Annotated in this window: 35 protein-coding genes and 1 other RNA gene (1 of these 36 cut by a window edge); 25 read left to right on the top strand and 11 right to left on the bottom strand. The window is 43.6% G+C overall.

Features of this window, described 5'->3' with window-relative positions; all coding sequences use genetic code 11:
* From AC1RM2_RS30090 to AC1RM2_RS30075, 4 genes are all read left to right on the top strand, one after another.
* On the top strand, window positions 1-1,762 hold the 3' portion of the coding sequence (locus tag AC1RM2_RS30090; protein WP_492988842.1) for a sialate O-acetylesterase. It extends 212 nt beyond the left edge of the window; only the last 1,762 of its 1,974 coding nucleotides appear in the window; the start codon falls outside the window, past its left edge; the stop codon is at window positions 1,760-1,762.
* A gap of 732 nt (window positions 1,763-2,494) precedes the next feature.
* A complete protein-coding gene (locus tag AC1RM2_RS30085; RefSeq protein ID WP_147052007.1) occupies window positions 2,495-2,884 on the top strand; it encodes a BlaI/MecI/CopY family transcriptional regulator in 390 nt (129 codons plus the stop codon).
* Between the two features lie 3 nt (window positions 2,885-2,887).
* Entirely contained in the window at window positions 2,888-4,615 is a 1,728-nt protein-coding gene (locus tag AC1RM2_RS30080) for a M56 family metallopeptidase (protein WP_492988841.1), read from the top strand.
* Window positions 4,616-4,857: 242 nt separating this feature from the next.
* A complete protein-coding gene (locus tag AC1RM2_RS30075; RefSeq protein WP_492988840.1) occupies window positions 4,858-7,296 on the top strand; it encodes an outer membrane beta-barrel protein in 2,439 nt (812 codons plus the stop codon).
* 54 nt (window positions 7,297-7,350) lie between these two features.
* Here AC1RM2_RS30075 and AC1RM2_RS30070 read toward each other — a convergent pair whose 3' ends face one another.
* Together AC1RM2_RS30070 and AC1RM2_RS30065 are read right to left on the bottom strand one after the other, a co-directional pair.
* Window positions 7,351-7,812 carry a hypothetical protein gene (locus AC1RM2_RS30070; protein ID WP_492988839.1) on the bottom strand — a complete coding sequence of 154 codons (462 nt, stop codon included), beginning with the start codon at window positions 7,810-7,812 and terminating at the stop codon, window positions 7,351-7,353.
* Window positions 7,813-7,886: 74 nt separating this feature from the next.
* Window positions 7,887-8,285, bottom strand: coding sequence for a hypothetical protein (locus AC1RM2_RS30065; protein WP_492988838.1), 399 nt, complete (start codon window positions 8,283-8,285; stop codon window positions 7,887-7,889).
* 593 nt (window positions 8,286-8,878) lie between these two features.
* Between AC1RM2_RS30065 and AC1RM2_RS30060 the strand changes: the two genes are divergently transcribed.
* From AC1RM2_RS30060 to cls, 3 genes are all read left to right on the top strand, one after another.
* Window positions 8,879-9,940 carry an acyltransferase gene (locus tag AC1RM2_RS30060; protein WP_492988837.1) on the top strand — a complete coding sequence of 354 codons (1,062 nt, stop codon included), beginning with the start codon at window positions 8,879-8,881 and terminating at the stop codon, window positions 9,938-9,940.
* Window positions 9,941-10,016: 76 nt separating this feature from the next.
* Window positions 10,017-11,060: a metal-dependent hydrolase gene (locus tag AC1RM2_RS30055; protein WP_492988836.1), complete on the top strand. Its 1,044-nt coding sequence runs from the start codon at window positions 10,017-10,019 to the stop codon at window positions 11,058-11,060.
* Window positions 11,061-11,062: 2 nt separating this feature from the next.
* Window positions 11,063-12,508, top strand: coding sequence for a cardiolipin synthase (cls, locus tag AC1RM2_RS30050; RefSeq protein WP_492988835.1), 1,446 nt, complete (start codon window positions 11,063-11,065; stop codon window positions 12,506-12,508).
* Here cls and AC1RM2_RS30045 read toward each other — a convergent pair whose 3' ends face one another.
* The 4 genes from AC1RM2_RS30045 to AC1RM2_RS30030 all read right to left on the bottom strand — a co-directional run bounded on the left by AC1RM2_RS30045 (window position 12,509) and on the right by AC1RM2_RS30030 (window position 18,083).
* On the bottom strand, window positions 12,509-13,318 hold the full coding sequence (locus AC1RM2_RS30045) for a DUF4249 domain-containing protein (protein WP_492988834.1): 810 nt from the start codon (window positions 13,316-13,318) through the stop codon (window positions 12,509-12,511).
* Window positions 13,309-16,119, bottom strand: a complete 2,811-nt coding sequence (locus AC1RM2_RS30040) for a TonB-dependent receptor (protein ID WP_492988833.1) — start codon at window positions 16,117-16,119, stop codon at window positions 13,309-13,311. Before AC1RM2_RS30040 ends, AC1RM2_RS30045 begins: the two co-directional genes overlap by 10 nt.
* 231 nt (window positions 16,120-16,350) lie before the next feature.
* Window positions 16,351-17,055 (bottom strand): LytR/AlgR family response regulator transcription factor, encoded by a 705-nt coding sequence (locus tag AC1RM2_RS30035; protein ID WP_492988832.1) that lies wholly within the window; start codon window positions 17,053-17,055, stop codon window positions 16,351-16,353.
* Window positions 17,052-18,083, bottom strand: coding sequence for a sensor histidine kinase (locus AC1RM2_RS30030; protein ID WP_492988831.1), 1,032 nt, complete (start codon window positions 18,081-18,083; stop codon window positions 17,052-17,054). The genes AC1RM2_RS30035 and AC1RM2_RS30030 overlap by 4 nt, the downstream gene beginning before the upstream one ends.
* Window positions 18,084-19,136: 1,053 nt before the next feature.
* On the opposite strand from AC1RM2_RS30030, the gene AC1RM2_RS30025 reads away from it, so the two are divergent.
* Both AC1RM2_RS30025 and AC1RM2_RS30020 read left to right on the top strand, forming a co-directional pair.
* Window positions 19,137-19,817 (top strand): 3-keto-disaccharide hydrolase, encoded by a 681-nt coding sequence (locus AC1RM2_RS30025; RefSeq protein WP_492988830.1) that lies wholly within the window; start codon window positions 19,137-19,139, stop codon window positions 19,815-19,817.
* Window positions 19,818-19,822: 5 nt separating this feature from the next.
* Window positions 19,823-21,346: a Gfo/Idh/MocA family protein gene (locus AC1RM2_RS30020; RefSeq protein WP_492988829.1), complete on the top strand. Its 1,524-nt coding sequence runs from the start codon at window positions 19,823-19,825 to the stop codon at window positions 21,344-21,346.
* A gap of 70 nt (window positions 21,347-21,416) precedes the next feature.
* Here AC1RM2_RS30020 and AC1RM2_RS30015 read toward each other — a convergent pair whose 3' ends face one another.
* Window positions 21,417-22,271 carry a hypothetical protein gene (locus AC1RM2_RS30015; RefSeq protein ID WP_492988828.1) on the bottom strand — a complete coding sequence of 285 codons (855 nt, stop codon included), beginning with the start codon at window positions 22,269-22,271 and terminating at the stop codon, window positions 21,417-21,419.
* A gap of 544 nt (window positions 22,272-22,815) precedes the next feature.
* Here AC1RM2_RS30015 and proA point away from each other — a divergent pair.
* Together proA and ssrA are read left to right on the top strand one after the other, a co-directional pair.
* Window positions 22,816-28,692, top strand: coding sequence for an anti-phage protein ProA (gene proA, locus AC1RM2_RS30010; protein WP_492988827.1), 5,877 nt, complete (start codon window positions 22,816-22,818; stop codon window positions 28,690-28,692).
* Window positions 28,693-28,819: 127 nt separating this feature from the next.
* Window positions 28,820-29,188: a transfer-messenger RNA gene (ssrA, locus tag AC1RM2_RS30005) on the top strand.
* Between the two features lie 80 nt (window positions 29,189-29,268).
* Here ssrA and AC1RM2_RS30000 read toward each other — a convergent pair.
* Window positions 29,269-30,009 carry a hypothetical protein gene (locus tag AC1RM2_RS30000; RefSeq protein WP_492988826.1) on the bottom strand — a complete coding sequence of 247 codons (741 nt, stop codon included), beginning with the start codon at window positions 30,007-30,009 and terminating at the stop codon, window positions 29,269-29,271.
* A 431-nt stretch (window positions 30,010-30,440) separates the two neighbouring features.
* Here AC1RM2_RS30000 and AC1RM2_RS29995 point away from each other — a divergent pair, with 431 nt between their 5' ends.
* From AC1RM2_RS29995 to AC1RM2_RS29985, 3 genes are all read left to right on the top strand, one after another.
* Window positions 30,441-33,878: an ABC transporter permease gene (locus tag AC1RM2_RS29995; RefSeq protein ID WP_492988825.1), complete on the top strand. Its 3,438-nt coding sequence runs from the start codon at window positions 30,441-30,443 to the stop codon at window positions 33,876-33,878.
* Between the two features lie 511 nt (window positions 33,879-34,389).
* Window positions 34,390-37,809, top strand: coding sequence for an FtsX-like permease family protein (locus AC1RM2_RS29990; protein WP_492988824.1), 3,420 nt, complete (start codon window positions 34,390-34,392; stop codon window positions 37,807-37,809).
* A 68-nt stretch (window positions 37,810-37,877) separates the two neighbouring features.
* A complete protein-coding gene (locus AC1RM2_RS29985) occupies window positions 37,878-38,474 on the top strand; it encodes a hypothetical protein (RefSeq protein WP_492988823.1) in 597 nt (198 codons plus the stop codon).
* 60 nt (window positions 38,475-38,534) lie between these two features.
* Here AC1RM2_RS29985 and AC1RM2_RS29980 read toward each other — a convergent pair whose 3' ends face one another.
* Window positions 38,535-38,894 (bottom strand): diacylglycerol kinase, encoded by a 360-nt coding sequence (locus AC1RM2_RS29980; RefSeq protein ID WP_492988822.1) that lies wholly within the window; start codon window positions 38,892-38,894, stop codon window positions 38,535-38,537.
* Window positions 38,895-39,417: 523 nt separating this feature from the next.
* Complete coding sequence (locus AC1RM2_RS29975) at window positions 39,418-40,008, bottom strand: class I SAM-dependent methyltransferase (RefSeq protein WP_492988821.1); 591 nt, start codon at window positions 40,006-40,008, stop codon at window positions 39,418-39,420.
* Window positions 40,009-40,381: 373 nt separating this feature from the next.
* Here AC1RM2_RS29975 and AC1RM2_RS29970 point away from each other — a divergent pair, with 373 nt between their 5' ends.
* The 9 genes from AC1RM2_RS29970 (at window position 40,382) to AC1RM2_RS29930 (ending at window position 52,339) form a co-directional block, all read left to right on the top strand.
* A complete protein-coding gene (locus tag AC1RM2_RS29970) occupies window positions 40,382-41,806 on the top strand; it encodes an MATE family efflux transporter (RefSeq protein ID WP_492988820.1) in 1,425 nt (474 codons plus the stop codon).
* A gap of 159 nt (window positions 41,807-41,965) precedes the next feature.
* The gene (locus AC1RM2_RS29965) at window positions 41,966-43,069 is read left to right on the top strand and encodes a twin-arginine translocation signal domain-containing protein (RefSeq protein WP_492988819.1); all 1,104 of its coding nucleotides are present in this window, start codon (window positions 41,966-41,968) and stop codon (window positions 43,067-43,069) included.
* A gap of 118 nt (window positions 43,070-43,187) precedes the next feature.
* Window positions 43,188-44,609 carry an alpha-L-fucosidase gene (locus AC1RM2_RS29960; RefSeq protein WP_492988818.1) on the top strand — a complete coding sequence of 474 codons (1,422 nt, stop codon included), beginning with the start codon at window positions 43,188-43,190 and terminating at the stop codon, window positions 44,607-44,609.
* 321 nt (window positions 44,610-44,930) lie between these two features.
* Window positions 44,931-46,979: a BatA domain-containing protein gene (locus AC1RM2_RS29955; protein ID WP_492988817.1), complete on the top strand. Its 2,049-nt coding sequence runs from the start codon at window positions 44,931-44,933 to the stop codon at window positions 46,977-46,979.
* Between the two features lie 28 nt (window positions 46,980-47,007).
* A complete protein-coding gene (locus AC1RM2_RS29950) occupies window positions 47,008-48,258 on the top strand; it encodes a dihydroorotase (RefSeq protein WP_492988816.1) in 1,251 nt (416 codons plus the stop codon).
* A gap of 6 nt (window positions 48,259-48,264) precedes the next feature.
* On the top strand, window positions 48,265-48,933 hold the full coding sequence (locus AC1RM2_RS29945; RefSeq protein WP_147051962.1) for a hypothetical protein: 669 nt from the start codon (window positions 48,265-48,267) through the stop codon (window positions 48,931-48,933).
* A gap of 30 nt (window positions 48,934-48,963) precedes the next feature.
* Entirely contained in the window at window positions 48,964-49,560 is a 597-nt protein-coding gene (locus tag AC1RM2_RS29940; RefSeq protein ID WP_492988815.1) for a DUF4199 domain-containing protein, read from the top strand.
* Window positions 49,561-49,741: 181 nt separating this feature from the next.
* Complete coding sequence (locus tag AC1RM2_RS29935) at window positions 49,742-50,302, top strand: DUF4199 domain-containing protein (RefSeq protein WP_492988814.1); 561 nt, start codon at window positions 49,742-49,744, stop codon at window positions 50,300-50,302.
* Between the two features lie 696 nt (window positions 50,303-50,998).
* Complete coding sequence (locus tag AC1RM2_RS29930; RefSeq protein WP_492988813.1) at window positions 50,999-52,339, top strand: OmpA family protein; 1,341 nt, start codon at window positions 50,999-51,001, stop codon at window positions 52,337-52,339.
* A 132-nt stretch (window positions 52,340-52,471) separates the two neighbouring features.
* Here the strand turns inward: AC1RM2_RS29930 and AC1RM2_RS29925 are convergent, their stop codons facing one another.
* Window positions 52,472-53,503 (bottom strand): LacI family DNA-binding transcriptional regulator, encoded by a 1,032-nt coding sequence (locus AC1RM2_RS29925; RefSeq protein WP_492988812.1) that lies wholly within the window; start codon window positions 53,501-53,503, stop codon window positions 52,472-52,474.
* 472 nt (window positions 53,504-53,975) lie between these two features.
* Between AC1RM2_RS29925 and AC1RM2_RS29920 the strand changes: the two genes are divergently transcribed.
* Entirely contained in the window at window positions 53,976-55,445 is a 1,470-nt protein-coding gene (locus AC1RM2_RS29920; protein ID WP_492988811.1) for a tagaturonate reductase, read from the top strand.
* 30 nt (window positions 55,446-55,475) lie between these two features.
* Entirely contained in the window at window positions 55,476-57,128 is a 1,653-nt protein-coding gene (locus AC1RM2_RS29915; protein ID WP_492988810.1) for a UxaA family hydrolase, read from the top strand.
* Window positions 57,129-57,671 lie beyond the last annotated feature (543 nt).

Raw genomic sequence — 57,671 nt, 5'->3', positions numbered from 1 at the left:
CGGAAACTGGAAAATAAAAGTTGGAACGCCATCATATGGCGGGCCTTTTACCATCACCATTTCGGATGGAGAGGCGCTGGAATTAAAGAACGTGATGATAGGCGAAGTGTGGTTATGCTCTGGCCAGTCGAACATGGAAATGCCGGTGGCCGGCTGGGGAAAGATTAATAATTATGAAAAAGAAATGGCCGGGGCCAATTACCCCAATATCCGCCTGCTGCAGGTTGAGCATATAACCAGCAGTGTTCCCTTGGCCGATGCAAAAGTGACCAAAGGCGGATGGGTGCCCTGCACACCAGAAAATGTTGCCGAATTTTCGTCGGTAGCTTATTTTTTTGCAAGGGAAATTTATAGCAAAAAAAACATACCCATAGGCTTAATCCATACCTCATGGGGCGGAACTATTGCCGAGGCCTGGACAAGCGGCACTGCATTACGCACTATGCCCGAGTTTATTGATCCTGTAACCACTGTTGAAACAGAGAATAAGGAAGAAGCCCAAAAAGCTTACCTGCTGAAGTCGCAGCAATGGCAAAGCCTTATTGCCCAAAAGGATTCGGGATATAACCAGGGTAAGCCGGTTTGGCTGGCGGCAGATCTGGATGTTTCTAAATGGCACGATATGGTTTTGCCCTCTATTTTGGAAAAAACGTTGCCAAATTTTGATGGCGTTATCTGGTTACATAAAAAAATAGTTGTTCCGGATGATTGGGCGGGCAAGCCGCTTAAATTAAGCCTGGGCGCGATTGATGATGCCGATATTACCTGGTTCAACGGCGAAAAAGTTGGCGAAACCGCTGTTTATAATACGCCAAGGATGTATACCGTACCAGGTAACCTGGTCAAAGCCGGTGAAAATATAATAACCATCCGGGTGTTTGATGGCATGGGCAATGGAGGCCTTTATAGTGATGCCAAATTACTATACCTCGCTAACGATAATGGCCAGCAAATTCCGTTAAACAATGCCTGGCAGTATCGTATAGGTATGAACCTGAAAAACATGCCGCCTTTTCCAACAGATCCAAAGAGCCCAAACAGGCCTTCTGTTTTGTTCAACGCGATGATTAATCCGTTTATCCAATACGCTATTAAAGGTGCCATTTGGTACCAGGGTGAATCAAACTCGGGCAGGGCGTATCAATACCGTCAATTATTCCCCACCATGATCAACGATTGGCGTAGCAGGTGGGGCGAGGGTAACTTTCCTTTTTATTTTGTGCAACTGGCCAATTACTACATCACCGAACCGCAGCCCTCAGCTTCAGATTGGGCCGAATTGCGGGAAGCACAACTTAAAACACTTTCATTGCCCAATACAGGCATGGCCGTTGCTATTGATTTGGGCGGATACGATATCCACCCAAAAAACAAGCAGGAAGTAGGGCATAGGCTGGCATTGGCTGCCCTTGCTAAAACTTATGGTGAAAAAATTGATTATTCGGGGCCTATATTTCAAAAATATACTATCAGCGATGATAAAATAACGCTCTCTTTTAAATTTGGAGACGGCCTTAAAACCACCGACGGGCAGCCGCTAAAAGGGTTTGCCATTGCCGGTGCCGACCAAAAATTTTATTGGGCGGATGCAGTAATTGTTGGCGATAAAGTTATGGTGAGCAGTGCGCAGGTAAGCAACCCGGTAGCTGTTAGGTATGCCTGGGGAATTAACCCGGTATGTAATTTGTACAATGCCGCGGGCCTGCCTGCATCGCCGTTCCGCACAGACGAATGGCCGGGTGTTACTTTAAATAAGAAGTAGTTTAGGAGCAGGGCGATGGGTTAACATAACTTAACATATTTCGGATTTAAGTTTTATAATTATTTGATAATCAGTATTTTGTATTTTATCATGGTTAACACTAAATTGATGTTTTACACAACTTAAGTATACCCAAATGTTTGTCCTGTTGCCGGCCAAAAAAGGTGCCGGAACGAAACTCTGAAGGGAAAATGACATACTAAAGAGCGTTGTCATGCTGAGTGATAAAATTTCGCGAAATTCTGAAGGGGGAATGACATCGTAAAAAGGGCTGTCATGGTGAGTTGTAAAATTTCGCCGAATTCTGAAGTGGGGAAATAACATATATCGCATGGCGGTGACTCGACTCACCCCGAACATCGCTATGCTCGTTCTGCCCCTCTCTCCGCTTCGCGCATAGAGGGGCTAAAAAAAGAAAAATGTAAAAAGATAAAAATAGCTTTCACCCTCTTTGCGGCGCAGCCGGAGAGAGGGTCGGCCAGCGCAGCGTAGCCGGGGTGAGTCGTGACCAGTGTTCATGCGAATGTTTATGTAAATTCCAACATGTCATGGGTAGCTTGCCGAAGGATAGCGGGCAAATAAATATTTAGCTGATTTTGCTACGCCTTTACCCGGCCATGCCATTTATTTTTATAAGCTTCCTGGCATATTTATACATCTTTTTCAAAAGGTACGAAAAATTTATTACCTAAAATTTGTTTCGTACGAAAATATTCCTACCTTTGAATTGTTATGAGTGAAACACAACAAAACAAGCAACTGGAACCTACAAAATCTGAACTGGAAATATTACAGGTTTTATGGGAAAAAGGCCCATCGACAGTTCGTGCGGTTAATGATGAGTTGCTGAAGCAAAAAGAGGTAAATTATACAACCACGCTAAAGCTGATGCAGATTATGGCCGATAAAGGTATCCTTAACCGGGACGAAAGCCAGATGAAGCACATTTACAGCGTGGCCGAAGAGGAGCAAAAAACCAAGTCGCATTTGCTGGATAAGTTTGTTGATTCGATGTACAAAGGATCGGCAAGTAAACTGGTGATGCAGTTGCTGGGCAACAAAAAAACAAGCGACCAGGAATTACAGGAGATCAAAGAAATTTTAAGAAAACTGGAGGAATAAACCATGACTTACGTGAATGAATTACTGCCCCAGGGCTTCACCACAGCTTTAAGCTACACACTGCTGCACTCGTTGTGGCAGGGCGTTATACTTGCTGTAATCACAAGCCTTATATTGGTGTTTACCCGCAGGCAAACAGCGGCAAAACGCTACACGTTAATGGTAGGCGCGCTGGTGTTGTTTGCGTTAACGGCAATGGGTACATTCATTTGGGAAATCAACCAAACAACGGCAGGTACAATATCACCAGCCACCAACTACATCTCGCATAATCAAACGCCGCAGACGGCTGTTTTAGGTGTAGCCGGGTTTACGCCGGGTTCAGCAATTGATAAAGGGATAAACTATGTGAATACCCATGCCCAACTGATAGCATTAATATGGTTTTTGGTGGTTTTTGCGCGCGGTCTTCAGTTATTGGCAGGGCTACAGAGCCTGCATCACTTGCGGCGTAGGTCTGTTTTTACTGTTGATGAATATTGGCAGCAATGCGTTGCCTTGTTGTCGCAGAAACTGGGGATAAAGCAGATGATAGGTATTGCCGAATCTGGCATAGCTAAAGTGCCTATGGTGATAGGCCACTTGAAACCATTGATCCTCATTCCCGTTGGTTTGTTAACTGCCTTGCCGCCTGCCGAAGTAGAAGCTATCCTGGTACACGAGTTGGCCCATATCCGCCGGCGGGATTATTTGATAAACCTGTTACAAAGCTTCATCGAGATCATTTTCTTTTTTAACCCGGCCGTGCTATGGCTGTCGGCCCTGATCCGTACCGAGCGGGAAAACTGCTGCGATGACATAGCTGTACTGGAAACAAGCAGCAAGGTAAACTACATCAGGGCGCTGGTAAGCTGCCAGGAGTTCCAGCTATCGGCACCGGCCTACGCCATGGCTTTTCCCGGCAAGCGCAATCAGTTGATTAACCGGGTTAAACGTATGGCGTCGGGCAATAACCACAGCCTTAATATTCGCGAACGCTCTGTTTTGGCCGTGTTATTATTAAGCGCCGGTTTGCTCACTATGGCTTTTAGTAATGCCAAAAGGATTGATAAAATGTTGGTTACAACCGGCAAAACGGTATCACACGCGGTTGTTTCTGTAAAAAAAGAGCTGTTTCCTATAGATGCTACCTCATCGCATCATGCTGATTTAAAACCGGGTGACGCAAAAAAAGAAGCAAAAACAACACCTGCCGCATCGTTAAGGGCAATTACACCGGCTTCGGCAGATACACCGGCTAAAGCAAAACCATTGGATACCCTAAAAGGTAAATTAGGTAGATTGCATGTCGGTCTTGGAGCACTAAGTGAGAAGCTTGATGAGCAAATAAAATTGGCAAAAGCCGATTCTATTAATCAAAGCAGAACGCAAACTACAAAACCAATCGCGCCGGCAAATAACGCTTATGGTTATGGCAGCAAGCCCTATAATAAACAAGATTATAAGTCAGCTTACAAAGCCGACTATAAACCTTACCATGCACCAACCGAACCAAGCATAGGCGAGGTGGTTACTGCCGAATTGAAAAAGGACGGGCTGATTGATGCTGATGCCCCTAAGGTTTCCTTTAAACTTAGCCAAAGTGAAATGATCATCAACGGTGTGAAACAGCCGGATGATGTTTTTCAGAAATACAAGAAAAAGTATGTGCCCGTTACCGGCAAAAACCAATGGACCTTGTATAATAATTACGATACCGATGCCAAAGTAACTACCACTGACAAGCCATAGTGTCGTGTCATCGATAAATTGACGGATAGTCTTTAGCCAAAAGTCTTAAGTTCCAAGTCAAAGAAGAAAAAAAGCAACTTTAGACTTACGACTTAGTACTGTTGACTTAACACCAAGTTATACTGACTGCATGAATTAACTCGCCCTAAACAGGCGAAGGGGAATTGCCATGCCCAAATTTGAAAAATAGTTAAGATTAAATAACAGATCAACCTAAAAGAAACCTCCTAATACCCATCAATATGAAATTAAAAATTGCAGCTATTTTAGCCGCCTGGCTTTCTATTGCCTCTGCTTCGGTAAACGCCCAAAATTTGATAACGATAACAGGTAAAATAAAAAGCACCGATGCCAAACCGCTGGATGGTGCTACAGTTTACCTATATAAGTTTACGGATTCGGCACTGGTAAAAACCAGCGTAGCTGATGCTATTGGTGTTTATGTTTTTAAGAATGTAAAAGCTGGACAATACAAGATAACTGTTAGTATGATAGGCTATCAAAATTATAAAAGCGCGCTTTTAAGGGTTGAAAAGGACATGGCGCTGCCGGATATTATTTTGCAGCTTGCCGGTAAAGAGTTAAAAGAAGTAGCCGTTGTTGCGCAAAAGCAATTGGTTGAGCACAAGATTGACCGCACGGTTGTAAACGTAGATGCCATGATTGGTAATGGTGGCAATACGGCTATGGATGTGCTTGATAAATCGCCGGGCGTAATCGTCGACCAGAATGGCGGTATCAGCCTTAACGGCAGCGGCAGCGTTAAAATTTATATCGACGATAAGCCTACCTACTTATCGGGAACAGATCTGCAAAACTACCTGCGCTCATTACCTGCATCAACTATCGACCAGGTTGAACTAATGACCAACCCGCCGGCTAAATACGATGCCGCCGGGAATGGCGGAGTAATCAACATCCGCATAAAAAGGAATAAAGCAAAAGGCTTTAACGGTGGCCTTAACATGAATTATACCCAAGGTAAATATGGCAAAACCATCAACAGTTTTAATTTTAATTTCAGGGACAACAAAATCAACATATTTGGCAACCTGGCGTATAGCACCTTTAATTCGTTTAACGACCTGGTTATTAACAGGTACTTTTTAAATGATGATGGCAGCCCGGCTTCCAATTTTTTGCAGCACTCTTTTATCCGCAGGCAAACAAAAAACCTGAACCTGAGGCTGGGGGCCGACTATTACGTGTCTGATAAAACTACAATCGGCATAAATATATTTGGCTTATTAAATCCCGGCGACGTGAATACCCGTAATACCAGCAAATTACTTGATGCCACTAACGTTTTGGATTCGACTATCGTAGCCGATAATAAGGAGCATATTAACTTTAAGAATGGCAACGTAAACCTTAATTACCGCCATCAGTATAACAAAAAAGGGCAGGAGCTTACAGTCGACCTTGATTATTTGAACTACGACAACAGCACAAAGCAATCGTTTTTGAATACAGGCTATTTACCGGATGGAACGGTTATAAGTAACGACCTGCTCACAGGTAACCTGCCCGAAAATATCCACATCTACTCGGCCAAAACAGATTATACGCATCCTTTAAATAATGGCGTTAAACTGGAGGCCGGGCTTAAAATCAGTAATACCCAGACCGATAATATTGCCAACTACTTTTACACCATTAACAATGTAACCAACCCCGATTATGGTAAAACAAATCACTTTATTTACAAGGAGCAAATAAACGCTGCCTATATTAATACAAGTAAAGATTGGAAGCGATTTTCGGCGCAGGCCGGGTTAAGGTTTGAAAATACCACATCAAATGGTCATCAGTTGGGTAATGTGCAGAAATCCGATTCAACGTTTAAGCGAAATTATAATGGACTGTTTCCAACTGTTTACCTGCAATATAAACTGGATACAGCAGGCAGGCAAAGCATAACTCTGAATTATGGACGACGGATTGACAGACCGTATTACGAGGATTTAAACCCATTTTTGTCGCCCCTGGATAAGTTTACTTATTATACCGGTAATCCATTCCTTAAGCCGTCATATACCAACAACATTGAGTTGGCCTATAACTGGAAAAACGTTACAGTAACCCTAAACTATAGCAATACGCAGGACGATGTGAACGAAACTATCGAGATTGTAAATGGTATTTATTATAGCCGGCCAGGCAATTTAGGCAGTATAACGGTAAAGGGTATCGCAGCCGACGCAGGTTTCGACCTTGCCAAATGGCTTAATTTTCACCTATATTCAAGGGTTTCCAATATACACTCCGTAAGCGAGTTTTATACCGGTACGTTAAACACACAGGGAACATATTTTTTTGTAAGGCCGGTATTCAAGTTTAAACTACCGCATGATTGGACAACCCAATTGGATGGTGGTTATCAAAGTAAAATAACAAACGCCCAGTTTGTAACTGTGAGCAGGGGCCGTGTTAATGCGTCGGTATCTAAAAAGTTTTCGCCGTCCTTTACCGTCAGCCTGGTGGCCAATGATATTTTTTATACATTCAATGGCGGCGGCGTTATTAACAACCTGGCAAATACCCGCGCCAACTGGACAAACCTTGGCGACAGCCGCAACTTAGCATTATCGTTAAGTTATCGGTTTGGCAAAACAATTTCCGGCTTGCGTAAACATGATGCAAACGGTGCCGAAAGCGAGCAAAACAGGGTGAAGAACTAAAAGAAGAATTAAACCCCGGCTAATTTGTCGGGGCTTAATTCTTTAATCGATAAATTATTTTTGAAACTGGCTGTTCAGTAAAGCCTCCCAGTCTTTTGCCTGGGTTTCCAGTTGTTTCAGCTTTAATTCGTTGTCAATAAATTGCTGGTAAAATGGTATGCTGCAAAGCTGCCGGTTTGCCTGGTCGGCAATTTGCAAAACGATTGATTTTACCGCAGTGCCATTCATGCTTTTTAAAACATAGCAGCGGGCGGCGTTGTTCAGGTCGTTTACAGTCACGGTTTCCTGCGATCCAAAGAGCAAAGCTTTGCCCGATTGCGCCCAGCCTATGATCTTATTGCCGATAAACTCCGACCGGCTTAAACTGAGTTGATGTTCATTTGCAATTGCCTGCAGGCGCTGGTTTAGCGCGGCAAATCTTTTTTGTTTTGACCGGCGGGTGATAATCGCTACCGGGATAATAAATACAGCTAATAGGGTGCCCGTAACCAGGGCATTTTCCGTTATATGGTTCATGCTCGATAATTAAAATTGAATAAATACGCGCTGTAATAAACGCGAAGAATTAAAAAACTTAGATCAGCATGGGTTTACCAGAAACCATGAAAGGGGAAAAGGATGAGCCGGTAAAACCGGGACGGTGGCACATTTGAAGCCTGGCTAATGTTGAGCCTTACAAGTGTGTAAGCTGCACTCAGATCAACAGCGCTAAAGAAAGCTGCCGGATGCACCGTAACTTGTAATGCAGGCGCATTAATTTCGGTATTCGTCTCGGCAATTAATTGGTCATGGCGGGTGTTTTGTTTAACACTCGCTTTATTGCTGTCATGTTTGCCGGTATAAGCGTGTGCCTGTCCTGGCCCGCTTATATGTAAAGCGAAGAACAAGGTAACCACCAATAAAGATTTCATCAACCTGGACAGCATGGGGCAAAGATAATGTTTTTTGGCAGGATGATGGCGAAGCGCATTTACAGCAGGGAATTGCATTTAAATATTTAACTTTCGTTTCTCATAAACTGTGATTTGAGTTGACACGAATTTAAATGCAGAAAGTTCAGATTTAATCGAATTTCACGAATTTTTCGATTGCGTGTCCTTAAATGGAGGTGCCGAACAATTTTAAAATTCGTGAAATTCGATTGAATTGTAGCCGACTTGACAGGCATTCGTGTCTAAATGTGATTTGAGTTGACACGAATTTAAATGTTGAAGGGGCAGATTTAATCGAATTTCACGAATTTTTCGATTTCATGTCCTTAATTGGAGGTGCCGAACAATTTTAAATTCGTGCAATTCGATTAAATTATAGCCGACTTAACAGGCATTCGTGTTTAAATGTGATTTGAGTTGACACGAATTTAAATGTTGAAGGGGCAGATTTAATCGAATTTCACGAATTTTTCGATTGCGTGTCCTTAAATGGGGGTGCCGAACAATTTTAAAATTCGTGAAATTCGATTGAATTGTAGCCGACTTGACAGGCATTCGTGTCTAAAAAAAATGAAACCTTCGCTGTCGATTTCCCTGATCAATAAATAAAATGCATCCTGTCAAATCAAAAAAATACATAAGTTTAGCCAATGAAATTTAGCGAAGCGGTTGTAAACAATAAAGATCACAACATTGAATGGATAAATAATTTGCGGCTGATCAGCATGTTTGCCGTTATTGTGTTACATACCGCTTCGCCTTTGCTTTTTGGCTATAAAAGTGTGCCGTTGGGTGATTGGCTTACCGGAGATGTTTACAACGCGCTGGTACGTTTTGCGGTGCCGGTTTTTGTGATGATTACCGGGGCATTATTGCTGCATCGTGAGTATAAGTTGGGCGACTTTTTGAAAAAGCGTATCGGCAGGCTCATTCTTCCTTTTTTGTTCTGGAGCCTGGTTTATGTTGCCTACCGGCTGTATAACGAGGAGTTTGCATTTACCGGTCATTTGTGGCCAGATGTAAAATTTGTTTTAAATCAGCTAAAATCGGGAGCATACTATCACTTATGGTATGTGTACCTGTTAATAGGGCTGTACCTGTTTATTCCTGTTTTAAGTAAGTTTGTACAGCACGCTACCGAAAAGGAAATATTGTATTTTTTGGTGATCTGGCTTTTGGCGATGTTGTTGGCCATGCCATATTTAAGCATTTTTAATACCGCTGTCGATCTTCATAATTTTACAGGCTATATTGGCTACCTGGTATTAGGGCATTACCTCACTTATAAGCGGTTCAACTTACGGGCATTGCCATATATTGCCGCCCTTGTGTTCGTCATCCTGGTGGCCTTAATAAGCTGGGGGACTTGCTATCTACAGGTAAAAGATCATGAACTTAAAACATTCTTTTATGAACCGGTTGGGCCTTTTGTTGTTGTGTTGGCCACATGCGCTTTTTTGATAGCTAAATACACCAAAGTGAAGCTTAATACAACCGTGAAACGCGTTTGTAATAATGCCGGTAAATATACCCTGGGCATTTACTTAAGCCACGCCCTGGTGCTAAATATATTTGATTTAAACGATATTAATTTTACCATTTTTAACCCTGTGCTGAGCATTCCGTTAATAGCTTTTGTTTGCTTTTTACTGTCATGGCTATTGGTATATGGCATGAGCAAGGTGCCGGTAATTAAACATTTGGTTGGATAGCAACCAATACAATTATTAATAAGCCGCAAACAATATCTGCTTAAAATCATTATCAAAACAAATATAAAACCGGCCAATGGATTCAGTTACCCATATTACTTTAGGAGCCTGCATTGGCGAACTTGTATTGGGTAAAAAATTGGGCAAACAGGCACTGTTATGGGGAGCGATAGCCCAAAGCCTGCCTGATATTGATAGTGCCGGCGCTTTGTTTCTTTCTCCTGAACAGGCGCTTTTGGCTCATCGTGGTATAACCCATTCCTTCGTTTTTGCGGTTGTTGTTGGCCTGGCCTTAGCTTTTTTGGTTCGACGGATACATCATAAGGTTTACCTGCCGTTTATTATGCTTGCGTTGTTTTTTTGTCTGCAATTAATGCTGCACGATTTGCTGGATACCTGTAATGCCTACGGTACCGGCCTGCTCGAACCTTTTAGCCACCAACGGTTTTCGGTTAACCTGCTTTATGTGGCCGATCCTTTATTTACCGTAGGTTTGCTTGTAGCCTTTGTAGTTTTGGTATTTAAAAATATCAGTTATCATGGCCGGGCGAAATGGGCTTTTGCGGCTATTATGCTCTCCGGGTTATATTTGTGTTTTGCTTGTTTCAGCAAATTGTATATAAGCCGCAAGGTGCAGGCTTCGCTTGAAATAGGCCAGGTTCAACCAGCCTACTTAATTACGCCTGCGCCCTTTACCAGTATGCTTTGGTACATTGTTGCGCCGGTAAACAATGGCTATAACACGGCATACAGTTCGGTATTTGATGGTAATGCCAGCGGTATAGCGTATGAGTTTCATGCTAAAAATGACGGGTTATTAAGCAACATTCAAAATAAAGAATTAGTAAATAGCCTCATCACATTTTCAAACGGGTACTATATCATAACCAAGGCCGGAAACAACACCAATATCAATGTGTTGCGATTTGGGCAGATACAAGGCTGGGTAGTTGTCGATGCACCCTTCGCGTTTAGTTACCCGCTGGTTGCCGGTAAAAACCAGGCCATGTTGCTGCAAAAAGGCCGCCTGAGCGGCTGGGACGGTCATTCGCTTAAAATTTATATAAAGCGGATACTGGGCAAACCAGTTATCGAGAACAAGCCTAATCACAAAATTTAAAAATGAATTGGTATTTACCCGCAATTGGCATTTATCTTATCCTGGTTGTTTTTGTTTGTCTGCGCATTTTGTATGATATAAGGTCGGCAACTAAAACTTTTGCCTATTTGCTTATTACTATCCTTATGCCGGTGATTGGTATGGTTATTTATTTTGCCGTGGGCGCCAATTACCGGAAGAATAAACTCTACTCCAAAAAGATAGTAAGCGATCGTAAATTAGAGGCCGAGATCCGCGAAAAAATTGTAGCCGAATCAGAAAAAACATGGAATATGGGCGATGAAGACTTAATAGGTCGTAAAAAGCTTACCCGGCTGTTGCTGAATGATAATAGTCCTTTAACCAGTAATAACGATGTAAAGCTTTACATTAACGGCGAAGAGAAATTTCCAGATGTAATAACCGCGTTAGAAAATGCCAAACACCACATCCACTTGGAGTATTATATTTACGAGGACGGCGACATAGGTAATCAGATAAAAAATATTCTCATCAAAAAAGCAGCCGAAGGTGTAAAAGTCCGTTTTATTTATGACGATTTTGGCAGCCGATCCATACGCCACACACTGGTGCCCGAATTGATAGCAGGTGGTGTAGAGGCTTACCCGTTTTATAAGATCCTGTTCATCGCGTTCTCCAACCGGACTAATTACCGTGATCATCGAAAGATTATTGTTATAGATGGCTGTACCGGCTTTGTGGGGGGTATTAATGTGAGCGACAGGTACATCAATAATAACGGCAAAAAGCAAGTGTATTGGCGTGATACGCACTTACGCATAAATGGCCCCGGGGTATATTATCTTCAATACCTGTTTATTTGCGACTGGAATTTTAGCGCAGGTAAAAAGCTGAAGCTGGAGAAGGATTTTTTCTGTTCGACGGAAAGTGCCAAAGGCGAAGCCATAGTACAAATTGCCGCCAGCGGGCCCGATTCTGATATACCTACCATCATGTTCTCCCTAATTCAGACCATCGCTATGGCCGAAGAGGAGCTGCTGATAACTTCGCCATATTTTATCCCCGGCGAAAGTATTCTGGATGCACTTAACGTAGCCGCGCGTAGCGGCGTTAAGGTTAAACTCCTGGTTCCGGGCAAGTCCGACTCGGCATTGGTAAACGCCGCCGCCCGGTCGTACTATGGCGAAATTTTAGAGGCCGGTGTCGAAATCTATCTATACCGAAAAGGATTTGTACACGCCAAAACGATAGTAGCCGATGGGCAACTGGCCATTGTTGGCACCGCCAATATGGATCACCGGAGTTTTGAACTTAATTTTGAAGTGAACAGCATGATATATGACGATAAAATAGCCGGCCAATTAAGCGACGCTTTTTACGAGGATATTAAAGATGCCGTTAAAATCAACCCTAAAACCTGGGCCAAACGCACCCTGTTTAAACAACTGCCCGAAAAGCTCATCAGGCTTTTATCGCCGTTGTTGTAGCTATTGCGTTGTCACCCTTAAACTCAATGTATCTGTCTGCATAGCCGTAAAAATGCCCAGGCCGTTGGTAACATTGGTAGGTTCATTAAGCAAAGCCTGCGAATCGCGGGTGATATTGGTTGTCAGTATGTTGATGTATTCCTGGTTTACCCGCATTAATATCACTTTATAATGGCCGTAATAGTTAAATGACGATTGTACCAGGTTGTAATACGATGCACGTTCCGCGTTAATCTGGAAGCTGGGCTTATTATCACTGCGGATGTAAGATATATAGTAGGGGTCGTTGTCAAGGTTTTTGAATACCAGCAGGTGGTACAGCGAATCGGGGTTGCTCCACTTAATAGTGGCTCTTGCCACATCGGCATATAAGGGGTTGATAGTGCTGGGAACATGAAATATACTATCCGACAGGGTAAAATCTGCAGGTTTACCCGGCATAATAGTAGTAGCGCTGACTGCTACACCGGCATAAGTAAACTGCATGGTATATGTTTTACCGGTGGTGATAAACGATTGATCGGCATAGGTATATGTGCCGCTTGCGCTTTCGGTTAGTTTAACGCTTTTGCTGCCATCAGATACGCTGATGCTTAAACCTGTAAGTGCCGCGCCGTAAGTTGTAGTATCGGTAAGTGCCTTTTGCTGGTAAACTTTAATACTCAATACCTGGCCGGGTATAAGGTATGATTCTACCACCGGTTTATTGGTAGCCAATATATCCGATTGATTTTTTTTACACGATGCCAGCAGTATTAAACTACCTATTAAACTTAATGCGATATAGCGTGTATATGTTTTTATTTCCATCTTAAGCTGAGTGTTAGGTTGGGGGTAAAGCCCAGGTAATTTACATTGGTGGTTATCACCTGGTTGTTTTGTACCTGGTACTCTTTATACCAGGTATTGGTATGGTTGTAAACATTGAAGAATGACAGCCCTATCGAGCCTACTTTATGCCCGTCAATCTTCAGCAGGTCATACGATACCGACATATCCAAACGGTGGTATGCAGGCAGGCGTTCGCCGTTTTTGTCGCTGATGTTCAGGTAAGTTTTACTATTACCATCGGCTGTTTGAATAGTATAGGTTGATAGGGGAGCGGTATACGGCCTGCCGGTGCTGAACAGGAATGTAGCTGCAAAGTTAAACCTGTTGTAATGGTACATATTGATGGATTTAAACTCGTGCCTTACATCCTGGTTGGCATCGTAATAATAATCGCCGAAGGCGGCAAATTTATTCTGGGCTTTGGCAAGCGTATAGCTTACCCAGCCGGTGTAGTTGCCCAGCTTTTTTTGTATCAGTAATTCAACACCGGCATCGCGACCGGTACCTGTGTAAAAATCTTCGGTAACGGTTTGTGTTTGCGGCGCAGCCATCCGGAAACCGCCGCCTCCCGTTTGGGTTTGTTTCACCGTGTATTGTGTAAGCCCGGTTAAAGTTTTGTAGTAGCCTTCCACACTAATCAAAAATGCATCATTTTCATAGCTAAGGCCACCAATATAGTGCCTTGCCATACCAACCGGGATATTGCTGCCGTTGGATAACACCCAAAAGTTACGGTCGCCGGCAAGGATGTCTTGCCGTATTACCTGGTTTTCAAACTGGTAAAACTGCCCAGTAGCCCCCTTTATCGTAAAACGATCAGTCAGGTTGTAACTCGCCGATAGCCGGGGTTCAAAATACGGCTTACCCGTAGGGCCGTAATAGCTGGCCCGCAAGCCCGGCTGTATGTGGAAGTTGTTATTCGGGTCCATAGAAAGTTCGGCATAAACGCCTTCCAGCATGGCATTGTTATGCTGGTTAATCAGTTTGCCGGTATCGTTTTGGGTGTATTCGTAATCAATTTTTTTATAGTTAACAAAGCCTCCAAAAAGCAGCTTGTAGGTTTCGCCGGCTTGCCATTCCCATTCAGATTTATAGCCAACATCTTTCAGGTGATTGGTTTCTACCGTGCTGTTGCTAAAGGAGTGGGCAATACCATTGCTATCCAGCAACGAGCCGCCCGAACTGGCGCGTTCCCGGTTGTTGAAATACGAGGAGTAGGTAATGTAATTGTTGGAGTACAGCTTTTTACCCCACTGCCTGAACCATTTTACGCTGCTGCCCAGGTTGCCGTATTTGGTGTAATCGGTAATGCCAATTCCGCTGCCCGATCCGGAAAGGCCCGGAGGCAAGCCAAGGGTACGGCTGTTATCGGTTTTATCGGTTCCGGAGTAATAGCTTACCGAAAGTTTATCCTTATCGCTGATGGTATACGTGTATTTGGCGTTGGCATCGTAAAAATACGAGGCCGGCGTTACCTGGTTGGCAAAGCCGCCACCACCACGGCCGCCAAAACCGCCGCCACCGCCTCCCTGGAATGTTGTTGTCTGGTTAAACTGGTTAAATATCTTGTTATAAAAAGGCCCCTGGTATGATCGCCTGATAGAAAGCAACAGTGTTTCATTTTTGGAAAGCGGCGTCTCCAGGAAGCCGCTCGCGCTTAATAAGCTCAGGTCGACACCCATATTGGTTTCGTTTTTATTGCCTTCTTTGCCGTTAATTTCGGTAACGCTTGATAGCCTGCCGCCGTATTTGGAGGTAAAGCCGCCTTTATAAAGCTGCACATCCTTAACTGCACTGGCGTTGAAGGCGCTAAAAAAGCCGTATAAGTGATCAACCTGGTAAACGGTAAAGCCATCCAGTAAAACCAGGTTTTGATCGGGTGTACCGCCGCGCACATAGGCCCCGGATGATGATTCGTTTGTGCCGCTCACGCCAGGCATCAGCTGGAAGGCACGCAGAATATCCTTATCGCCCATAGTTGGCAGTTTATCTAAATTTGCCGGCGAAAGCTGGAGCACGCCCACCTGCCTGCTATCAGTGTTCATAACTCCGCTTTTTTTGCCGGTAATATTAACTTCATTTAAGGTGTTTAGCGATGCGTACAGCCCACATATAAGCGTGTTGTTGATTTTATCGCTGCTAAGCCTGAAATAGTCTGTTTGGTAGCCCGAGTAGGATACTTCTACCACACAAGTGTCTGAGGGTACCCGTAAAAAAGTAAAGTAACCATCCGAATTACTCATCGCAGTGAGGTCGGAGTTTCGGATCCTTACCGAAGCTGATGGAAGTGACTCGCCGGTTAGCTGATCGATCACCCGCCCGTTTATGCTGAACATAAAGTGCTTGGGGGCTATCTTTGGCGCTATGTCCGGGTCATCATCATCGGTCTTCTTACGTTTTATTTTGGCATTTGCCGCCTGTAACGAAAGTTGGTTTAGTTTTTTCAGCCGGGCCAGGTCGTCGGTATTTTTCAGGATGTAAATGGTGCCGGTCGATTCAATCCAGTACTTCAAATCGTGTTCCTGGCAAACCTGTTTGATGATGTTTTTTAAAGGCTCTTCAAAAAAATGCTCAACCACATCCATACCTTCCAGTTGGGTTTTATCATACACAATGCGGATTTGGTAGGTGGTTGATATGGTATCAAGCATTTTATCAAGCGTGCACAAAAAAAAGTGGTTGACGATAATGTCCTTCAGCTTTTTTTGTGTTTGCTGCGCCTTTGTGGCCGAATGGCCTAAAGCTACGATGGTAAATAACAATAAGGAAAATCTCTTCATCAGGGGGTGTATTTTCTTTGCAACGAAATTGCACCCTATTTTCATCCACATAAAATAAATGCGACATCAGGAGAGCTTGTGTAGATAAATGGGGGGAATGTGTAGTGGGTTTTAGTTCATGGGTAATGGATCATTGTTCATGGCAGCAGCTATAACATGCTACATACCTTGATCTATGAAATGAAGATGTTTTTTTGCACCATGAACAATGATCCATGAACTATGAACCAATCACACCTTCCCAATCATTTTATTAATCACCTCTCTGTAGCTGTCGCTTAGGGGCACTTCGGTGTTGATGAGTTTGATGCGGGCTCTGCGAAGCTGGGATACGTGCTGCAGGTTTACCACGAATGATTTATGCACACGGAAAAACTGTTCGGCCGGCAATTGCAGTTCCACAGCTTTAAGGCTGATGCGGGACAAAACCGGTTTTTGCTGATTGGTGAAATGTACTTTTACATAATCTTTTAGCCCTTCAATATACTCCACCTGGTCAAAACTTATTTTGATGAGGTTATAATCGGCATGCAAAAAGAAATAGTTTTTTACCACAGGCTGGGGCACATAACTTCGGCGAAGTTCAAACAGGTCGATAGCTTTGTGGCAGGCTTTCAAAAAACGGTCAAGCGGTACTGGTTTTACCAGGTAATCAATTACATCCAGTTCAAAACCTTCTAATGCGAATTTTTCATAAGCCGTTACAAATATCACCATAGGGCGCTGGGTGAGGCTTTTAATAAGCTGTAAACCATTGATGCCGGGCATATAGATATCGCAAAATATCAGGTCGATTTGCTCCTTCTGTATGGCCAGGATGGCTTCGCCGGCATTGCGGCAGCGTGCTGCTATTTGTATGCTATGCACATGTTTCAGGTTATCTTCCAGCAGGTCAAGGGCCAGTGGTTCGTCGTCAATAATCAGGCATCGCATCATTTAAGTTCAATTTGCAGCATTACAATATAAGTTTGTTCGTTTTTATTGATGTATAAGTTGTGTTTACCGGGGTAAAGTAGCTCCAGCCGCCGTTTTACGTTGGCTAAACCGATGCCGCTGTCATTATCTTTTTGCTTTTCGGCGGCATTATACACGTTTTGTACCGTAAATCGGAGTGTTTCTTCATCGGCAAAAAGCGTGACTGCTATATCGGGCCGGGCAATATCGCCGGTACCGTGCTTAAAGGCATTCTCCACAAAAGGGATCAGCAGCATGGGCTCGATAGTTTTATCAGGCGCTTTTATATCCGATTTAAAGTAAATTTTTACCTGGTCGCCAAAGCGCAGTTGTTGCAGGTCGATATAACTGCGCAGGTAATCTTCTTTTTTTTGCACTGTTACCATTTCGGCATCAGTAACATACAGCATGTAACGCAATAATTTTGATAATTGTATAAGCGTAGGCTCAACTGCCGCGGGATTTAACCTGGATAAGGCCACAGCGCTGTTTATCACGTTAAATATAAAGTGCGGACTGATCTGCGAACGCAGAAAAGCCAGTTCGGACAGGAGCGAGGCATTGGTGATATCCTTCTTTTTATTCATCGCCCTAAACTGATCGGCAAGGTAATGGTAGGCGAAGCTGCCGGCAGTTATAGATAGTAATGGAAACAGTACAAAGAAAGGCCCGCGTGGTGCCCGGCCTTCCATATCTTTCACATTAGGCAGTGGGAAATGCGGCCTCGCATATAATAACACGATGTTAAAAACTACAAAGGATGCCAGCAAAGCCAAAAAATAAAGCCAGATATTCTTTTTTAAAACCTTGGGGATAAGTAAAAAAGCATTCAGGTAAAACTCGGCGGCAAGTACCAGGTTGAAGGTGATGATACGCCCGGGCGAAAAAAAGTGCTGGGGCATGCCCCGCATGTCCGGGCGGGAAATAATAGGGGTATAAATAATAAGCGCCCAAAATAGCAAGTGGATAAACACCTCGATAACAAGCGCCGGCTTTATGCGGTTAAACATGCGGGCTAAGGTAAACGCATTTATCCATCGTATTAAATACAATAGACGAGCGGCTGAAATGTGCCGACGAAAGGGGTTTTAGTTGTGAGTTGTGAGTTGTGAGTTGTGAGTTGTGAGTTGTGAGTTGTGAGTTGTGAGTTGTGAGTTGTGAGTGCTGAGTGCTGAGTGCTGAGTGCTGAGTGCTGAGTGCTGAGTGCTGAGTGCTGAGTGCTGAGTGCTGAGTGCTGAGTGCTGAGTGCTGAGTGCTGAGTTGGCATTATGTTAAATAGTTAAAACAATCATAAGTCAAGGAGCTTTCCATAATGACCAATGACCAATGACCAATGACCAATGACCAATGACCAATGACCAATGACCAATGACCAATGACCAATGACCAATGACCAATGACCAATGACCAATGCCCAATGCCCAATGCCCAATGACCAATGACCAATGACAAACCGCCCACTGCGTCATTATTACACAATAATAGTGGAGTAATTTCCACAAACTATTACGCAACTTAAAATTAAGTACTGTTTTAAAGCTTTTAACCCACATTTAATAATTGGCATTGCAATTGAATATAACTTAATATCCTTCTCAAAGGATTGTTTTTCATAGGTAGATGTAAAGGCCGATAAAACTGCGAGAGTTTTTCGGCCTTATTTTATTAAATCTCATAGGTACAGAACCCTGATTACTTCAAAAAAACTTCAGGGAAACTACTTTTAGAATTTCGTGGTCAACTACATTGTGCCGCGCGGGATTAATTGTAATAAGTTATTGGATTTCGCGCAAAGCCGCAAAGAAAAAAATAAGCTAATCACTTTGTTTCCCGGATCCTGAAGGTAGCTTCTAAGGAGCAAAAGAGGATTAACTGTTATTTTCTACAAACAGGTAGCCTCTGCGAGCCAGCTTAAAAGTGTTTTAGCTTTTGAATGTTAATCGTTTGGGATGAGAAGTTTAAAGGCAAATCCTATGTTAACACGAATACCCCGCTTGCATCATTCCAATAAATATATCTACATTAGTACAACCAATTATAAACCATTTTAATTCCTGTCTGCCATGATCAAAACGCACTTTCAGCAAGGCCTGTTTGGCTGTTTGTTTTTCGTTATTTTATTTTCTGTAGATGCCAATGCGCAAAATAAAGATGGCTGGCGGCAGCTTTTTAACGGTAAAGACCTTAACGGTTGGAAACAGGTAGGCAAGGGTAGCCGCTATGTAAAGGATGGCTTAACCGGCAGCCACGGGGGGATGGGCTTATTGTACTGGACGAAGGAAAAATTCAGCAATTGCACCATCCGCGTAGTTTATAAAATGCAAAAGTTTAACAGTAATGCCGGTATATTCATCCGCATACCGCTGGAGCCCCGCGAGGAGTGGATGCCCGTATTTTATGGCTATGAAGTGCAGATAGATAACCATCCGGAAACCTCCAAAGAGGACGACTACCATATTACCGGCACCCTGTACTCACTTACCAAACCATTGGCCAAACCCGGAAAGCCCGGCCCGCAGTGGAATACCATGGAAATTACGCTGGATGGCCCGCGAACTATAGTTGTTGTTAACGGTCAAAAAGTAACCGACTATAAAGAGGGCGACCCAACACCGGCCCGTAAATTTGATTTTGAACCGTTCCGCGGAACCCGCCCTAATGAGGGCTACATAGGCTTGCAAAACCATGGCGATGACGATGTGGTGTTTTTTAAGGAAGTAGCTGTTAAACCATTGCATAAATAATAACCATGGAGCAATCGGATGAAACAAAAAATAACAATGGCATAAGCCGGGCCGACTTTATAAAAAAAGCCGCTATAGCCACCGCAGGTTTTTATATCGTACCCCGTTTTGTGTTGGGTGGCAAAGGTTACACGGCACCAAGCGACAAGCTGTATATTGCTGCAATAGGATGCGGCGGCGAGGCCGAGAACGATATTAAGCATTTTGCTACCGCGCCTAAAAAGAATGCCGTTATAGCCTTTTTATGCGATGTTGACGACAGGCAGGCCGCGCCACGCCGCAAAGAGTTTCCGAAAGCGCCTTATTATCATGACTGGCGCGAGTTGTTTGATAAACAGCATAAAAACTTCGATGCCGTAACCGTGGCCATACCCGATCATAACCACGCTTTGGTTGGGCTGAGCGCTATGCAGCTCAAAAAACATTTGTACCTGCAAAAGCCATTAACACATGATATTTACGAAGCCCGCATATTAACCCAGGCTTCTGAAAAATACCAGGTGGTAACCCAAATGGGCGACCAGGGTGCATCATGCGATGGTATGCGCACCATGCGCGAATGGTTTGAAGCCGGCCTGATAGGCGATATTGAGAAGGTATATTGCTGGACCGACAGGCCGGTTTGGCCGCAAGGTATTTCCTGGCCAAAAACAAGCCCGCCAATTCCTAAAGAACTCAAATGGGATTTGTGGCTGGGTACTGCAAGGCAAACCAGCTATATTGATAACCTGGTGCCCTTTAACTGGCGCGGCTGGTGGGAGTTTGGCACCGGCGCGTTGGGCGATATGGGCTGCCACATTATGGGGCCGCCTTTTAAACTGCTTGGCCTGGGTTACCCAACCGAAGTTTCGGGCAGCGCCAGCACCGTTTACAGCGGCATTTTTAAAGAAGGTATTTATCCCGAAAGCGGGCCGGTATCCAGTTCAATCAAGTTTAAATTTAAGCAGCAAAACGGTAAAAACCTCGATCTGCATTGGATGGATGGCGGCATAACGCCCGAACGCCTTAACGAGCTTGACCCTGCTTTAAACATGAATGAAGCGTTGGGAGATTTTCCCGGCGAAAATGATTTTGAAGGCTGTACATTATTTATAGGCACCAAAGGGAAAGTTTCCTGCGGGTGGGGCGGCAGTCACCCCCGACTGCTGCCGCTGGCGCTAAACAAAGATGTAAACGTGCCCGAAAAATATCCGCGCGTTGCCGGTGGGATGGATGGCCATTGGTGGCAATGGGTTGATGCCAGTATAGCAGGTTACGGAAAAATGGAGGTGGATTCGCCTTTTGTTGGATATGCAGGGCCGCTCACCGAAACGGTACTGATGGGCAACCTGCTGCTACGCACCTTTAACCTGCGCGAGAAAATAAAACGGAACGATCCCGTTTATGGCAATATGGAGGGCTACAAATTCAGCGGCAGGTACACGGGTTTGAATTGGGATGGCGAAAACATGCGTGTAACCAACTTTGAACCCGCCAACCAATACATTCGCCGTACTTACCGGCAGGGTTGGGGCGAACTGAAATTGTAATCAACCTGGAAAATATAAAACCGGACGAGTGATCAATATCACCCGCCCGGTTAAAATGTTTTTTGTCAATTTATAAAGCCACGGTTGTACTGTTGGTTACCTTCCATATGGCACTACCAGGTACCGGGAAGCTTACGCCGTTGGTATTGCCCCGTGTTGCGGCATCCTGTCCAAAATGGTATAGCGGATGCCCTTTATAAACAAGCTGTGTTTTTCCGAATACGTTAATAGTGGTAAACTGGCTTTTGTCAAAAATTGAGGGGATGCTGGCTACCCCGGTAACCTCAAAAACGGGCCATGCAGCGTTGTTGCTAAAATCGGCTTTGGTAAAGTTGTTTTTGCTGGATGCATCTTTGCTAAACATGTACAATGTAAGCCCCCTGTCATCAGTTATAAATTGCGATGCCCCGGTGCCTGCTATACCCTGATCATTGTACTGGGCTTTATCTAAGCCAATAAGCTGGGCGTTGCCAAACATAATGGTGTAATCTGCTTTGGCTATAGCCCAAAGGTTGGCAACCTTGTCGCCATTGGTATCGCCGGCTTTAAGGTCTTTGCTGTAATAATATAAGGGCCAGCCTTTAAACGTACTTTGTTTACTGCCGTCGGGCCTGTCAATCACACCAAAATCTGATGATGTCAGGCCAGCTCCAATGGTCAACCCTGCTTTGTAAAATACTGGCCAGGTTGTGGCGCATCCGTCAACACAGGCCGAGGCGCCGCTTACGTCTTTAGAGAAAAAATAAAGCGAGAATCCGTTGTTATCTGTAAGTAATTTGCCGAAGGTGGCGTTATCGGTCAGCACCACCCCGGTTAATTCCGGTGTTGGTATAATCCGGTTTGAACTTTTACTGCATGAGGAGCCCAACAGCACAATGCTTACAAACACAGCAATGATTGCATGAGGTAACTTGTAATTTTTCATAGGTTTTAATTTAAGATATAGTTGATTTTATTAGTCATTACTCTAAAAAAGGGTAAATGGTTGCTTTTTAAGAAAGGTAAAATTCGAGGTGTAGCTAAATACTCGGGGAGGTTACTGTGCGTACATGGTTTTTAGAGGCGTATCAATAAACGAAAAATTGTCATTTCGAGTTATAAAATTCGCGTATTCTGAAGGGGAAGTGACATTCAAAAAAAGACTGTCATGCTGAGTGTTAAAATTTCGCGAAATTCCGAAGGGGAAAATGACGTTTATCGCATGGCGGCGAGTCGACTCACCCCGACGAGGCTACGCCCGTCTGCCCCTCTCTCCGCTTCGCGCATAGAGGGGCCAAAAAATAAAAAATGAGCTTCACCCTCTATGCGGCGTAAGCCGGAGAGAGGGTCGGCCAGCGTAGCATAGCCGGGGTGAGTCGTAGCCAGCGTTCAAAGCCAATACCCATATTTTAGCTACGTATATTAAAAAAACACATTCGCAGCGTTTAATATGGAACAGATAAAAATAAATATCTATCTTTTCAACTAATATGAGCACGCGTATTTTAACAGCAACAGATATCAACCTTACATATACCCCTGTAATCAATTTCGCCCTTCAACAAAACCATGTGCCGGTAATCCGGTCGCTGGTAATTAACAACACCACAGGTGCCGATTGGAATGCCCTGGAAGTTGAAATTGCTGTTGAACCGGCTTTTGCCCCTTCATGGAAAAGGTTTTACGGGTATGTAAAACAAGGCGATGCCTATGAAACGGGGGCTATCCAACTCAACCTATCGGCTCAATACCTTGCCGAACTGACCGAGAAGGTATCGGGCTTCATAAATATTATTATCCGTAACGGCGAAGAATTATTGTTATCAGAAAATCGCCCGATAGAACTGCTTGCTTACGACCAATGGAACGGGCTGGGCTTGCTGCCCGAGATGCTGGCGGCTTTTGTAACGCCCAATCACCCGGAAATTCCAAAGATCCTTCGCCGGGCGTCTGCTATTTTACAAAGCTGGACGGATAACCCATCATTTGATGATTACCAAAGCCGCAGTCCCGATAGGGTACGTAAGCAAATGGCCGCCATTTACGAGGCCATTGCCGAGCAGCAACTGATATATTGTACCGTACCTGCCAGCTTTGAAGAAAGCGGCCAGCGCATCCGGCTTTGTGATGCCATATTTGCCAACAGGCTGGCCAATTGCCTCGACCTATCATTGTTATATGCTGCCTGTATGGAGGCTGTTGGGATCCATCCGATTATTATTATAGTGAAAGGGCACGCCTTTGCCGGCGGCTGGCTGGTTGACGAATCATTTGCCGATGCTGTGAATGACGATCCATCGTTGATTACCAAACGTACGGCGGATGGTATAAGCGAGATAGCCATTGTAGAAGCTACCTGCATGAATGCCGGCAACAATACCTCGTTTGATTCGGCTGCGGCATCGGCCGGGCAAAAAATGCTGAACGCCAGCGAATTTATATTGTTTATAGATATTAAGCGTGCCCGTTTTAGCGGGATACGACCACTGCCCTTGCGGGTACAAACCGCTGCAGGCTGGGAGATTATTGAAGAAAGCCGCCAGGAGCGGGGCAACGCCCCGCCCGAAGAAATTTACGCCGGGCAAAAACTAAAAAATGTCGATCATATCGAGATTTCCAAGCAACGCCTCTGGGAACGTAAATTACTTGACCTTACGTTGCGTAACAGCCTCCTCAATATACGGATAACCAAAAGTGTAGTACAGTTTATGACCGTGAACGTAGGCAAACTGGAAGATGCCCTGGCCGATGGGCAGGAATTCCAGGTGTTGCCAAGGCCGGCCGATTGGGACAATTCGCTGCGTGATGCCGGCATGTACCAGGCGCTGCATCAATCGGACCCGATTGCCGAGCTGATACAGCACGAGCTGAGTCAAAAACGTATCCGTAGCTTTTTGCCCGAGCCGGAGCTAACCAACGGCCTTACCAGTTTATTCCGTGCCTCGCGGCTATCCATCGAGGAGAATGGAGCTAACACCCTTTATATCGGCCTGGGCTTGTTAAGATGGTACGAAACTGATGCCAGCGAGCGGCCAAGGTATGCCCCTGTTTTACTGATTCCGGTCGAGATCATTCGTAAATCGGCTCAAAAAGGCTATGTAATTCGTAGCCGCGACGAGGAAACCATGGTGAACATTACCTTACTGGAGATGATACGGCAGGATTTTGGCATCACCATTGGCGGCCTGGATACATTGCCTAAGGACGAAAGCGGGGTAGATGTAAAGCTGATATTTAACATTGTACGGCAGGCCATAATGGCCAAATCAAGATGGGATGTAGAGGAACAGGCAGTGCTGGGTACATTTTCGTTCAGTAAGTTTATTCTCTGGAACGATATTCATAACAATGCCGATCATCTTTATCGCAATAAGGTGGTAGCCAGCCTGGTATCGGGTAAGCTGGAGTGGCAGGCACAGGAAAATGCCGATGTATCGCTGATACAGGATAGCCAGCTGCACCCGGCAAATATCGCACTCCCCATCAGTACCGATTCATCGCAGTTGCAGGCCATTGTAAGTTCGGGCCAGGAAAAAAGCTTTGTGCTGCACGGTCCCCCGGGAACGGGAAAATCGCAAACTATTACCAATATTATAGCCAATGCGTTATACGCCGGGAAGCGGGTGCTTTTTGTAGCTGCAAAAAAAGCCGCTCTTGAGGTGGTAGAAGACAGGCTGGAATCAATAGGTATAGGTGATTTTTGCCTCGAGCTGCATTCCAACAAATCAAAAAAAACAGCAGTGTTGGAGCAACTGAAAGCAGCTACCGAGGTAGCCCGCAAAGCCGCCCCCGAAAGCCACCGCGACGAGGCCGACCGCCTGTTTGCCCTGCGAAATGAGTTGAATACTTATGTTGAAGTGCTGCACAAAAAATATCCGTTCGGTTATTCGTTGTTTGATTTGTTTAGCAGCTACAGCCGTTTTGAAAAAGGGGAGGACAAGGTATATTTTGCAGCAGGCGCAATAGCACAGCTAAGCCCCGCAAAGCTAACTGCCTGGCACGATGTGGCCGAAGAATTACAGGTAGCCGGTGCAGTGATAGGGCAACCGGCAAACCATGCCCTGCAATACATGCATTTGCAGCAGTATAATAACCAGGTAAAGCAAGACGCCGGCCAATTGATAGAACAATTGCTTGACCTTTTAAGCAAATACCAAAGCCAGCTTGTTGGTGTAAGCAGGTTGCTGAAAATAAACGGGTTGGTTAAAAGCAAGGAGCAGCAGCAATCATTACATACCCTGGTAAGCTTATTGCTTGACTTGCCCGATATCCCGGCTTCATTGCTGCAGGCCGATTTCCTGGAGCAAACTTTTGCTCAGGTGGTAGGGATTGCGGCCCACGGGCAACAGCGCGATAAACTACGTTCGGCCTTGCTTGGCCGGTACCAAAAGGAGGTTTTAGCTATACCAGCCCAAAGAATTTTATCTGAATGGAATATTGCCGACGGTAAATGGTTTTTACCACGGTGGCTGGGCCAGCGGGCAATTGTTAAAAACATGCGCGCGCTTTCGGCCACAGGGCAAATTGATAAATCGGCTATAGTTCAGGACTTGCAGCAGGTGATAGCCTTCCGGGCAGAACAGGACGTGATTGACAAAGCCTCTTTTTTACCTGGCCTGCTCGGCTTTTTATGGAAAAATGGCGATCCCGACTGGGACGCGTTAATCCGTATAAGCGATGCCGTTATCCATATTAACCGCGCCGCAGGAACGCTTGTAGGTGCAACCCAGTTAAGGGAATGGCGGGCGACATTATCGCGCGAGTTTGCCGAAGGCAGCAGGACGTTTATCATCCAAAACTCCGGCGCGTTGAGCGGCTTGCCGGCTACGGCACAACAAGTGGCCACTACCGAAGAGCAAATTCAACAACTGTTGGGCATAAACTTTGCCACGCTGCCTGTTGTTACCGGCGATTATACTGCCGACCTGATTGATGAGGCCGTTAAGTGGGTGCAACACCTTGACGAATTGAAAGATTGGTATAACTGGACATTGACACGGGACAAAGCCCTGGCAGCAGGATTAGCCCCCTTGCTTACCGCGTACGAAAAAGGCAATATGGCAAATGCCGACCTGGTGAGGCAGTTTCAAAAAGGATTTTACCGCTCGGCCGCCGAATATATATTAAGCCTACACCCCGAGCTGGCCGGTTTTAACAGCGGCCTGTTCGGCGAAAAAATAAGAAAGTTTCGCGAGGTGAGCAGTAAGTTTGAAATGCTTACCCGGCAGGAGTTGTATGCAAGGCTGGCAGCGAACATCCCGTCGTTTACGCAGGAGGCTTCGCAGAGTTCGGAAATTGGTATGTTGCAGCGGGTGATCAGGAATAACGGGCGGGCTATGTCTATCCGCAAAATATTTGATGGCATTCCTAATTTATTGCACCGACTGGCACCTTGCATGCTGATGAGCCCGATATCGGTAGCCCAGTATTTTGATGCCGGGAACCCTAAGTTTGACCTGGTGATATTTGATGAAGCATCACAGTTGCCAACGTGCGAAGCAGTTGGCGCCATTGCCCGCGGTACCAACGTAATAGTAGTTGGCGACCCTAAACAAATGCCGCCGACCAGCTTTTTTGCCACCAATAACTTTGATGAGGACAATGTGGAGAAGGAAGACCTGGAGAGCATCCTGGACGATTGCCTCGCGCTATCCATGCCATCACAACACCTGTTGTGGCACTACAGGAGCAAGCACGAAAGCTTAATTGCGTTTAGCAACGCCAAGTATTATGATAACAAGCTGCTTACCTTTCCATCAACAGATGACATTACCAGCAAAGTAAGTTTTGTGCCTGTAGAGGGGCATTACGATAAAGGCAAGAGCAGGCAAAATAAATACGAAGCCAAAGCAATTGTTGATGAGGTGATTAAGCGATTGTCAGATCCGTTGCTGGCCAAAAGGAGCATTGGTATTGTAACCTTTAGCTCGGTGCAGCAACTGCTGATTGATGATATGCTAACAGAGGTTTTTGTACTTAGGCCCGACCTGGAAAAGATTGCCCTGGAAACCGGCGAACCCCTGTTTATTAAAAACCTGGAGAACGTACAGGGTGATGAACGCGATGTAATCCTGTTTTCTATTGGCTACGGGCCTGACGAGAAAGGAAAAGTAAGCCTGAACTTTGGCCCGGTAAACCGCGATGGCGGCTGGAGGAGGCTGAATGTAGCCGTATCAAGAGCAAGGTACGAGATGAAAGTATTTTCAACTTTAAGGTCAGATCAGATAGACCTTAACCGCACATCCTCTGAGGGCGTAGCAGGCTTAAAAGCTTTTTTAGCCTATGCCGAAAAAGGGAAAGGCGCTTTGCCGCCACGCGCATCGGTAAAACAAAAAGAAGATGGCGGGTTTGAGCTGAGCATAGCCGAATCGGTTCGTAAACATGGTTATGAAGTACACAGCCAGATAGGGTGTTCTGATTTCAGGATTGACCTTGGCATTGTGGATAAGGAAAATCCATCGGCATATATTTTGGGCGTTTTAACCGATGGTAAAAACTATCATGCGGCAACCACCTCGCGCGACAGGGAGATAGTGCAGGTTGACGTGTTAAAGTCATTAGGATGGAATGTGCACAAGATCTGGTCGACAGAATGGTGGGAGAAGCCGGACAAGGTTATCAGCGGCATAATGGATGCCGTTACCAAGGCAGAAGAAAGTAAAAAGAATGCCGCCGAACCGGCTGTAACGGAAAAAGCTAAGCCGGTACCGCCGCGCCCCGAAGATTTAAACAACAAACCATCGTTCAACCAAACTTTCGCGGAAACGCAAGCCCGGCCGGCAGCCCCGGCTGTTTCAAAAGTTGCCGAGGAATATGAGGTTAGCCACTTAGATACTGTTCATACCCTAACGGCCGATGATTTTATTATGCAGCATAACCGTGGCAAGCTAAAAACGCAGGTATTTAATGTGCTGCAAACCGAATCGCCGATTAGCAAGGATCTGCTCATCAGGCGGGTTCTGGCAGCATGGGGAATTAACCGGGTAACAGCACGGTTTGTTAATCACCTTGATGGGGTATTTGACCAGATGAACCTTACCCAAACCAAAACGGCAGGGGGCAATGTTTATTTCTGGAAAGCAGACCAAAGTCCTGAGAAATATAACATCTACCGCATAGCCAAAACCGACGCCGATAAACGGGATGCTGATGACCTGCCGCCTGAAGAGGTAGCAAATGCTATCCGCGAAATTCTTCATAACCAGGTAAGCCTGGCCCGGGCCGACCTGGTAAGGGAAGGAGCGAAGTTGTTTGGTTTTGCCCGGATTGGCGCCAATGTAGAAAGCGCGATGCTAAGTGGCATTGATATTGCCGTGAATAAGGGTTTTGCAACTGTAAATGGCGAGCGTGTAGTTTATAATGGTTGATTTGTGTGCAAAAAATAGCAATGAGTATATAAATATTGCAAACTGCTAACTCAAAACTGCCAACTTTTTAACTACCTTTGTACCCTTAACTGCAAACTGCCACCGGCAAATTGCGAACTCAAAAAATGGGGTCGACCGGAATTGACAGGATGGAGATAAGTAGGTAAGCATGCAGCGCGTTGGGTGAATTAGCGCTTTAATCTGAACGCTCAAACTTACAAATGGCGAAAATAACTACGCCTTAGCTGCCTAATTTAGAATTAGCATAGCTTTTGTCCCGCCGGTTCTGCGTTTCATTGGATCGGCATCAGGGGCATCGACAAATGAAACTGGCCTGCTTGGGGTGTGACAAGCGGGCGAGATAAAGCACCTACGGAACACGGTACAGGTAAGCGACTGACCTTCCTGTTCCCGACAATTAAACAGAAGCTAAGCATGTAGAAAGCTTACCTTATACCATGTTTGGACGAGGGTTCGAATCCCTCCGGCTCCACGAAATTACTTACCGTAAGTTAAACATATGTTTAACTTACGGTTTTTTGTTAATGACAATACTTGAAAAGTGGTTGGAGCTCTTTATCTATGTTTCTTTTTTAGAGATATGAGATGTTGTTTTTTTATATGACCATTTTCATCAATACACCAATGCTCATCTTCATTTTCATATTCAAAGTGCCCCCGCCTTTCTGTTTCAACGCTCCATGAATGATGAAGTACCATTGTAAGGTTCTTATAAATAGTTGTAGTCCGAAATATTTGCCAATGATTATTGCCCGCACCAGTTTGTGTATGTATGGCGTCAATGACCTCAACATTGTAAGATAGGGTTACTAAAATGCCGCCAATATCAATAACAACAAATTTTGGAGTTGTTGCTACTAAAACTCCTTCGGTCTTGTAGGTAACGGTATCGACTAAGTTAAAGGTAACAACAATGCTATCGGGCAAAGTTCCATCATCTCTCAGGTCCTCATAATTATCTAAAAAACCGGCACCAAGTTCTGTTGGTATCAGCTTTAAAGGAATATTAAACAATTTTTTATTTTTAAATGCGGCCAAACTGATAGTAACCGATGGTTGGGAGCTTCCCCCTTCAGATGGATAAGGAAACGAAGGCTTGGGCAGGCTATCCAAATGTAGCATTAACTGGCCGCTATCAGTCAAAGGGTAGATCTTTTTAATGACCGTATCCTTTTTAATTTTAGATATCAACTGGGTTTTGGTGTGCTTAATATTATTTTCTACCGCTTTGTTTGTATGCTGCCTGCATGCAGTTATAGCAACCAAGGCAAAAACGCAAATTATGGTGTATTTCAAAATAATACTATCAGAATAATAACATAAAAAACCTAACGCTTGCCTCTAAATTAGTAATAAATTTATATAGAATGTTCTTTCATCGCTTCAATTGCATCAAGTAAATCATTGATCAAAAGCAAAAACCTCTCATTTTCGGGTAATAGATAACGATTTGGTTCTAATTCATTCCCTCCGGCTCCACGAAACACTTCAGCTTCTGGCTGACGTTATCACCGCACCAGCCAAAGCATGTATTTTACATATGCTTTAGTTGCAAATCTGTATAATACCGGGCTTCCGTAAGGCCAACTGGAAGTGATGCGGTGATAATACCGACTACAGGCTAAACGAACCACCTATATTGGCTTCCATTACGGCAATAGATATTTATCACCACATAATTTTCCATATATCAATATATCGTACATTTGAAATAACCCTTGGGCAACTTGAATCCTGACATATTCCATATTAATCTTTACCATGTGGCCGCCATGGCAACCCTGTTTTCGGGGGTTACACTTGCGCTGCTTTTAGCGTCCGCAAAAAGGGAAGGCCAGGCAGCTAACCAGTTTTTAAGCGGCGCTTTGGTTGTAATTGTACTGAAGACCGGCGGGCTTTCGCCGGTTTTTTTACCGGCGCTGGGGCCGCTGTTGTATTTTTATGTGCGGCTGATGACGTTGCCAAACCTACAATTTGGCCGAAAGGATATGCTGCATTTTTGCCCTTTGCTGGTTACTTATTGGATGCCGGGCTGGCTGGTGTTAATTTCGGTTGTTATTTATTTGTACCTGTCGCACCGGTTGATACAGCATTTTTATAACCGCCTGCAGCCGGTGCTCATGGATAGGCCGCGTTTTGCTTTCCGCCGGTTGGATAAGGCCTTGCACCTGCTCGCCTTGCTTTGCATGTTATGGCTATTTAATGATGTATTGAGTTTTGCCGTTGCTTTTGTGCTTATTGGCGTGGCCGCCGAAGTGATACTAAAATTGGATAGCAGCATACAACTGGCCACGCCGGTAACAGATAGATATGATGCAAAGGAAAAAAGCCGGAGGGTAAAGGAAGCTGTAGCCGCAAACCGTTTTTACGAAGATGCCGAATTGACATTGACAACCCTGGCAGCAAAGCTGAATATCCACCCGCACGATTTATCGCGGATTATTAACGTGGGGTTGGAAAAGAACTTTAACGACTTTATTAATGAGTTCAGGGTTCGTGAAACTGCCCGGAAAATGAGCGACCCCGCCAACGGGCATCTCACACTGCTGGGAATTGCCTACGAGTCGGGGTTTAATTCCCAAAGAACGTTCAATCGCGTTTTTAAAGAGATGACCGGCAAAACCCCGGCAGAATACAAGAACAGTCTGAAAAAAGAGTTGCCAAATGATAAGTTGGCCATCCCAACACACCTATCGTCGGTAATATTGCGTTCAGGAAGCCCGCCAAATTGGGCTCCGGTAAAATTAAACCGCAGTTATATGATTAGGAATTATTTAAAAATCGCCTGGCGCGCATTGGCAAAACAAAAAACGTTGTCTTTCATCAACATATTTGGATTGTCTGTAGGCATTGCCTGTTTCAGCCTGTTCATGTTGTATGCCATTAATGAATTTAGCTTTGATGGTTTCCATAAAAATGCTCCTAACACCTATCTTGTTTTGGACGGAAATGCAAAGCAAAACATAAAAGCGCTTCAGGGAGTGATTTATACCCCGATGCCCCTTGGGCCTGCCATGAAACAGGAGTTACCGGGAGTAGAGCGTTATGTTCGTTATATACAGCCCTATGAAACATTCGTAAAAGTAAAAAACGAGGGGAGGCGGGAAAATATCGCCTATGCCGACACGTCGTTCTTCAATATTTTTTCGTTTAAATTTAAATACGGGAATGCCAAATCGGCCATCAATGGTTTGCACAGCATGGTATTAACTGAAAACACTGCTGAAAAATTGTTTGGTAAAGTAAATGCCATTGGCGAATCGGTACAGGTAAAGATTGGGAATGTGTTTGAAACCTTTATAGTTACAGCAATAGCCGAAAATCTGCCATCCAATTCTTCGTTCCAATACAGCATGCTCATCAACTTTGATTGTTTTGCTAACACTACGTCGGGCAAAATGGCTACCCACGACTGGTGGATGAATTCGTTTATGACCCTTGTTCAGCTAAAACCCGGAAGCACATTGGCGAATGATAACAAGTTGTTGACCAGTTTCTGGCACAGGCATTTTCCAGACGAAAAATTAGGTGGGTATAACCTGGTGCCAATAAGGGATGTGCATACCAGTCCGGAACTGATGGGGGTTAAGATTCCGCCTGTCGACCCAAAATCAATTTGGATGCTACTTAGTATCGCTGCCGGTGTTTTATTAATAGCCTGTATCAATTTCACCACCCTTTCTATAGGCCGTTCGGCAAGCAGGGCAAAGGAAGTCGGCGTCAGGAAAGTTACCGGCGGCACCAGGAAAGCTTTGGTAATTCAGTTTTTGACAGAATCATTATTGCTTTCTTTTTTTTCGACGATGGTAGGCCTGGTACTTGTATACCTGCTTTTACCTTTCTTTAATCAACTATCCGGAAGGGAGCTGAGTTTCTCTTTCGCGCAATTCCCGCAGTTAACTGGCCTCATAGCTGGCTTGGTGCTGGTTGTTGGCCTGCTTTCCGGAAGCTACCCTGCTTTGGTATTGTCGGGCTTTAATACGGTTGACGTATTGAAGGCTAAAATAAAAATAGGCGGGGCCAATTTTTTCACAAAGGCATTGGTAACTTTTCAGTTTGTTCTTTCGGCTACGCTTATTGTTTCGGCAATAATTATTATGCAGCAATTAAATTACATGGAATCAAAAAATCCTGGCTTTGATAAAGCGAATGTGCTTGGTTTAGAGACGTTGTGGGTGTCGGGCTCGAAACACTTAATACCGCTTTTCAAACAGGAACTTTCCGGTCAGCCCGGCATTTCGGGTTTGGCCAGTGCCGACAATGGTCTTGGTGAGCATGAAGGGACGGGTTTCAGAGACTTTAGCTACCAGGGTAAATCGATAAATACAAAGAACTTTCATATCGATCCCGACTACATACCTACCCTGGGGATGCACCTGCTTGCAGGAAGAAATTTCGACCGGGCAATTGCTTCAGATACCGTGAACGCTGTGATCATTAATGAATCTATGATGCACGAATTGGGATGGCAGCCCGAAAACTGCGTTGGCCGCCAATTGGAAGGCTATGGCAAGGACAGCTTTAAAAACCCGACGGTGATAGGCGTTGTACGCGATTTTAATTACGAGGCCCTTACTGATCGGGTGCAACCGGTGTTGTTTCACCAGTTTGCCCGGGGCGGGGAAAGTCCTGGTTTTATTTATGTGCGCCTGCAGCCAGGCGATCCTTCAAAAGCTTTGGCTGCTATACATTCCGCGTGGAAAAAAATTGTGCCCGATTACCCGTTACAATATAATTTTCTGGACGATGATATTAACCGCTTCTATAAAGCCGAAACAAGATTAAGCAGTATCATTGGCTGGGCAGGCGGCATTGCCATTTTCCTGGGATGCCTTGGCCTGCTGGGGCTTTCGGCGCTCGCGATTGTTAACCGCACCAAAGAAATTGGCATACGCAAAGTGTTAGGCGCGTCGGTTTCAACTATCATCAGCCTTATTTCTAAAGATTTTTTAAGGCTTGTTGTAGTAGCTTTTCTCATTTCAACTCCAATAACGTGGTGGTTAATGAATAAATGGCTGCAGGGCTATGCATACAGGATAAATATTGAATGGTGGGTTTTTGGCATATCCTGCGTGGCAATTATAGGTGTAGCGTTGCTGACGGTATGCTTCCAGGCCATCAAAGCAGCCGTCAGTAATCCGGTGAAGAGTTTACGCTCTGAATGAAGTTTTGACGGGCGCATTCTATGTTTAGGTCCCATTTGATGGCGAAGAATACATGATGCAATTTATTCCTAAGGATTTTTAGCAGTTAAACAGCCTGAAAGTTAACAACAAAATAATTGTAAGAAGCCGCAGCGCAGGGTATTCGCCTAATCATCCATATTTGATTATATCGGGCGACTATATTGAGCGAAATAACAAGGTACTTTTTAATCGTGATTTTAGCAAAAATAAACATTGCTGAGGATTAGCTGCAATAGCCATTAAAACCGGCTCTAATGTCCCTCCAAACGCCAATAAGTGTCCGGAGAATCTCCCTTTTTGGCTACTGAGCAGCTTTTTTATTTGATGTACTTATACGCAACTATCCAAAAAACAGTCGAAATCACTAATTCGCCCGACCAATTTCAAAAACGAACCACCTATATTGGCTTCCATTACGGCAATTGATATTTATCACTACATAATTTCCATATATCAATATATCGTACATTTGAAATAACCCTTGGGCAATTTGAATCCTGATATATTCCATATTAACCTGTACCATGTGGCGGCCATGGCAACCCTGTTTTCGGGGTTTACGCTTGCGCTGCTTTTAGCATTTGCAAAAAGGGAAGGCCAGGCAGCTAACCTGTTCTTAAGTGCCGCTTTACTTGTAATTGTACTGAAGACTGGCGGGCTTTCGCCGGTTTTTTTACCGGCGCTGGGGCCGCTGTTGTATTTTTATGTGCGGCGGATGACGTTGCCAAACCTGCGATTTGCCCGAAAGGATATACTACATTTTTGCCCTTTGCTGGTTGCGTATTGGATGCCAGACTGGCTGGTGCTCATTTCGGTTGTCATTTATTTGTACCTGTCGCACTGGTTGATACAGCATTTTTATAACCGCTTGCAGCCGGTGCTCATGGATAGGCCGCGCTTTGCTTTCCGCCGGTTGGATAAGGCCTTACACCTGCTGGCCTTGCTTTGCATGTTATGGCTGTTTAATGATGCCTGGAGTTTTACCGTTGCTTTTGTGCTTATTGGCGTGGCGGCCGAAGTGATGCTAAAATTGGATAGCAGCATACAACCGGCCACGCCAATAACAGATAGATATGATGCAAAGGAAAAAAGCCGCAGGGTAAAGGAAGCCGTAGCCGCAAACCGTTTTTACGAGGATGCCGAACTGACATTGACCACCCTGGCAGTAAAACTTAAGATCCATCCGCACGATTTATCGCGGATTATTAATATGGGGATGGACAAGAACTTCAGCGACTTTATTAATGAGTTCAGGGTTCGTGAAATTGCCCGGAAGATGCGGGAACCGGCTCACAATCGGCTCACATTGCTGGGGATCGCCTACGAGTCGGGGTTTAATTCCCAAAGAACGTTCAACCGCGTTTTTAAAGAGATGACCGGCAAAACCCCGGCGGAATACAAGAACGGCCTGAAAAAAGAGTTGCCAAATGATAAGTTGGCCATCCCATCGCATTTCCCATCGGTATTATTGCGTTCAGGAAGCCCGCCAAATTGGGCTGCCGTAAAATTAAACCGCAATTCTATGATTAGGAATTATTTAAAAATTGCCTGGCGCAACCTTATTAACAATAAAGTATTATCGCTTATTAATATAGGTGGCCTTGCGGTGGGCATAGCAGTGGTTATGCTCATCAGTTTATGGATTTTGGATGAAGTATCATTTAATAAGTATCACGATAATTACCGCCATATAGCCCAGGTAATGCAAAATGTGACCATTAATGGCGAAGTAAAAACCTCATTCCATCAACCGTACCCCCTGGCAGCCGAGCTGCGTAAAAATTATGGCAGCGACCTTAAGTCTGTAGCAATGGCTACACTCCCGAGAGATTATATACTGGCTTTAGGCGACAAAAAACTGACTGAGTCAGGTTGTTTTATGGAGGCTGGTGGACCGGACCTGTTCACATTACATATGCTCGAAGGCCGGGGCGATGCTATAAAAGATCCATCATCTATGTTAATATCCGCATCTACAGCGAAGGTGTTTTTCGGCAATGAGGACCCCATGGGTAAAGTATTGAAGTTAAAATTGAGGTGGACCGGATTAGATAATTTAAAAATAGCCGGCGTTTATGCAGATCTGCCCGGAAATACCACACTTGCCGGTATGGCTTTTATTGGCTCATGGGGCCACTATGAAGCAGGCTTGGGCGGAATGAGGGAGCCATGGGGCCCGGGCATTGTTAACTTATATGTTCAACTGGCTCACAATGCCGACCCTGACAAAGTATCTTTAAAAATCAGAGATGAAATGCTCCGGCATTTAAAACCAGTTGCAGCTTCAGCAAAACAGGCGCTGTTCCTGCAGCCAATGAGTAAATGGCATTTATATAGCGAGTTTAAAGACGGAAAAAACACCGGCGGCGAAATACAATATGTGTGGCTGTTTGGTATTGTAGGTGTGTTTGTACTATTGCTGGCCTGTATTAACTTCATGAACTTAAGTACAGCCAGGTCTGAGAAACGCGCGCGCGAGGTAGGTATCCGCAAGGCTATTGGTTCATCGCGCAGCCAGTTGATATACCAGTTTTATGGCGAATCGTTACTTTGCGTATTGATGGCATTTTTAGCCGCCTTACTACTGGCAAGATTAAGTATCCCGGCCTTCAATGAACTGGCCGGTAAACGGGTAGTTATTCCATGGAATAGCCCTGCCTTTTGGCTCGCCGGCATTGGCCTTAGTTTGGTCACTGCTGTTATCAGCGGCAGTTACCCGGCGCTCTACCTGTCGTCATTTAAGCCTGTGAAGGTATTAAAGGGAGCGTTTCGGGTTGGGCGGCTGGCTGCGGTGCCGCGTAAAGTACTGGTGGTGCTTCAGTTTATAGTTTCTATTGTGCTTATTATCGGTACCATCGTGGTTATCCGGCAGATACTTTTTGCCAAAGACCGCCCGATAGGTTATAGCCAGGATGGATTGGTTGCCATCCCTGTCCGGACTATCGAACTCCATCAACATTTTGACGCGATAAAACACGCCCTTACAAGCAACGGTACAATAACAGAAATGGCCGAAGCAGATGCTCCGCCTAACAAAGTCCCTGGTACTACCGGCGGCATCGCATGGCCCGGAAAAGATACTAATCTGAGTGCCGATTTCGGCCAGGAGGATATTTCATACGATTATGGCAAAACCATTGGCTTGGAATTTAGCGCAGGCCGCGATTTCTCACCGTCATTCCTTTCCGATTCATCAGCGGTGCTCATTAACCAGGCAGCAGCCGATTTTATGTCCATGAAAAAACCGACAGAAAACCACATAACTTTTTTTGGCCAACAGTTTAAGATTGTAGGGGTAACTAAAGACATCATTAACCGGTCGCCTTATGCACAGGTGCAACCTATGGTTTATTTTTTGGCGAAATGGCCGGGAGGCTGTTTACTGCTAAAGATAAGTCCGAAAATGAGCGCCGGCAAAGCCATTCACAACATTGCTTCAGTGTTAAAAACCGAAAACCCGGAACAGCCATTTGAATACCATTTTGTTGACCAGGAATATGAAAAAGAATTCGGTGATGAAGAACGCATAGGTAAGCTGGCTACTGTCTTCGCCGGCCTGGCTATATTTATCAGTTGTCTCGGGCTGTTTGGCATGGCATCATTCATGGCCGAACAGCGTGTTAAGGAAATAGGTATCCGTAAGGTGCTTGGCGCTTCTGTATTCGCCCTGTGGCAATTGCTATCCAAAGACTTTGCCATATTGGTGTTTATCTCTATAATTATAGCCTCGCCTTTAGCTTATTATTTCATGCATAACTGGCTGCGTAATTACCAGTATCATACCGATGTTGCCTGGTGGATATTTATCGTTACAGCTATTGGCGCTATACTCATCACATTAATAACGGTAAGCTTCCAGTCCATAAAATCCGCATTGGCAAACCCGATAAAAAGTTTGAAGACCGAATAGGGGGCTTATTGATCAGTTAACTTATCCTATATTTATTATATTCGTTTCCGCAGCATCCAAGATTTTCAATGACTACAAAGGATATTATAGGCAACCTAATCACCGACATCCGCTTGTTAGTTAAAATAGAAGTTGGCGGACTTGATATTGGCGAGTGTTTTATTGAAATTGACGGTGAAACTTTTTTTAGTTTTCCTTATGGCCCGGAAGACGAGAATTTAAAAACTAATGTATCCGCAACCGCAGAAAGTATATTTAAAGACATATCGGACATCCCCGTTTATTATGTAAACAAGGAAGGAAAGACCATTGGCGAAATTGCTGCGAAGTTTAAGAAGCAGCGGAATAGTTTTACAAATAAATTGCGAAGAGTTTTCTTTGGGAAAGAACTTTCGTCCCCTATAGAATATAAACCCTACAAAGTAGAGTTTCGGGAGAATAAATTAAAGCATATTAAAGACAAACGAATTGTAGATTTCATCTGGTACACTGATGACATAGAAAAGGGCTTTTTACTATTAGAAAATGGGTTTTTAATAACAGAAACACTTTGTGCGCCTCACGGAACTGGAAAGGTGGGGTTAAATATATTCGACAATATTAACCAACTTGATTCGGAACGAGGTAAAGACTATTTGAAACTATCAGATTGTGGAAGGGAATGATTTATTGATTAGATCTTTTTCAGCTTTCGATTTTCCCATTATCTCGATTACTGCATCAGGTTATTTTAACAAATAAGGCAAGTATATAATTATAGCACATAAAACAGCGAAAAAGCATATTATTAACACTGCCCCCGAAGCCAAATCTTTCACCTGTCCAATTAACGGATCCTGCTCCTTTGTAATCCTATCTGCTAACTTTTCAATGGCTGTATTGAAGATCTCCGCCATCCAGACCAGACCAATCAGCATCAGTGTAATGAGCCATTCTATCTGACTGACTTTCAGTAATATGTTTACAGCGAGGACGGCAATACCAGCCGCAAGGTGAAAGATCATGCTATGTTCATATCTAAATGCCATCAATATTCCCCGTATAGAATATACATAGCTTTTCAGATGTTTTTTAATTCTGTTCATGTACGTTGGATATAATTTTTATCCTATTTAAAAACATGTGCCAAATAGACTATGCAATAACTGGCCAGGCAAACAATCGTTTTTGAGTTTGGCCGGGTAAAAATATCCTGTTTTTCGCACTTATCACTCACAATATAACTGCCTAATAACCAAAACACAACAGAAACCCCAATGTCCATAAAGTCAAACCGGCCATTGGCAATATGGAAGAGCTGAAGTATTTCTAAACTAACACAAAATATAAGCGGGACAAACATTCCGTCAATTCGCCAATTATTCCGGGTAATGTAATAGGGTTTCGAAGTAAGCGTAATACAAAATACCCAGAGCCCTTCGGGTAAAGAGTAAATTACCATGTTATTCAATGGTAATACTGTCACGATATAAGCCTTCAACCTTGTGTAGGTTGCGAGTGAAATCACCCGGATGACGATTTCGTTCACAACAGTCCTGTCTGTTCGATAAAACAGGTAAATAAACAAACTGATGAGCAGCGATATGCAAATAAAAATATACTTCTTTCTCAATTTTTCTGATAAATTAAAAGTCTGAAATAGGAGGCTAAGCCCAGATGAACCTCCTTTAAAAGGATAAACTTTTTGATCGCCGCTATTTGATCAATATAAAAAACAGATCTGAAGTGGAGAACCTTTGAAATCATCTCAAATGCACTATCGATATACTTGAACCAGTTATCGGGTGTAAAATGATTAAGAATAAATACCCGTCCCTGCGGTTTCAACACCCTTAATACTTCTTTCAATAATAGCTCCGGATCGTCTACTACCGCAATTACATGGGAGAGCACAACGTAATCGAATTGTTCATTATCAAACAACAGTGATTTACCATCCATCTTAAAAACCGTAATATTTTCATAGGTCCTTTGGCGGGCGATTTCAAGCATTGCTGCTGATGTATCGATACCAACTATCTTATGCTTTTTATAGCGATGGAAATGAGCGCCGTTGCCAACACCAATCTCCAGTAAATTACCCTCGTGCAGCAAGTTGACCTCGTTAAATAAAACTTTCTTTTGTGGTTTCAGGAAAACATCTACCAATGGATATAAGAATGAGAATCTGTTGTAAAAGGAATCAGTTTGCTTACCCATCTGAAATTATCTAAACTTTGTTAACGTTATCATTTAATAATTAAAATGCATTCACTTAACGGTACTCCTCGAGTGAAGACAAAATTATCAATTTACTTTTCATTTCAAAGTACTTTTAAAAAAAATAATCAATATGATTTTTGCCCTGCCTGATAAGTGATTCAGAAGTACCGATCAACGATACAACGCGCTACCACCAGGCAATTAAGGGGTGGGGGCGTATACGGTTCGCAAGCCTGGATGTTTTATTTGAGTAATACCCTAAGCTAAAATTGATTTTTAATCGCTACTTGCCTAATCAAAGGTTTCATTATATTTGCTATCCAGGGTCTCAGATAAAACGCCGCTCCCTAAAAAACACAAGCTTATATTTATGTCACAATCATTTACTGCAAAGGGTAAGGTATCTTCTTTTTTCTCGGTCTTAAAACAGGCTATAAAGGGTCAGGAGGTTGATTTAACATCCATCAGTATAAAAAGGGCAATTGTTTTGCTGGCTATCCCCATGATGCTGGAAATGGCTATGGAATCTGTTTTTGCGCTGGTCGACCTTTATTTTGTGGGCCATTTAAAAAACAGCAGTCATGCAATTCAAACAGTGGGTTTAACCGAATCTGTTTTAACCGTAATATATTCGCTGGCCATAGGTTTAAGTATGGCTGCAACAGCAGTTGTTGCCCGCCGCATAGGCGAAAAAAATCCGGAAGCCGCATCGAAAGCCGGGATGCAAACCATCGTCATAGCGGTGCTTATTAACCTGGGGATAAGTATTTTTGGCTTTTTACATGCCCGGGGCCTGCTTTTGATTATGGGCGCTTCGGCAGAAACCGCAGATCATGGTACTCCCTTCGTTCGCATTATGATGGGGGGCAGTATCATTATTGTACTGCTGTTTTTAATCAACGGCATTTTTAGGGGCGCCGGCAACGCCGCCATCGCCATGCGTAGTTTGTGGATTGCTAATATTGCAAACATTATTTTATGTCCTATTTTTATCAGGGGGCTTGGGCCAATTCCGGCCTTTGGCTTAACGGGCGCAGCCATAGCTACCAGCATTGGCCGTGGTTTGGGTGTTACTTACCAGGTTTATAATTTATTTAATGGCAAAAATGCTTTAAAAATTCGCCTTAGCTATTTTATACCCGATTGGCAGCAAATTAAAGCGATTATTAAAATTGCTGCACCGGGCATTTTACAATTTGTAATAGCCAGTTGCAGCTGGATATTTTTGGCGCAATTGGTTGCAACAACAGGCGGCGACCACGGCTCTGCAGGTTATCAAACTTCGCTACGGTTAATGATGTTTTTCCTTCTGCCAGCGTGGGGGTTGAGCAATGCTGCAGCAACATTGGTTGGCCAAAATTTAGGCGCAGGGCACGTTGACCGCGCGGAACAATCGGTATTTCAAACGATAAAGTATACGGTGGTATTTTTAGGTATCGTAAGCGTCTTGTTTTTAACCTGTGGCCATTTATTTGCTTCGTTTTTTACCGATGATGAGGCCGTAAAAAAAGTGGCTACACGTTCATTACAAATTTTAAGCGGCGGCTTTATTATTTATGGAATAGGCATGGTATTAACCAGCGCGTTTAATGGTGCAGGCGATACCTGGACACCGACTAAAATTAACGTTTTTACATTTTGGTTATTCCAAATCCCTTTCGCTTATCTATTGGCTAAGTATTTTGCCATGGGGCCAACCGGCGTTTTTATATCTATCCCCGTTGCCGAAATTGGATTGACCATAGCCGCTTATATATTGTTTAAGCGTGGAAAATGGAAGAAAACCATGGTGTAGTTCGTCTGCCCCGAAAGTATCTTTCAATTGTATATACAAATACCAAAATAAATCGGATATTAGAACTGTTTTAACCAATTGAACAGCCATTGAAAAGGTAGCCACGTTCCGCAGCTGCCTTGATACTTGATACTGACTACTTGATATTATTATTACATTATGGAAAGAAGAGATTTTATAAAAAACACCGCTGTTGCCTCGGCATTGGTGGCCGCCGCACCGGTAAATAGTTTTGCTATCCTACATAAGGACCTTAAACCCGACGACCAAATTATAGGCCAGGGCGGCTATACCTACAAAGCCGATAAAGGCTGGGCCAAGATCAGTGTAAACAGCCACCCGCTGGCCAATTGCCACGAAATGGTTCAGGATAGTAAAGGCCGGTTAATTATGCTGGGCGATCATACCCAAAACAACATCCTTATTTTTGATAAATCGGGCAAATTGCTTGACTATTGGGGTACTGCTTTGCCGGGCGGCCATGGGCTAACTATCAGCAAGGAAGGCGGCGAAGATTTTCTGCTGCTTACCGATTGCGGCTGGGCGGTTGATAAAACAGGTAACTCGTACGGTCAATCGGGGCAGGTGTTAAAAACCACGGTTGATGGCAAGCTGATATTTGCTATCGGGCACCCACGCACCATTGGTGTTTATAAAGACAATGAGCCTTTTAAACCAACAGAAACCGCGGTAGCACCCAACGGCGATATTTATGTGGCCGATGGCTACGGGTCTGACTATATTATACATTACGATAGCAAGGGGCAGTATATTCGTCATTTTGGCGGGCATAACAACACCAATAAAGATCATAACCTGGTGAATGCTCACGGCATAACGGTAGATACACGGGACAAGAATAACCCAACGCTGGTTTGTACCTCTCGCGAGGAAAACTGCTTTAAGATATTTACAATGGATGGTAAATTCATAAAACGCATTGATATGCCGGGTATGTACGTTTGCCGGGCGGTAATTGATGACCAAAATATTTACGCGGGTGTTTGCTGGAGCAAAGATGCCGGCGGCAACAGGTTTGACTTCTCGGGCTTTGTAACCATATTGGATAAAGAAAATAAAGTGATCTCAAACCCTGGCGGTGCCGCGCCTGTGTACAAGAACGGTGTTTTACAGCCCACTCTACAAGCGCCAGGCCGCATTTTTCAGCACGGGCATGATGTGTGTGTTGATGAGGATAAAAATGTTTATGTATGCCAATGGAATGCTTATCATACGGCTCCGGTTAAATTAACCAGGGTATAGGATGGGCAGGTGTTAATATAGTTGAATAATATGCCAATATGAATTTATTTTTAGTTGGCCGTTTTTCACAAACTTAGCTGTTTACAAACACCTTAATTAATATAACATTCTATCTGCTATGATTAACATTACTATCAAAACAAAACTGTTGCTGGTTTTTTGTTGTGCGCTTATTTTAAGTGTAACCAACGTAAATGCCCAGGGCATTTCAAAAACGCAGCAACCATTGTCGGTATTGCAGCAAAAATTCGTCGACCTGCGCTTCGGTATGTTCATTCACTTTAATATCCCGACTTACGAAAATGCCGACTGGCCCGATCCTGAAACACCTGCATCGGAGTTTAACCCTAAAAAACTAGATTGCGTGCAATGGGCAAAAGCAGCAAAATCGGCTAATATGAGCTATGGTTGCTTAACAACCAAGCACCACAGCGGCTTTTGTATCTGGGATACCAAAAGCACCGATTATAATGTAATGAACAGCCCTTTAAAGCGGGATGTTGTTAAAGAGTATGTTAAGGCTTTTCGCGACCAGGGGTTAAAAGTAATGTTGTATTATTCTATTTTGGATACGCATCACAAACTGCGCCCCAACATGATACAGCCAAGGCATATCGAGATGATCAAAAAACAGATCACTGAGTTGCTTACTAACTACGGCCCAATAGAAGCACTGATTATTGATGGCTGGGATGCACCATGGTCAAGGATCTCTTATGACGATGTTCCTTTCCAGGAAATCTATCAACTGGTAAAATCATTGCAGCCAAACTGCCTGATGATGGATTTGAACGGCGCCAAATACCCGGGAGATGGTTTATATTATACCGACATTAAAACTTATGAAATGGGCGCCGGCCAGCGTTTATCAAAAGAAACCAATAAAATGCCGGCTTTGGCTTGTTTGCCTATCCAGGCTAACTGGTTTTGGAAAACAGATTTCCCAACAACGCCAATCCGCGATGTAAATAAGTTTGTTAACGAAACCTTGATCCCGCTTAATAATGCCAGCTGTAATTTTATCCTGAACGTAGCGCCAAATACCGATGGTTTGATGGACGATAACGCACTCGCCGGTTTAAAGCAAATAGGGCAGCTATGGAAAAATGAAGGCCCGGTAGGCAAATTAGGCGAAACAGGCCCACCCATTGTATCGCATAACCTGGCCAAGCATGCACCAGCCAACTCAAGCTGGAGCGATGACTCCGAAATTATGGATTTTGCCAACGATGATGATTTTGGAAGTGTATGGCAATCAAACCCAAGGGTAAAAAATCCTTGGTATGAAGTTACCTTAAAACCTGGCCAGCCTTTTAATACCGTGGTGATATTTGAACGTAAACCAAACATTAAAAAATACAAACTGGAATACCTTGATGGTACCACCTGGAAAACTTTATTTGAAGGCGAAAACCTTAGCCGCGTTAAAGTAAACCGCTTTGCCCAGGTAAAAGGCGACAAAGTGCGCATGTCTATCCAAACTTACGACGAAGCCCCAAGCATAGCCGAGTTCCAGGTTTATAATGAACCGAAACTGTAAAAGAATTATTTGAGGATTTGAAAATTTGAGGATTTGAAAATGGCAATCTCCCGTGAGGTTAGCGTAGCATAACTCGTGGGAGCGTCTGTTGGAAGCCTTTGGCTTCCGTTCATCTGAAATCATATGGCCCACGGGCCGCAAGCTCACCCCAGCGGCGAAATAAGTAATTGCCTCGGTTTCATAGCCAGAGGCAATTTTTTTGATGCTTTTTTCAAACATTGTATATCTGTAAATCTGCAAAATATCATTTTCAAATATTCAAATTTTCAAATCCTCAAATACTTCCCGCACATTTGTAATCTGAAATCTGCACATTTGTAAATGCACTTCATCTATCCGGCTTTTTTATTTGCATTGCTAACGTTAGCCATCCCGGTAATTATTCACCTGTTTAACTTTCGTAAGTTTCAGAAGGTTAATTTTAGCAATGTTCAGTTTTTAAAGGAGATCCAGGAGCAGCAGTCGTCCCGCCGCAATTTGAAAGAGCGGTTGATATTGGCATCGAGGCTGCTGGCATTAACGTTTTTGGTTTTGGCATTTGCAAGGCCGTTTATCCCCGGGCAAAATTCAGGTATTGCAGGCAGGCAAAATGTGGTAAGTGTTTTTGTAGACAATTCATATTCCATGGAAACCCTTAACCGCGAGGGTTCATTACTGGATGATGCCAGGCAAAAAGCTAAAGAGATAGCATCCGCATATAATATAAATGATCGCTTTCAGCTGCTTACGCAGGATTTTGAGGGCAAGCATCAACGTCTGCTCAGCCGCGATGAGTTTAATGACGCTGTCGACCAGGTAACGATCAGCCCCCAAAGTCGCAGCTTACAGCAAATAGTAAGCAGGCAGCAAAATTTACTGTTAACCCAGCCGGGAGCTGCAAAATCCGCCTATATTATATCCGATCTGCAAAAAAACATGGCCGCTAAGCCACTGAAAACGGATAGCAGCGTTGCGTACAGCTTCGTTCAACTGAAAGCCGGAAACCTACCCAACGTGGCGGTTGATTCTGTTTGGTTGCTCAGCGCTGTTCATCGGCCCGGCGAAAGTGAAAAGTTGGTAGTGCGTCTGCACAATTATGCCAATGAAAATGCGGAGAAAATTCCTTTAAAAGTATTAATTAACGGTTCACAAAAAGCTTTAGGTAGCTACACCTTGGCGGCATGGTCTGCACAAAACGATACCTTATCGTTTATGGGCTTACAGTCCGGCTGGCAACAGGGCGAAGTTCAATTACAGGATAACCCCATCACCTTTGATAACAGGTTTTATTTCAGTTTTAACGTGGCGCAACAGATGCCGGTGTTACTGATTGATGCAGGAACGCCAAACCTATACCTGAAGGCTGTTTTTGCAGCCGATTCCTTTTTCAAAACCGTACATGTGCCCGATGGTAATGTGGATTACGCCGGATTGAGCACTTATCCCATAATTGTTGTAAGCGATGTTAAATCGATATCTACCGGGTTGGCGCAGCAGCTAAAAACTTATGTTTCCAAAGGTGGTACACTGGTTGTTTTCCCCTCAGCCAATGCCGACCTTGCTAATTACCGGTCGTTCCTGCAGGGGATGAACGCGGCCTCCCCGGAAAAACTAATTACCGAAACAAACAAAGTATCCGGCCTTAACCGGCAAAGCCCTGTATTTAAGGGTGTATTCGAAAGTTTTCCTCAAAATCCCGATTTGCCTGTTGCTAAAAAATATTTCCAGCTAAGTGCTGCCCATGGCGTTGCCGATAACCTGATGACGCTAACCGGTGGCCAAACTTTTTGGGCCGGATATAACAGCGGCAGGGGCAAGGTGTATGTAGCTGCAGTGCCGTTGGATGAAGAATTTAGCAACCTGCCACGCCATGCACTTTTTGTACCCGTATTGTTTAGGATTGCATTGCTGAGCGGTCATGGCCTGCCTTTGTTTTACACTTTGGGGCAGGACGAAACTTTAGAAATTCCGCCCGTGCAAATTGCCGAGAAACAATTGCTTAAATTGACCAGGGGCGACCAAAGCACCGTACCTGACGTGAGGCAGCAGGAGGGGAGCACGTTGCTGTACATATCGGATCAATTGCATGAGCCCGGAATTTACACTTTGAAAAAGCAAGATAGCACACTGGCTACACTGGCTTTTAATGATAACAGGAGCGAATCAGATATGAGTTATCTTGACGCCGGGACGTTAAAACAAATTATGCCAAAGTCAAGCGCCTTAATTACAGGCGGTAACGCATCTTTAAAAGGTATTGTTGCCGAAGCAAATTTAGGCACGCAATTATGGAAACTTTGTATAATTTTGGCATTGATTTTTCTGGCTGCCGAAATTGTGCTCATCAGGTATTTTAAACCCGGTGTTCAGGTGGTAAAACAGCCGGTTTAATCAACAAAAATCCCTTAAAGCAGTGCTAATGAATTTGCTTATCAAATCTGCCACTATCCTTGATCCCGGATCACCCTTTCACCAACAAGTTGCCGATATTTTAATTGAAAACGGGCTTATTACCCGCATTGCCGATGATATTGAAGCCGATGCCATGTTGTTTGAAGGCGAAGGCAAATATGTATCACCAGGTTTTTTCGATTTAAACTGCAACATCGGCGAGTTGGGATTGGAAACCAAAGAAGATATTAAATCTGGTACACAGGCCGCCGCCGCAGGTGGCTTTACTGGCCTGGCCATGATGCCTAACACTGCAAACCCGGTACACTCTAAAGCCGAGGTTGAATACCTCATTAACCGGTCGAGAGGGAATTTGGTAGATGTTTATCCCTTAGGCACTATATCGCACAAGCGCGAGGGGAAAGACCTTGCCGAAATGTATGATATGTACCTGAGTGGCGCCAAAGCTTTTACCGACGGTAACCGCCCTGTACAGGACGCCGGTTTGATGGAACGCGCTTTACTGTATGCGCAAGGTTTTGATGCGATGGTGTTTTCATACCCCGAAGATACCGCGATAGCAGGCAAAGCCAAAGTGAATGAAGGCGAAATTAGTACCTTGCTGGGAATGAAAGGGATCCCGTCGCTTGCCGAAGAGCTGATGATTGCCCGCGACCTTTACCTGGCCGAATACACCGTATCTAAAATACACTTCAGTACCATATCGACAGCCCGCTCTGTCGAGCTTATCAGGGAAGCCAAACGTAAAGGCCTTGAAGTTACCTGCGATGTTGCGGCACACCATTTAATACTTACCGATGAAGCTTTATTGGGCTTTGACAGCCAATACAAGGTAAAGCCACCCTTACGTACCAAAGACGATGTAAAAGCCCTTATAAAAGGCTTAAAAGATGGCACCATTGATGCTATCGTATCGCAACACACCCCGCACGAAATTGAATTTAAAGATGTAGAGTTTGAGGTAGCGGCTTATGGTATGGTTGGCTTTCAAACGGCATTGCCACTGGCCCTTAAGGCAGGTGTGCCTGTTGAATTGCTGGTAGAAAAGCTGGCCATCAATCCGCGCGAGATACTTGGTGTTGATGTGCCTGTAATAGCCGAAGGTGAAAAGGCCAACCTGGTGCTGTTTGACATTGATGCGGAGTGGGAGTATAATAGCAAAAGCAACGTATCAAAATCAGTAAACTCGCCTTTTATTGGCGATACTTTAAAAGGAAAAGTGCTGTTAACCTATAACAACAAACAAATATCTAAATAGAAAAACATGATCGATCCAAAAATAGAAACGGCCTTCCAGGCTGCCTTAGAGGCATTTTCTAAATATAACAGCTTTGATGCAACCGTATTAACCGGCGATTTCGGCGATGTTTTTATTTCCGATGAAGATTTCCTGACCAAGGTTGACGCTCTGGACGAAGTATTTGACAATAACCCACAGGTTGAGGTGTTGCGCGAGGTGTTTTTTGATCTGTTGATGATCAACTTTTTTAGCGCCGATGTTAAAAAACTGGAAGAGGATTACCTGGATACCCCGGAGTGGGAAGATATTGAAGAACAAACGCTTGACCGGGGTACCGAGCTGTTAAACCTGCTCTTGTATCTTAACGAGTGTGAAGACGAGGATATTGAGCCCGAACTGGAAGATTATCTGAAGGAGTTTTTATTGGTTGATGAAGACGAGTTTCAGGACGAATACCGTATTTATGAGCCTATTATAGCTAACCAGATATTGATGGAAAGCCCGGTAGAAGAAATAGCAAATGTAGCCAACAGCTTGCCCGAAGATTCTGAACTGGCCGAACTGTTTTACCCGGTAATGTGCTTTTTTCAAAATATCGATCCATCGCCGGAGGCAAAGGCTATTATAGCCGAAAACGCATTGGAAGCTGATTTTGATATGGCTGTTTTAGAGATCCTGATCAATTTTCAATAGGCAGTTCAGTTGCCTGAATTACACATTAACATGAGCGAAGAAATAAACAAGAAAATAAAAGTACAAGGATTAATCAACGGGTTGATATTGGGGGCGGTACTATCGGTTGTAAGTATCATTTATTTTTATTTTATGATACTGGTAGCAAAAACGGCTGTTACAGTAACTGTAGGATCGGTGCTATTTTCGTATGTGTTGCCAATAGGGATAGCCATTTTGTTTTGCATGAGTCTCAGAAAAAAGATAGGAGGGTACTGGAATGTGCGGCAGGCTACTACAGGTGTCTTTATCATGTTTTTTGCTTCCTACCTGGTAGTGTTCATTATTAAAGGCAATGTTTTTGCGAAAATAATAGAGCCCGATATGGTTCAGAAAACTGAAACTGCGATGATAAATGCGCTAAATAAACTTAAGGTAGAAAACCCGACAAACGCCAAGGATGTGGATGCTAAAATAAGCGATATGAAAAAGGCCTTAGAAGGTGAAAAAAGCATCACCATAGGGCAGCAAATTCAGTCATTTGGTATAACTATTATATTTCTGTTTGTGTTAGCCCTGATTTTTGCTGCATTTTTTAAAAATGAACAACAGATTTATAGCACCAGAACAGGCGGCACATCGGTATAATTAATAGGTATATATGACTTTTACTGGCCTTTCCTCACCCGGAAAGGCCTGTTTTAATTTGTACTGTAACCAATACAAAAGGTGAAGTTTCCAGCAGGCACATCAAATAAATTTGGAGGGGCATAGCGGATTTATAAAATATTAGTTAATTTAGGGAAACAAAAAATAAACCTATAATCTCATGGAAGTAAAAAAAGCCAGCCCATCTGCCCCCGGAATAAAATGGGCGTTGATTGGCGTTATCACCTCGATTATTATTACATACGCATTCAAGTTCCTTAATATCGATCCTAATTCAGGTTTAAAATGGATAAGTTTTATCCCTTTTATAGCCTTTTTATGCTTGACCCAAAAAGAGTATCGCGATCAGCTTGGTGGATATTTAACATTTGGCGAGGGATTTATTTCGGGCTTTCTGTATGCTGTTTTCGTCGGGGTATTAGGGGCTATTTTTACTTATTTATATTTAGCCGTACTGAGCCCCGAAGTGATTAATAAAATCCTTGAGGCTTCAGAAGCTGAATTTAATGCACAGGGGTTGTCGCCAGAACAGGTTGAACAGCGTATGTCCATGACACAAAAATTTGTTACTCCGGTTGTCTTAACAATTTTCAGTTTAATACTTACACTCATTATTGGGGTAATTGGAGCTCTTATTGGTGCGGCCATATTTAAAAAAGAACGTTCTCCGTTTGATACTCCCGGATATGATGAACCACAGCCGCTTGACTCAACTGTGTAATATAATACAACTGATCTTATAACAATTCAACAGGCCTTTTCTGAAAAAGAAAGGCCTGTTTTGCTTTCCCGGCTATGTACAATACTATTGTGGTGCATCGCCGATAATGCAAAGGCAACCGGGTTAAGTGTCAGGTTGGTCTTATTTATCTTTCTGGCTTGGTTAACGTTTTGTTATCAACATAAAAGCGCCGGGTATTAATGCGGGCTTTTTTATGGCTATACAGATATAAACAGATGCGTAATTTTAATGTTTTGCCTGCACGACTAAGCGCCATTACAACATTGAGGAAATCTAAAGCCAATCGCTCAACTGTATCCTAATATAGACAGTTTATGTACTTAAAAGAAAAATAATAGTTCAGTAATTTATTATTTTTCGCCGACGGCTTATTTAAATCAACCATATTTCCCCGTATGTTCCTTTATTGATGTATCGGAATTTTGAATTTTAAAGCGCGCCTTTTTGCTTTTTGGCGTCCTTTTTGCAAAACAGCAAAATAACAAAACAAGTAAATTGAAAACGAAGATGGTAAGTGTAATTGGTCAAGTATCTAAAAGAGAATTCAACCAATTGATTCTTTTAATTTCATAACTATAAAACAATTTTCATTTTTCGAAACAATTTGCTTTTTTTTAAGTTATAGGTGATTATAAAGGCTTTTATAAAGCCCTAAAAAACAACAACAAAACAACTATGAATTACTCTACATTAAAGAAAACAGTCGCATTATCATTTGCGTCTTTGATGGTTGTAGGTATGGCTAATGCTCAAACCGATTCCACCAAAACAGCAACTACCACAATGTCTTCTGAGACTTCTACCGCCAAGGTATTTGGTGGTATTGGTCAGTACAACACATTCAGTATTGGCGTTAGCGCCGGTATCACTGATGGGCTTGTTCCGTTTACCATTAACACTACCAACAAATTTAAAGTTGATTTGGGCTATGGTTTGTATTTAAGGCAACAGCTATCGCACACTTTTAGCTTGCAGTTAGATTATTTGGGCGGTAAAGTGCATGGCATTGATAAAGACGGTACCGAGAAATTTGGCATTACCGAATACAAAACCAGCTTTAACTCCGTGGCTTTAAGCGGCGTGTTCAACATTGCAAGTGTTAGCTTTTTACACCGTAAAAACAGTGTTAACTTTTATGGTTCTGCAGGTTTAGGTTTAGATATGTACAAACCTAAAATGTATGTTACAGATGCAGGTGCTACGGTGAATGACCCTTACGGACACACCGTAAAAGAATTATATGCTCCTGTTGGTTTGGGTGTAAAATTCAAACTTAGTGATGCGTTGGCCCTGAACTTAGGCTACACCGTTAGCTTTGTACAAGGTTATAATTTTGCAGGCAAAAACACCTATCCAACCTTTAGTCATTACTCTTATACCTATGGAGGTTTAGAGTACACTTTTGGCCCGAAATCAAAACAGAACTTAACCTGGGTTAACCCGGTTGCACAAATGTATGATGAATTGTACGATGCAGCCTTACGCCAGGAAGTTGAAGCTTTGAAAGGCCGTGTAACCAATGTTGAAACTGCGGTTAGCGACCTGAAAAAAGATTCGGATGGTGACGGTGTTGCCGATCAGTTTGATAAATGTCCCGGTACTGCTGCAGGCAGCGTAGTTGATGGTTCTGGTTGCGTTATTGTATTCCCTAAACCGGATTCTACTTTGCTGGGCACTAAACCGGTTGCCACTCCTTACTCAAACATCCAGTTTGAATTTGACAGTTCGGTATTACGTACTTCATCTTACCCGGTGTTAGATGCCACATCGGCTGATCTGCGTGCTTCTGGTAAAGGTGTTCAGGTTGATGGTTTTGCTTCATCTGAAGGTACTGCTGCCCACAACCTTTCTTTATCAAAAGATCGTGCTAACTCGGTAAAAACTTACCTGGTTAACTCTGGTGTTGATGCCAAGAAGGTAAAAATTAAAGGCTACGGCGAAACCAAGCCAATTGCTGATAACTCAACCGAAGAAGGACGTGTATTAAACCGTCGGGTTCAGTTCAAACAGAAATAACTTTTGATTAGACATTAAATGCAAAAAGCCCCGGATAACCCGGGGCTTTTTGCATTTAAATATTTATTACATACCACTTTGAAGTGCAAATAACACTTTTTATCAACCTATTTACTTACAAGGAAATGATGTTTATTTCAATTTTTGCGACGATAATCTTTCAATTAACTGCGTATCTACGCGCTCGGTTGTAAATTCTTCAACCGGCCATTTGCTTTCAATGGTTTTTATAAGTAGCTCAGTCGCTTTTTGGCCTATCTGAAATGCGGGCTGGCGGACTACCGTGAGCGGAGGATCAAATAAATCAACCACATCCGAATTGGTAAAACCAGCCAGGGCCAAATCGTCCGGGACCTTTACCCCCAGTTTTTTTAATATTGACATGCAATTAATGGTTAGCCTGTCACTGCCAATAAAAATGGCTTCCGGTCTATCGTCCATAGCTAACAAAGCTTTCACGGCAAATTCAATTTCGTCATAGATCATTCCCCCAAGCTCGCAATTTTTTAAATAACCGGCTTTAAATTCAATGCCGTGCTTATCCAATGCTGCTTTAAAGCCGTTGAGTCTTTCAACTGTTATCGATAAGTTATTTGAATTGGTTAGGTGCGCTATTTTTTTAAATCCGGATTTTATCAAAAGCTCCGTGGCATCAAACGCACCCTTAAAATTATCAGCAACTACCCTATGTGTATTAATATCCGTAGCTATTCTATCAAAAAATACAATAGGGAACCCTTTTTCATGAAGATATTTATATTGCGATGTATCGGTTGTTTGGGCAGATAAGGAAACAAGCAACCCATCAACATGCCTCGAAAGCAAATGCTGTACGTTAACTGTTTCCCTGTCAAACGATTCGTGGGTTTGCGTAATAATAACGTGATAACCAAGGTTATATGCAATAGACTCGATGCCATTAATGGCCTGCGAGAAATAGTCGTTCGCCACCTCGCAAACCACAACGCCTATCGAATGGCTTTTTTGATCTTTCAAACTTAAAGCTATAGGGTTAGGCCGGTAGTTCACTTTCTCCGCATATTCCTGGACAAGTTTTTTGGTTTCAGCGCCAATTTCGTAGCTGCCTTTTAATGCCCTTGATACTGTGGATGTTGAAACACCCAATGCCTTTGCGATGTCCTTAATGGTATAAGATTCAAACATAATTTGGTTCTCTGATCGTGCAAATTACAGTAAGATCGAACGTTTTCAAATATTAAGAAATTATTTTACCACTAAGTTATCGTAAAAACCGGCATTTTGTCGTGTTTTCCCATATCTACTAAAATCACGCAAACGTTACTGGGAACGATTGCGTGGTTTTAGTAGGTCAATTCCTTTTTATTATAGTCAGGAGCCATTAATCTTGCTTAAGAATTTTAGATCGCGCCGTCAGCAGCATTGTTCTAAATAGATTCGCAATAAATTATACCGTGTTTAATTTTTACCTACTGTTAAATACGGCAAAGGCGCAGTATTTGCTGTAGGCGACCCTTGGTTTTACAATGAATATGTAGATGGCGGGAAGCAGCCTCCGCAATTTGAAAATTTTAACGCTGCAAATGACCTGGTACGCTGGGTGGCCGATCATACTTTAGCAAAATAAAAATAATTATATACCCCAATCAAACAAAACATGATCCTGTCAAAGTATAACCTTAAAAGAATAAACACACCGGCAATTGAAATACCGGCCGAACATCTTTTTGAACTGCCGGAAAAAGTACTACAATTTGGTACAGGCGTATTATTAAGGGGATTGCCCGATTACTATATTGATAAGGCCAACAGGGCAGGGGTTTTTAATGGAAGGGTAGTGGTAGTCAAGTCGACGGATACCGGAACGGTTGATGATTTTGACAAGCAGGATAATTTATATACCATTTATTCAAAAGGGATTGTTAACGGCCGGCAAGTAAGCGAACAAGTAATTTCGTCGGCTATAAGCAGGGTGCTTTCTGCTGCTAATGAGTGGGACGAGATTTTAGACGTTGCCAGGAAACCCAAATTAAAAGTGATAATATCTAACACCACCGAAGTGGGTATTAAGCTGGTAAAAGAAGATGTACGTAAACACCCGCCAGCTTCATTTCCGGGCAAACTCTTGGCTGTTTTGTATGAGCGTTACCTGGCCTTTAACGGTAGTGCGGATAGCGGCCTGGTAATTATTCCAACCGAGCTTATTGTTGATAACGGTAAAAAACTGGAAGCAATTATATTAGAATTGGCCCATTTGAACAAAATTGAGCCAGACTTTATGGATTGGCTGGAAAGTAGTAATAGCTTCTGTAATTCGTTGGTCGACAGGATTGTGCCTGGCCGCCCCGATAGTGCATCAAAGGATGAATTAGAGCGTCAGAATGGCTATGCCGATAATCTTGGCATTATGGCCGAAACTTATAGTTTGTGGGCTATTGAGGGAGACGATAAAATAAAAGAAGCATTATCATTTGCACAGGTAGATGAAGGTGTGGTAATAACACCAGATATTGAATTGTTCAGGGAGTTAAAGCTAAGGTTGCTAAACGGTACACATACCTTGTGTTGTGCTTATGCTTACTTATCGGGATTTAAAACGGTTAAAGAGGCAATGGACGATGTGGAGTTTACAAAGTTTATCACCCAGCTGGTATTTGATGAGATAAGGCCTGCCATCCCCTATGAAATTGATGATACCGTTGCCGCCGATTTTGCAAACAAGGTGTTGGATAGGTTCCGGAACCCGTACATCAGGCATGAGTGGTTAAGCATTTCGGTGCAATACTCCACCAAAATTAAAATGCGGGTTATTCCGTTATTGTTAAACTATTATAAACTAAAAAATACAGTACCGGCATGTATGGCGCTTGGCTTTGCAGCCTTTATCCGTTTTATGCACATTAAAGCAGTGGATGAAGGGCAATATACCGGCACAATCAACAATGAGGAATATAAAGTTACAGATAGCCAGGCTGCCTGTTTTGCTGCGGCCTGGGAAAACCCGGACAGCGATGCGGTAATCAAAAATATATTAAAAAATAAAGAGCTGTGGGATGCCGATCTGGACATTTTACCAGGTTTTACCGCAGCGGTGACAGAACAGTTTAACCGGATTAACAAAGGATAAACACATCGCCGTACAATTAAAACTAAAACGATGAAACAACGAATTATAAAAGTACATCCTGCCGATAATGTACTGGTAGCCCTGGTTGATTTGAAAGCTGGTGAAAATGTTGGATATAAAGGCGATAGTTATACATTAACTGACTTTATTCCGGCAAAACATAAATTTGCCATTACGGATATTTCAGAAGGCGGCGAAATTATCATGTATGGCGTTTTGGTAGGTAAGGCAAAAAGTCCTATCCCTGTCGGTGGTTTGCTCTCAACCGGCAATGTAGTACACGCGGCCAACAGCTTTTTAACCGGCACCAGTCATACCGACTGGCACAAGCCCGATGTAAGCAAATGGCAAAATCAGACATTTAACGGCTATCACCGGGAGGATGGTAGTGTGGGTACAGCCAATTACTGGCTGGTGGTGCCAATGGTGTTTTGCGAGAACCGCAATATTGAGGTATTGCAGGAAGCGTTGGTAAAGCCTTTGGGCTACGGACGTAAAAAGACATATGAAATAAAAGCGCAGCAGTTGATAGGCATGATTAAAGCAGGTGCAGAGATCAACGAAGTGTTATATACTGAAATTGATGGCGATACGGCCCAGGCAACGGGTAATAAGCTGTTTCCAAATGTTGATGGTATCAAGTTTTTATCGCATACCGGCGGTTGTGGTGGCACCCGCCAGGACTCAACCACCTTGTGCGGCCTACTGGCCGGTTATATTACCCATCCCAATGTAGCAGGAGCTACTGTATTGAGCCTGGGATGCCAGAATGCCGAGGTGAAGACGCTACAGGAAGAGATCAGTAAGCGCTCGCCAAACTTTAATAAGCCATTGTACATACTGGATCAGCAAAAAACAGGAAAAGAGGCCGACCTGATGGAGCTTGCCATTCGGCAAACTTTGGCCGGCTTAATGCAGGCCAATACAAACGTTCGTAAGCCGGCACCATTAAGCAACCTTGTCATTGGATTGGAATGCGGCGGCTCAGATGGTTTTTCGGGTATTTCGGCAAACCCCGCAATTGGTTACACATCAGACCTGCTGGTGGCACTTGGCGGTTCGGTAATCCTGGCCGAGTTTCCTGAACTATGTGGTGTTGAACAAAACCTGATTGACCGGTGTTTGGATAAAAATAAAGCCGAACGTTTCGCCAGTCTGGTTAGCAGCTATAGCCAGCGTGCCGAAGAAGCTGGCTCTGGCTTTTACATGAACCCATCGCCGGGCAATATAAAAGATGGTTTGATAACCGATGCCATCAAATCTGCCGGGGCTGCAAAAAAAGGCGGCACATCACCGGTGGCAGATGTGCTTGATTATCCTGAAAAAGTTACCAAACCCGGTTTGAATTTGCTGTGTACTCCTGGTAATGATGTGGAATCAACCACGGCCGAAGTAGGTTCGGGGGCTAATATAGTTTTATTTACAACCGGTTTGGGTACGCCAACGGGCAACCCGATTGCCCCGGTTGTTAAGATAGCCACAAACACCACCTTATTTAACCGGATGAGCGATATTATCGACATTAATACTGGTACTATAGTAGAAGGCGACGAAACCATTGAACAGGCAGGCGAAAGGATTCTTGACTACGTAATTAAAGTAGCAGGCGGCGAAATAGAAGTAAGCGCCGTAAGGCATGGCCAGGATGATTTTATCCCATGGAAAAGAGGGGTATCCTTATAAATATATTTACAATTATTAACAATATTAAGAGGCAAGAGTTAAGACAGCCCAAAAGCGTGAGCTAATAATTTCACCGGCCAGTTCAATTATTGAATTTTTTCCAATAATAATTTGCCCCGGAAATCTTATCTTTATGTTCCTGAGGGCATTATCTGTTTGTATCATTATATAGATATAGCTGTTGAAAATGGCTAAACACACCCTTGAAAGTACCGGACTGATTGTATACTTGGTATGAAACAAAGATGAGTAAAGGCGCATATGGTTTTATCTATCGGTTATCAGATTGTTGTACGATCTTATCATTATCAAAAGATAATAAGCCTGGTTGATGAATCCGGCTGAAATATTTGAGCTTTAAGTATAAAAGTTATTGATTAACCAGGATTACCCCGGTGTATAGGAATTGGCATTATAGGACTGTGAATGACAGTTGTGCTTTTGTGATCAACTACCTTAGTAAAAAGGTTTTTAGATAATTGTAGCCAATAAACAGCCAATCGGATACTGTTTTATTAAAGTAGCCGGTGCCGCCAATTTTAT

It is taken from the genome of Mucilaginibacter sp. GW822-FHT03E02 (genome assembly GCF_058801545.1).
Note: the sequence above shows the minus strand (reverse complement) of the source record. Positions and strands in the feature narration are given on the sequence as shown.

Coding starts and splice junctions, on each gene's coding strand:
- AC1RM2_RS30085 (WP_147052007.1), top strand. CDS start 2,495: ATGAGTGAAACACAACAAAACAAGCAACTGGAACCTACAAAATCTGAA.
- AC1RM2_RS30080 (WP_492988841.1), top strand. CDS start 2,888: ATGACTTACGTGAATGAATTACTGCCCCAGGGCTTCACCACAGCTTTA.
- AC1RM2_RS30075 (WP_492988840.1), top strand. CDS start 4,858: ATGAAATTAAAAATTGCAGCTATTTTAGCCGCCTGGCTTTCTATTGCC.
- AC1RM2_RS30070 (WP_492988839.1), bottom strand. CDS start 7,812: ATGAACCATATAACGGAAAATGCCCTGGTTACGGGCACCCTATTAGCT.
- AC1RM2_RS30065 (WP_492988838.1), bottom strand. CDS start 8,285: ATGCAATTCCCTGCTGTAAATGCGCTTCGCCATCATCCTGCCAAAAAA.
- AC1RM2_RS30060 (WP_492988837.1), top strand. CDS start 8,879: ATGAAATTTAGCGAAGCGGTTGTAAACAATAAAGATCACAACATTGAA.
- AC1RM2_RS30055 (WP_492988836.1), top strand. CDS start 10,017: ATGGATTCAGTTACCCATATTACTTTAGGAGCCTGCATTGGCGAACTT.
- cls (WP_492988835.1), top strand. CDS start 11,063: ATGAATTGGTATTTACCCGCAATTGGCATTTATCTTATCCTGGTTGTT.
- AC1RM2_RS30045 (WP_492988834.1), bottom strand. CDS start 13,318: ATGGAAATAAAAACATATACACGCTATATCGCATTAAGTTTAATAGGT.
- AC1RM2_RS30040 (WP_492988833.1), bottom strand. CDS start 16,119: ATGAAGAGATTTTCCTTATTGTTATTTACCATCGTAGCTTTAGGCCAT.
- AC1RM2_RS30035 (WP_492988832.1), bottom strand. CDS start 17,055: ATGATGCGATGCCTGATTATTGACGACGAACCACTGGCCCTTGACCTG.
- AC1RM2_RS30030 (WP_492988831.1), bottom strand. CDS start 18,083: ATGTTTAACCGCATAAAGCCGGCGCTTGTTATCGAGGTGTTTATCCAC.
- AC1RM2_RS30025 (WP_492988830.1), top strand. CDS start 19,137: ATGATCAAAACGCACTTTCAGCAAGGCCTGTTTGGCTGTTTGTTTTTC.
- AC1RM2_RS30020 (WP_492988829.1), top strand. CDS start 19,823: ATGGAGCAATCGGATGAAACAAAAAATAACAATGGCATAAGCCGGGCC.
- AC1RM2_RS30015 (WP_492988828.1), bottom strand. CDS start 22,271: ATGAAAAATTACAAGTTACCTCATGCAATCATTGCTGTGTTTGTAAGC.
- proA (WP_492988827.1), top strand. CDS start 22,816: ATGAGCACGCGTATTTTAACAGCAACAGATATCAACCTTACATATACC.
- AC1RM2_RS29985 (WP_492988823.1), top strand. CDS start 37,878: ATGACTACAAAGGATATTATAGGCAACCTAATCACCGACATCCGCTTG.
- AC1RM2_RS29980 (WP_492988822.1), bottom strand. CDS start 38,894: ATGAACAGAATTAAAAAACATCTGAAAAGCTATGTATATTCTATACGG.
- AC1RM2_RS29975 (WP_492988821.1), bottom strand. CDS start 40,008: ATGGGTAAGCAAACTGATTCCTTTTACAACAGATTCTCATTCTTATAT.
- AC1RM2_RS29970 (WP_492988820.1), top strand. CDS start 40,382: ATGTCACAATCATTTACTGCAAAGGGTAAGGTATCTTCTTTTTTCTCG.
- AC1RM2_RS29965 (WP_492988819.1), top strand. CDS start 41,966: ATGGAAAGAAGAGATTTTATAAAAAACACCGCTGTTGCCTCGGCATTG.
- AC1RM2_RS29960 (WP_492988818.1), top strand. CDS start 43,188: ATGATTAACATTACTATCAAAACAAAACTGTTGCTGGTTTTTTGTTGT.
- AC1RM2_RS29955 (WP_492988817.1), top strand. CDS start 44,931: ATGCACTTCATCTATCCGGCTTTTTTATTTGCATTGCTAACGTTAGCC.
- AC1RM2_RS29950 (WP_492988816.1), top strand. CDS start 47,008: ATGAATTTGCTTATCAAATCTGCCACTATCCTTGATCCCGGATCACCC.
- AC1RM2_RS29945 (WP_147051962.1), top strand. CDS start 48,265: ATGATCGATCCAAAAATAGAAACGGCCTTCCAGGCTGCCTTAGAGGCA.
- AC1RM2_RS29940 (WP_492988815.1), top strand. CDS start 48,964: ATGAGCGAAGAAATAAACAAGAAAATAAAAGTACAAGGATTAATCAAC.
- AC1RM2_RS29935 (WP_492988814.1), top strand. CDS start 49,742: ATGGAAGTAAAAAAAGCCAGCCCATCTGCCCCCGGAATAAAATGGGCG.
- AC1RM2_RS29930 (WP_492988813.1), top strand. CDS start 50,999: ATGAATTACTCTACATTAAAGAAAACAGTCGCATTATCATTTGCGTCT.
- AC1RM2_RS29925 (WP_492988812.1), bottom strand. CDS start 53,503: ATGTTTGAATCTTATACCATTAAGGACATCGCAAAGGCATTGGGTGTT.
- AC1RM2_RS29920 (WP_492988811.1), top strand. CDS start 53,976: ATGATCCTGTCAAAGTATAACCTTAAAAGAATAAACACACCGGCAATT.
- AC1RM2_RS29915 (WP_492988810.1), top strand. CDS start 55,476: ATGAAACAACGAATTATAAAAGTACATCCTGCCGATAATGTACTGGTA.